This window comes from Roseateles sp. GW823-FHT07B05 (genome assembly GCF_058794515.1).
This window is the reverse complement of record NZ_JBXAGX010000004.1, coordinates 57,672-111,965: the sequence shown is the minus strand read 5'-3', so window position 1 is coordinate 111,965 and position 54,294 is coordinate 57,672. Positions and strand designations below refer to the sequence as shown.

Sequence of the window (54,294 nt, the reverse complement as noted above, 5' to 3'; positions counted from 1 at the left end):
CATCTCGCACAGCAGCGAGCCGATGCCGATGCCGATGGAGAACACCGCCAGCAGCAGCGACGCCACCTGCGGGCTGCCGTGCAGCACTTCCTTCGCGAAGGCCGGGAAGTTGCTGAGGAACACGGCGCCGAAGAACCACATCCACGAGATGCCCAGCAGCGAGCGGAACACCGCCAGGCCTTCGTGCGCCAGCTTGAGGTTGCGCCAGGTCTCGGTGAAGGGGTTCCAGTTGATGACGAGGTGGGGGTCGGTGGACGGGCTGGCGGGGATGGCCTGCGCCGTCGCGCGGCCCAGCACCGCCAGCGCCAGGCAGGCCCAGGCCACATGCTGCGGGCCGACGACGGGTGTGTCGACGAGGATGCCGCCGGCCAGCTGGCCCAGCAGGATGGCCACGAAGGTGCCCATCTCCACCATGCCGTTGCCGCCGGTCAGCTCGCGCTCGCTGAGCTGCTGCGGCATGTAGGCGTACTTGACCGGGCCGAACAGCGTGGAGTGCAGGCCCATCAGGAACACGCAGCCCAGCAGCGCGGGCACGTTGGCCGCGTAGAAGCCCCAAGCGGCGATGGCCATGATGGCGATCTCCAGGCTCTTCACGAGCTGCATCAGCCGCGCCTTGTCGTGCTTGTCGGCCAGCTGGCCGCTGGTGGCCGAGAACAGCACGTAGGGCAGGATGAACAGCGCACCGATGACGAGGCCCGCCATGCTGGGCGGCAGCCAGTCCAGCTGCAGCTGGTAGGTCACCATCAGCGTGAACGCGAACTTGAAGACGTTGTCGTTCGCGGCGCCGAGGAACTGCGTCCAGAAGAAGGGCGCGAAGCGGCGCTGGCCCAGCAGGGCGAACTGATTGGGATGCTCTTGGCTCATTGCTTGACCAGCTGCGGAGGTTCCGAAAGATTGGCACGCGGCAGCCAGGCGAACATCGAGTCGACGGTGACCGTGTCGATGTGGCTGCTGAAGCGGCGGGCACTCGGATGATCGTCGAAAGCGATGTTGGCCTTGGTGAGCCGGCCACCCAGCCGTGTCATCGTGGACAGGTGCAGGTCGGTGGGCTGGTAGCCCTGGGCCTTCAGCCAGGCCTGCGCGTCGCGGCGGTTGTTGATGCCCGGCGCGGCCGAGCCGGCCAGTGTCTCCAGCACCCACTGGTTGCTCTGCTGGTAGGTGGTGCCGAACGCGTAGGCCACCATGCTGTAGCGGCGCTCGTTGAAGCGCGCGATGAAGGCGTTCTGCGGCAGCACCTGCAGCAGCGCCTGCTGCAGCTCGGGCTTGAGCACGACGAAGGCGGCGTCGTAGCGGTGCGGGCGGTCAAGGAAGAACTCGCCCAGGCCTTGGCGGTACAGCGCCGCGTGGTCGGTGCCGCACTGGTTGAGCTTGTGTGCGACGCGCCAGACGCCGGCCTGCGGGTCCTTGTAGACGAAGCCCAGGTGCGACCACTGCAGGCCGTACTTGGACAGGTCCTGCCCGGCCCGCGCCAGGATGACGACCTGCGCGCCGCTGGCGTCCAGCTGCCGCGCCGTGGCCTGGGCCAGGTTCAGGCCCTGCTCGATCTGGCGGACCGTGGGCTGCTTCTCCTCGCAGGGCCGGCCGGCGTGCGCGGCCGTGGCGACGACCAGCGCCGCCAGCACCAGGGCGGGCTTCAACGGGTGACCTGCTCGTTGTACAGCAGCGCCTTGCCGATCTCGTTGGGGATGAAGGCGATGACCTCGCCGGCCACCGACAGCACGGTGCCCGCGCCGATGACCGACACCGTGACCGCCGCGCCGGTGGACACGACGACGCCCTCGGCCAGCTTGCCCGAGGCCTTGATGCTGATGCGGGCGCCGTCGGACGCGCGCTCCAGCACCCAGACCGTGGCGCCACCCACGACCTCGACGCTGACGACCACCAGCGTCACACCGGCCGACAGGATGCCCACCGGCAGCGCGCTGAGCGCCACGCCGGTGGCGCTGACCACGCCGACCGACAGCACCACGGGGGCCAGCGACAGCGCCGCGCTGGCTTCGGACGGGCTGGTGTGGGCCAGCGCCGGCTGGCTCAGGGTCAGGCACAGGCTGGTGAGGGCGAACAGGTGCTTCATGAGGGGCTCCCGGGGTTACTGGGCTTGGCCGTCGGTGGGCATGGCGGCCTCGCGGCGGCCCTGCATGCGGGCTTCGAGCAGGTCGGCCTCGTGCGCGTCGCGCAGCATCTTGGCCAGTGTGAAGACGTTGGAGATCAGGTACAGCCAGCACACGCCCAGGTAGGCCTTCCACACCGGCTGGATCTCCATGCGCCACAGGCCCCAGCCCGTCAGGCCCATGGCCAGCGCGAAGCCGGTCCAGACGACGAGGCGCCACATGGGCGTGTCGACGGCGCGGTCCTGGTTGTCGCGGATGAACTTGGCCAGCGCGAACGCCGTGGACAGGCAGAACACATAGCCCATCACCATGAACGCACGGTCCAGGTCCTGCCCCGGCAGCCAGGCCAGGCCCGAGCCGCACAGCATGACGCTGAGGCCGAAGGACACCCAGACCTGCAGGCGCCAGGCGCTGGTGTCACGGCGGATGAAGGGGGAAGAGGACATGCTGGGGGACTCCCTGTGTTCTGGAATGGCCGCGATCTTGCGCGAAGCCGGGGATGCTGCCCTCGGGAATAGTTCCGAGGCGCGCGGCGAGCGACGTCCGGTAGCGTTTTGTGACACCGCGAGGCCGAAAACCGCGGTCCGGCGGCGCGGATGTCGTGCGCAGGGCGCGCCATGCGCTACCGTTCGCGCCCATGTCGAGCACCCAATCCCTCGTGGCCCTCATCAAGGCCGAGTTGAAGAGCCAGGGCCTGAGCTACGCCGAGCTGGCGCGGGAGCTGGCGCTGTCGGAGTCCAGCGTGAAGCGCATGCTGGCGCCGGGCGGGGAGATGCCGCTGTCGCGCGTGGACGAGATCTGCCGCGTGCTGAAGCTGGAGTTCGCCGAGCTGGCCGCGCGCATGGCCGCGCAGGCGCCCACGCAGCGCGAGCTGAGCCTGGAGCAGGAGAAGGCCGTCGTGGCCGACCCCAAGCTGCTGCTGGTGGCCATCTGCTGTCTGAGCCTGTGGGCGCTGGAGGATGTGCTGGCCCGCTACCGGCTCAGCGAGGCGGACGCCGTGGCCGCGCTGGTGAAGCTGGACCGGCTGGGTGTCATCGAGCTGCGGGCCCACAACCGCTACCGGCTCAAGGTCGCCAAGACGCTGCGCTGGCGGCCGCAGGGGCCGGTGATGACGTTCTTCCGCGAGCGCGTGATGGCCGACTTCTTCGCCGGCGGCTTCGACGGTGACGGCGAGCTGCTGACGCTGGTGCACGGCGAGTTCGGCGCCGGCCATGCGCGCGAGCTGGCCGAGCGGCTGCAGCGCGCGGCGGACGACTTCGCCCGCCAGCACCTGCTGGACCAGAAGCTGCCATCGGCCGAGAAGCGGCCCTACAGCGTCGTCATCGGGCTGCGGTCGTGGGTGTTCGAGGCCTTCCGCGACCTGGAGCGGCCGGGCCTGGGGCTGGCCCGGTCGCCCGGTTCGCGCGCCCGCTGAGTCAGTTCGTCAGGCCGCGCGGCGTGCCGCCCCAGCCCGTGTGCAGGTCGCGCAGCACGGTGGGCGCGTCCAGCGTGCGCAGCGGGATGCTGCGGTCGGCCGGGATGCGCCCCTGCGCGAGCAAGGCCTCGTAGCGCAGCGCGCTGACGCGCAGGAAGGACGCGAAGTTGCCCACCTCGCCGCGGGCGATCACGAGTTCGTCGTAGAGCTTCTCGATCAGCTGCGCCACGCCCAGGCCGTCGCGGCCGGCGATCTCCTCCAGCACCTGCCAGAACAGGTTCTCCAGCCGGATGCTGGTGACGACGCCGTGCAGCCGCACCGAGCGCGTGCGGCTGTCGTAGCTCTGCGGGTCGGCGCTGATGAACACCTCGCACATGCGTCGTCTCCTGGGAAGGCAGCCCCCAACTCTAGACGCTCAGTGCGTGATGCGCGTGCCCAGCACCTGCAGGAACTGCGCGATCCAGGCCGGGTGCGCGGGCCAGGCCGGGGCGCTGACGAGGTTGCGGTCCGTCACGGCCTGGTCGACCGGGATGCCGACGTACTCGGCGCCGGCCAGCTCCACTTCCACCTGGCAGGCCGGGTAGGCGGACACCCGGCGGCCCTTCAGCAGGCCGGTGGCCGCCAGCAGCTGCGCGCCGTGGCAGACGGCGGCCACCGGCTTGTCTGCGGCCAGGAAGTGCTTGACGATGTCGACGACCGCGCTGTTCATGCGCAGGTACTCGGGCGCCCGGCCGCCGGGGATGACCAGCGCGTCGTAGGCCGCCGGGTTCACGTCGTCGAAGCTGGCATTCAGCGTGAAGCGGTGGCCGGGCTTCTCGCTGTAGGTCTGGGCGCCTTCGAAGTCGTGGATTGCGGTGTGCACCCAGTCGCCGGCGCGCTTGTCCGGCGCCACGGCGTGCACCGTGTGGCCCACAGCCTGCAGGGCCTGGAAGGGCACCATGGTTTCGTAGTCTTCCGCGTAGTCGCCGCAGAGCATCAGGATCTTGCGCGTCATCGTCGTCTCCAGTCTTGAGCCGGCCCGCTCCGCCTGGAGCCGGTGCCGTGAGGCGATTGTTCGAACGATGGCGGCGCGGCAGGTAGCAGCCCGCTGTGACCCCGACCGGCGCGTTACCAAAACTCCCAGCGTCCGGTGCGGATGACCCACACGCCCAGCATCGCGTTCGTCACCGCGTGCGCGATGACGGCCGTCCACAGCTTGCCGGTGCGGCGGTACAGCCAGGCGTAGGCCAGGCCGGCGACGATGGCGGCCAGCCACAGCGTGTGGGCGAGCGTGAAGACGAAGGTGGACAGCACGATGGCCTTGATGCCCACGGTCTGCGGGTCCACGCGCTCGAAGGCCGGGTTCTGCACCCAGCGCATCAGGAAGCTGCGCCAGAACAGCTCCTCCATGACCGGCACCACCAGCGCCGCGCCGATCAGCCGCAGCGCGATCAGCGGCCAGATGAGCTGGCCGTCGGCGTCCAGCGGCACGAAGCTGGCGGTGGCGCTGCCCAGCTGCATCCACGGCGCGTCCAGCTGCACCCACAGCGCGAACACGGCGATGCCGACGACGACGGCCCAGCCGGTCTCGCGCGCGTCTGGCAGGTTCTGCCGCACCAGCTCGCCGTAGCTGCGCCAGTAGTACGCCAGCAGGCCGGCAACGATGAGCGCCTGGCCGCCGTAGATCCAGCGGGTGTCGAGGCCCAGCGTGTCGGGCAGGTAGCCCCGCAGCGCCAGCAGCACCATGAAGACCACGAACGGGATGCAGCGGGCGAGGGCGGCGGGGCTGAGGGCGGGGGTGTCGGCAGGCATGTCGAGGCCCAGCTTAGCCCGGGGCAATGACAGCTTGAGGTGCCAGTGCCCCCAAGTCTCAGGGGGCGGAGGCTTTCAGTAGCCCGTCCTTGAATGCGACGAACACGCCGTTGGTCCAGCCGAAGCCGTCCTGCGTCTCGTACTCGCCGCCGCCGCCGGGGCGGTCCTCGGCGACGTCGTACTTCTCCAGCAGCCGGCCGGTGGCGAGATAGACACGGTGCACGCTGGCGCACCAGCGCGTGGCGATGTCACGGCCCAGGTCGCCGTGCCCGTGGCGTGCCAGGCCTTGCGCGGCCATCCACTGCAGCGGCGCCCAGCCGTTGGGGGCGTCCCACTGCTGGCCGGTGGCCAGCGCCGTCGTCAGCAGGCCGTTGGCGCCCAGCAGGTTGCGCCGCACCTGCGCAGCCATCGCGTCGGCCTGCGCCGGCGTGGCCAGGCCCATGTACAGCGGCACCAGCGCGGCGGCGGTCAGCGGGCGTGGGTCGGCGGCATCGCGCCAGTTCAGGTCGGCATAGTGACCTGGCCCCACGTCGGCACGCCAGAAGCGCGTCTGCAGCAGCTGGCGGCGCGTGGTGGCGCGGGCGTCGAAGGCCTGGGCCGTTGCCGTGTCACCGGCGCGCGCGGCGCCCAGTGCGATGGCGCTCTCCAGCCCGGCCAGCAGCGCGTTGAGGTCCACCGGCGCGAGCGCCGTGGTCTCGATGGTGGCGATGTCGGCCGGATCGGCGCACCAGCGGCCGGAGAAGTCCCAGCCGCTTTCGGCGCCGGCGCGCAGGTCGCGCCAGACCTGCTCGTGCGGCCGACCGCTGGCCTCGGCCGTCTCGACGTCCTCGCGCCAGCTTTCCTCGCGCGGCGTGCAGCGGTCGTCCCAGTAGCGGTTCAGCAGCGCGCCGTCGGCCAGCCGCACGACGCGGCGATGCGCCTGCCCCGGCGCCAGCGTGGCCTCGCCGGCCATCCAGAACGCGTGCTCGGCGCGCAGCGAGGCGAGGTGCGCCGCGAAGCCGGCGGCCGGGTCGTCGGCGTGCAGCAGTTCCACCATCTTGAAGAAGAACGGCGGCTGCGAGCGGCTCAGCATGTAGCTGCGGCTGGCGTTGGGCACGAATCCGTGCCGGGCGATCAGGTGCGCGAAGTTGGCGAGCATGTCCTCGGCCAGGTCGCGCCGGCCGTCGGCCACCAGGCCCAGCATCGTGAAGTAGCTGTCCCAGTAGTACAGCTCGCGGAAGCGCCCGCCGGGCACCACGTAGGGGTGGGGCAGCGGCAGCAGGCTGTCACCCTGCTGCGCCTGTGTGTGCTCGCGCACCAGCAGCGGCCATAGCGCGCGGATGTGCTCGCGGATGCCCAGCTGCGGGCCGCTGACGGCGTCGTGGCCGGGCAGCACGAAGTGGGCATGGACGAAGTCGGCCAGCGAGAAGCCGGGCAGGCGGTGTTCGGCGTCGAAGCGGGCGCGGATCAGCGCCGGCGACGTGCGCGGCCGGGCATCGACAAAGCTCTTGCCGTCGCCGAACACGCGGCCCATCTGCACGGCGACGAACAGCTCGCCGTACAACTCGTGGGGCGTGGCCGCGGCGCTTTGTGTGACGGTGGCATGGAGGGGCGCAGCGGCGAACAGGTCGCCGGGGCGCGGGGAGGAGGAGGTCATGGGGCGAGATGCCGGCGCAGGCGCGTCAGCGCGAGCGCGAGGGCGGCGGTGGGAACGAGGAGCAGGCCGAAGGCGGTGAGGCCGTCGAACGCGACGAACAGGCGGCCGGTGATGAAGCTGCCGAGCGTGCCGCCCAGCGCCGAGAACACGACGATGAGGCCGGTCATGGCCGCGTGCTGGCGCTGCGGCAGCGCGCTGAGCATGGCGGAGTTGATGGCCGGGTAGATGGGCGCCAGCAGCAGGCCCGTCAGCGGCAGCAGGTAGGCCGCGGGCGGCGCGTTGAACCAGCCGACGTCGGCGCCCAGCGGCGCAACGTGGCGCGCCAGCGGCAGCGTGACGAGGATGAGCGCGGCGATGCCCACGAGGCAGCCGATGACCACGGCGAACCAGCCCAGCCGGCCGATGACGGCGGCGCTGGTGAGGCGCCCCAGCGCCGTGGTGGCCGGCATGATGACGGCCAGGCCCACGCTCATGGCGGTGGGCAGGTGCAGCACCTCGTTGTTGAAGCTGGGCAGCCAGGTCGAGATGCCCTGCTCGATGAGTACGTACAGGAAGGCCGACAGCAGGAACACGACGACGAGCGCCATGTGCAGCAGCGGCGCCATCGCGGTGAGGTCGTCTCGCAGCGTGGTGCCGGGTGACTGGATGGGGCCTTCGTCCAGCGGGCTGACGAGCAGCAGCACGAACGCGCCGGCGGCGATGGCCGCGAGCAGCGGGTAGACCTGCAGCCAGCCGGTGCCGTCGGCGTGTGCCGCCTGGCTGAACAGCAGGAAGCCGCCCAGCACGCCGACCATGAACAGGCCTTCCAGCAGGTTCGTGAAGCGCGCGTGGCCGGCGCGGTCGTGCGTGACGAGGCCGATCATGGAGTAGGCCGACACCTTCACGAGCGCGAAGCCGGCGCCCAGCGTGCAGAACAGCAGCTTGATGGCCCAGAAGGCGGACAGCACCGGCATGGCCAGGCACGTCGCGCCGACGGCGGCGAGGGCCAGCAGCATGGAGGTCTTCAGGCCCAGCCGGGGCAGCAGCGACGCGACGAGGAAGGACGTGATGGCGATGGGGAGGTCCTTCCACGCGTCCAGCAGGGCGGCATCGGCGCGGGCGACGCCCAGGGTCTGCACGACGAGCAGGTTCACGGCACCGACGCTGTTCAGCAGGGCGCCGAACAGCATGTAGGTGAGGATGATGGCGAGGCGGATGCGCAAGGTGCCGGTGGGCTTCATCGTCGTCTCGGCGGTGAGGGAGTGGGTCATGAGTGTGAGGGGGCGGCTTGGCGCGGGAGGCCCATGCCGGGACGTCGCCCCGGCGGGCGACCTTCTTTTTGAGCGACCAAAAAGAAGGCAAAAAGTCGCCCCCGATCCGCCCGGCCCTTTGCTTCGCAGCGGGCTGTCCTGCGCTGCTCAGGCCTTGAGGGCCCGCGCAAAACTCGCTTCGCTACGCTGCGCTCAAACAGCTGCGCGGTGTCAGTTGTTGAAGCGTGCTGCGCACGCGCCCTCAAGGCCTTGCGCTGCTCGGCGGGCTCAAAGGGGGAGTGAATGAACAGCCGCTGCCAGGCGGCTTTCGGGCTTGGCAGCGGGTTCATGGGCGCTCAGAACTGGAAGCCCACCGACAGCTCGTAGGCCCGCCCGAACAACGGCCGCGCCAGGAACACGCCGTCCTGCCCCACGCCCTGGCCCGGCACGCGGAAGTTGCCCTCCGTCAGGCCGATCTTGTTGGTCAGGTTGGTGCCGGTCAGCCGCACCTCCAGCCCGTTGTCCATCGTGAATACCGCACCGGCGTCGACCGTCCGGTACTTCGGCAGCTTCAGCGTGTTGGTCTGGTCGGCGAAGCGCTCGCCCACGTGGCTGAACGTCGCGAACGCGCGGAACTGGCCCAGGTCCGTCTGCGTCTGCCAGCTGGGCGTGAGGCGGGCCTGGAACTTGGGCGCGCGCTCGACGCGGTTGCCGCTGTACTGCTGGAAGTCGCGGTACTTGGCGTCCTGGAAGTTGCCCGTTGCGGCGACCTCGAAGCCGTAGCCGGGGCGCAGCGCCAGCTCGAACTCCACGCCCGTGGCCTTGCTGCTGGGGCGCAGCACGACGTTGCCGGCGTTGGTGAACTGCTGCGTCTGCGAGTTGGTCAGGCGGTTCTGGTAGGCCGTCAGGAAGGCGCTGTAGAGCTTGGTGGCGGTCTTCAGGCCGATCTCGTACTGCGTGATGTCCTCCACCGAGTCGCGGCTCTCGTTGGCGCCGCGGCCGCGCAGCACGTCGAAGTCGGGCAGGCGGTGGCCCTTGTTGGCGCGCACGAACGCGCTGAACTCGCGGCTGAACGCGTAGTTGGCGCCGGCCGTGAACGAGCTGCGGCTGAGTTTGCTGTCGATCAGCGTGTTGGTGCCGTTGAAGTACGACAGGTTGTTGTTGTGCAGCGTGGTCGGGTCGTTGTCCAGGTCGCCGCTGCTGACGTTGGCGATGGTGCCGGTGATGCGCTGCGTCTCGCGGCGTGCGCCCAGGTCCACGCGCAGCTCCTTGTTCAGCTGCCACTCGTCGGCGATGAAGAAGGCGCGGGTGTTGCCGCTGTAGTTCGCGTCCAGGTTGAACGAGAACGGCGGCGGCACGAAGCCGTTGCGTGACACCTTGACGCCGTTGTCCAGCGCCACGTCGATGAGGCGGGCGTGCGACTGCACCGTCATCAGCTGCGCCTGGCCCAGCGTCCACTGGTCGTGCGAGCTGTAGCCGGCGAGGTACAGGCCGACAGTGAGGTTGTTGCCCGGCGCGATCTCGCGGGACAGGCGCGTCTCGTTGCTCGTCGAGCGCAGCGCCTTGTCCACCACCCACATGCCGTTGACGATGACCGGCGTGGTGCCCGCCACGGCGCCGCCGCCGTTGGTGAACGTGGCCGTGCCGGTGGTGGCCGCGCGGCCTGCCGCTGCGACGACGGCGGCATCGGCGTTCGCCGCCGTGACCTGCGACGTGATGTAGCTCGCCAGCGTCTGCGGGTTGGCGCCGGAGAACAGCGCGTAGGTGGGTGTGTCGCCGGTGGTGTGGCTGAGCTTGTTGGTCAGCGTCCAGTCGCCGAGCTTGGTGTCGAGGTTGGCGCCGTAGGTCTGCACGTCGGCACCGCGGCCGTCGGCCAGGTCCTTGGTGACGGTGCTGCGCTGGACGGTGTTGCCCACGAGGCGGCCCGTCTCCAGCACGATGTTGCGCAGCTCGTTGCCGTAGAAGTAGTCCTTGCTGGCGTTGAAGCCGGGGTAGCTGGACACGCTCTTGCCATCGGCGCCGCCCACCACCGGGATGGCCGTGAAGAAGGCGTTGCGGTCGCGCAGCGCGCGGGCGTAGAGCTGCAGGCTGCCGTTGTCCAGCTTGCGGCTCAGCACGACGCTGGCCTGGCCGCCGTCGTCGGCCGGGAACTGCGTGTCACGCACGCCGTCGCTCTGGCGCCAGAAGCCGCCCACCATGACGTTCCAGTCGCCGCTGAGCTTGCCGGCATAGACGCCGTCGATGCGCTTGAGGTTGCCTGAGCCGGTGGTGATGCGCAGGCCCGCCTCGGGGTTGCGGCCGTCCTTCTGGATGAAGTTGACCGTCACGCCCGGCTGGCCGCTGCCGAACACGGGGCTGGGGCCGCCGCGCAGCACTTCCATGCGCTCGATGGTGTCGTCCAGGCGGAACAGCTGCGAGTGCTCGAAGAAGCTCAGCGTGGGCAGGTGGTACAGCGGCGCGCCGTTGAGCTGGAACGTCGAGTAGGGGCCGTCACCGGGTGTCGGGAAGCCGCGCACGCGGATGTTGGCGCCGGCCTGGCCGCCGGACGTCTCGACAAAGATGCCGGGCACGGTCTTCAGGATATCGGCCGTGCTCGTGGGCGCGGCGGCCTTGATCTGTTCCTCCGTGGCGGTCGTGATGGAGAAGCCGGCCTCCAGCTTGCGCACGCCTTCGCGGCGCGCCGTGCCGGTGACGACGACGGCCTCGAGTTCCTTGACCTCGGGGGAGGGCTCGGCGGCCTTCGCGGCGGGGGCGACAGGGGCGGTCTGTTGGGCCAGTGCGGCGCCGCACAGCACGGCAGCGGCCAGCGCGATCAGCTGGGGACGAAAGCGGATGCCGGCGCGCGGCGCGGCGAGGGAGGTGGGCATGGATGTCTCCGTTGGTTGTTGTCGTGGCAGCGCTGAACCCGTCCGCTCGCAGGCGGCGGCGCGTCCAGCGCGTCCCATCCCAAAAGCCGGCGCGGCCGTCACCGACTTTCGATGGGGCGGACTTTGCGGGCAAATGTTATCGATGTCATTTGGGTAAACACCAGTGTGGCGAGCGACTGACATCGATGACATCGATTGCGGTCCGAATGACAGCGCTGGCCGGTGGTGGCGGCCCGCCGCGCCGCCAGCAAAAAGGGCGCCCGAAGGCGCCCTTTGAGGGGGAGGCCGGGCGTCAGCCGAGCTGGGCCAGGCTCGCCTCGATCCTGGCCTTGGTGGCCGGCAGCGCGGCCGGCAGATGGTGGGCCAGCTGTGCGAACAGCTCGTCGTGCAGCTTCATCTCGGCCTGCCACTCGGCGGCGTCGATGCGCGTGACGGCCTCGAATTGGGCCGGCGTGAAGTTCAGCCCTTGCCAGTTCAGGTCGTCATAGCCCGGCGTCACGCCGAACACGTGCTCCTGGCCGCCGCCGGTGCCTTCCAGGCGGTCCAGCATCCACTTCAGCACGCGCATGTTCTCGCCGTAGCCGGGCCAGACGAACTTGCCATCCGCGCCCTTGCGGAACCAGTTGACGCAGTAGATGGCCGGCAGCTTGGCGCCCGCGGCTTCGAGCTTGGCGCCCAGGTCCAGCCAGTGCTGGAAGTAGTCGCTCATGTTGTAGCCCATGAACGGCAGCATCGCGAACGGGTCGCGGCGCACCACGCCCTGCTGGCCGGCGGCGGCGGCGGTGGTCTCGCTGCCCATCGTGGCGGCCATGTAGACGCCTTCGGTCCAGTTGCGTGCCTCGGTTACCAGCGGCACGGTCGTCGAGCGGCGGCCGCCGAAGATGAAGGCGTCGATGGCCACACCGGCGGGGTTGTCCCAGTTCTCGTCGAGCGCCGGGTTGTTGGTGGCGGCCACCGTGAAGCGGGCGTTGGGGTGTGCGGCCTTGGCGCCGGTCTCCTTGGCGATCGCGGGCGTCCAGTCCTTGCCCTGCCAGTCGATGCAGTGGGCGGGCGGCGTGTCGGTCATGCCTTCCCACCAGACGTCGCCGTCATCGGTCAGCGCCACGTTCGTGAAGATCACGTCGCGCGCCAGGCTGGCCATGCAGTTGGGGTTGGTGTGCGAGTTGGTGCCCGGCGCCACGCCGAAGTAACCCGCCTCGGGGTTGATGGCGTACAGGCGGCCGTCGGCGCCCGGCTTGATCCAGGCGATGTCGTCGCCGATGGTCGTGACCTTCCAGCCGTTGAACGCGGCCGGCGGGATCAGCATCGCGAAGTTGGTCTTGCCGCAGGCGCTGGGGAAAGCGGCGGCGACGTGCGACTTCTTGCCCGACGGGCTTTCGACGCCCAGCACCAGCATGTGCTCGGCCAGCCAGCCCTGGTCGCGGCCCATCGTCGACGCGATGCGCAGCGCGAAGCACTTCTTGCCCAGCAGCGCGTTGCCGCCGTAGCCCGAGCCGTAGCTCCAGATCTCGCGCGTCTCGGGGTAGTGGACGATGTACTTGGTCTTGTTGCAGGGCCAGGACACGTCGGCCTGGCCGGCTTCCAGTGGCGCGCCCACGGTGTGCACGCAGGGCACGAAGTCGCCATCGGTGCCGAGCAACTCGATGACGGCGCGGCCCATGCGCGTCATCGTGCGCATGTTGACGGCCACGTAGGGGCTGTCGCTCAGCTCCACGCCGATGTGGGCGATGGGGCTGCCCAGCGGGCCCATGCTGAACGGCACGACGTACAGCGTGCGGCCCTTCATGCAGCCCTTGAACAGCGCGTTCTCACCGGTCTGCAGCAGCGCGCGCATGTCGGCCGGGGCCATCCAGTTGTTGGTGGGGCCGGCGTCATCCTTCTTCTCGGAGCAGATGAAGGTGCGGTCTTCCACGCGGGCGACGTCGCTGGGGTCCGACGTGGCCAGGAAGCTGCCCGGGCGCAGCGCGGGGTTCAGCTTCTTGAACGTGCCGGCGGCCACCAGTTGGTCGCACAGGCGCTGGTACTCGTCGGTGCTGCCGTCGCACCAGTAGACGTCGGCGGCCTCGGTCAGCGCCGCGATCTCGGCGACCCAGGCGATCAGCTTGGCGTTCTTGACGTAGGCGGGCAGGTTCAGGCGCAGGCCCTGCATCACGGGTTGGTTCATGGGGAAAGCTCCAATCATGGGGATGTGTTTGGGGCAGCCGGCGGAGCTGGCCCAAGCACACGGGCCTGGGGGCAGGATTGTGGAATCCAATGTAATCACGCCGTAACCACCGAGACGGGTGGGCCCATGCAAAACCGGAATAACTCCATGCTGGTGCGCGATTGCGCTCACGAAATTCGCGAAGTGCTGCTGGCGGCAGAGCGAAGTTTCGTGAAACTCGATGCAACTATCGGGCGCGAACGCCGCCGTTGACGTGGCGGCCGGGGGGGCGTGGGCCGCCGGGCTGCTGTCTGTCCGGTCGGTGTGAGCCTCCTGGGGCGCGCCCGCTTGCCTTGAGAGGGCAGTCGTCCTACAACTTCGGTGTGGCCCGCCGCTCATGACGGTACGGCAGCCACACCCGGAGGACGTGACCATGACCCACAGCTTTCATTGGTCCCGGCTGGCTGAGATTGACGAGGCCGCGCCCGTCGAGCCGGTGGCGTTCCCGACCCGCTCCGAGGTAGCGGTCCTCAGGCGCAACCTGAAGCGGCTGCGCAGCCAGTTGGCCAGCCCGCTCAGCGGCGCCGTGCCGACGCTGAAGCCCCGCCAGAGAAGCCGGACGCGCTAGCGTTGCGCAGCGCGGCCACGCGCCGCGCAACGCCGGCATGCCCGTTGACGAGGGCGATGCCGGCCAGCACGCCGGCGCCGCCCGCGATGAAGCCGGGCGTGGGCTCGTCGCCCAGCAGCGCCATGCCCAGCAGCACGCCGAACAGCGGCGTCAGGAACGCGAACACGCCCAGCTGCGAAGCCAGGTAGCGGCGCAGCAGCCAGCACCACGCCAGGAAGCTCGCGAACGACACGACCAGGGCCTGGAAGGCCAGATGCGCCCACACCTGCGCCGTGGGTTCGAAATGCAATTGCCCCGTCAGCGTCGCGGCCGGCAGCAGCAGCACGAAGGCGCCCAGCAGCTGGTACAGCAGCGTCTCGGTGGCCGGCGCCGCAGCAAGGCTGGAGCAGCGCAGCGTGACCGTCGTTGCGCCCCAGGCGGCGCCGCCGGCCAGAGCCAGCAGGTCGCCGCGCAGCGCGCCGTCGCCGGGACCGCCGAAGAAAGCCACCGCGATGCCGCTGAAGGCCAGCGCGATGCCCACCCACTGCAGCGGCGCCAGCCGCTCGGCCGGCAGCCTGAGGTGCAGGCCCAGCGCGGCGAACAGCGGCGCCGTGTACAGGAAGATGACGACGTGCGAGGCCTGCGTCAGCTGCAGCGCCTGGGCCACCAGCAGGTACTCCAGGCCGAACAGCGCGCCGGCCAGCAGCCCCGGCTTCCAGCGCCGGCGCTGCGGCGCCTCGCCACGGTGGCGCATCAGCAGGGCCAACAGTGCCAGCGCGATGCCTGAGCGCAGTGCCACCATCAGCATCGGGCTGGCCTCGGCAGCCACGGCCTTCAGCGAGATCTGCTGCAGGCTCCAGAGCAGGCACAGCAGCGTCATCGCGGCGGCGGCGCGGCTGTCGACAGGGGTGGGCGAGGTGGGCATGGCGCCACTGTGCGCGCCGGGCTGCGCGCCGAAAAGCTCATAATTCGCCGGGCAACCCTGAGGTTTTCGAAACCATGCGCGACCTGCAGATCGACTGGCTGAAGTGCTTCGTCGCCGCGGTCGATGGCGGCTCGCTGTCGGCCGCGGCGGCGGCGGTGCACCGCTCCCCGTCTGCCGTCAGCATGCAGATCAGCAAGCTGGAGAGCGCCGTGGGCCACGTGCTGCTGCGGCGCGGCCCGCGCCTGCTGGCGCTGACGCACGAAGGCCAGACGCTGCTGGGCTACGCCCGCCGCATGCTGGACCTGCAGGCCGAAGCCCAGGCCGCGCTGCAGGGCGAGGCCCTCTCCGGCGTCGTGCGCCTGGGCGTGCCGGACGACTATGCGAGCAAGTACCTCACCCCGGTGCTCAAGCGCTTCGCGCCCCGGCATGGTGGTGTCGAGATCCAGCTCGATTGCGAGCAGTCCACCGCGCTGATCCCGCGTGTGCAGCGCGGCGAGCTGGACCTCGCGCTGGTGTCGCGCGACCACGCACGGCGCGGCACGCTGCTGTTCCACGAGCCCATGGTGTGGGTGGGCTCACCGCAGTTCGACGTGTGGACGCGCAACCCGCTGCCGATTGCCGTCTACGAGGCCGAGAGCCTGGGCCGACGAAGTGCCATCAACGCGCTGGCACTGCAGGGGCGGCCGTACAAGGTGGTCTACAACAGCTCCAACCTCGCCGGCCAGATCGCGGCCGTCGAGAGCGGCCTGGCCGTGGCGGTGCTGACGCAGTGCAGCGCACCGCCGCATCTGCAAGTGCTGGGCGCCGAGCATGGCCTGGGGCCGCTGGAGCCCATGCAGGTGGCCGTCTACCGCAGCCAGGCGTCCAGGGGCAACAAGGCGGTGGACATCCTGCAGCAGATGCTGGTGCAGACGTTGCGGCAGGCGGGCGCCTAAGCCAGTCAACGCGACGGCTTCAGCCGTGCCAGCGTTTCGACGCGCGGCGCACCACCTCGGGCAGCAGGTGGTTCTCCGCCTCGACGCGGCGCAGCCAGGCCGCGTCGTTGCCCACGCCGTTGATCTCGCGCCGGATGTACTGCAGCGCGGCCTCGGCGCGCAGGTCGCCGGCGTGCGTGTCCAGCTTGCTGAGCACGCTGATGAGGTCGTCGCGCAGCACGCGGTGCTCGCCGGTCTCGGGGTCGACGAAGGTGCCGTCCAGCCCGAAGCGGCAGGCCTGGAAGCGGTTGAAGGTGTAGGGCAGGTAGTCGTCCTCGCTGAGCGTGAACGGCTTGGCGACGGTGATCCAGCGCGCCAGGCACTGGATGAAGCCGGCGATGGCGGCCGCCTTCTCGATGGTCAGCGGCGTGTCCAGCACGCGGACCTCGATGGTGCCGAACTCCGGCTTGGGGCGGATGTCCCAGTAGAAGTCCTTCATGCCCGAGACGACGCCGGTGCGCGTCATCTTGGTGAAGTAGCGCTCGAAATCGGTCCAGTTCTGCACGAACGGCGCGCGGCCCGACAGCGGGAAGGCGAACACCGAGTTCAGCCGCGCGGAGTCGAAGCCCGTGTCCTCGCCTTGCACGAATGGTGACGACGCGGCCAGCGCGATCAGGTGCGGGATGAAGCGGCTCATGCCGTGCAGCAGCACCAGCGCCTCGTCGGCGCTCGGGCAGCCGATGTGCACGTGCTGGCCGAAGATGGTGAACTGCTTGGACAGGTAGCCGTACAGCGACGACAGCTCGTGAAAGCGCGGCGTCTCGAAGATGCGCTGGCGCTTCCAGTGCTGGAAGGGGTGGGTGCCGCCGCCGCACAGGCTCACGTCCAGCCGCTCGGCGCAGTCCACCAGCGCATCGCGGATCTGGCCCAGCTCCGACAGCACCTGGCCAAAGCCGGTGCACACGCCGGTCGACAGCTCGATCATGCTGCTGGTGATCTCGGGCGTCACGTTGCCGGGGATGCTGTGCTTCTTCATCAGCCGCAGCAGGTCGCCCGACACGGGGGCGAGGTCGTAGTCGTCGTTGTTGACGATCTGCAGTTCCAGCTCCACGCCGAGCGTGAGCGGTTGTGATGTGGAGAAAACGCCGAGGCTCATTCGCTCGCCTCCTTCTTTTGCCGGGTACGCCGCGGCGCCGGGGGTAGTTCGCCCGCCAGGCGCAGCGCGAACTGCACGGCGATGGGCCCGATCAGCTCGAGCACGGCGATGCTGGCCAGGATGATGGGCACGGCACCGGCCGCCAGCTGGGCTTCGGCGCGCATCAGCTCGCTGAGCATCACCAGCGCCGTCGCGGACAGCGGCGTCATCGTGATGGCCAGTGACAGGCCTTGCCGCCAGGTGGATTTGGCGGCAGGGGCCAGCGCGACGATGGCGACCGCCTTGGCCAGGAAGCGCGCCGCCAGCAGCGCCAGCGCCGCAAAGCCACCCGCCACCAGCACCGAGGGCGACCAGGCCGAGCCGACGATGACGAACAGCATCAACACCAGCGCGCCGCCCGACGTGCCGAAGTGGCGCGGCCACACCCACGGCCGCTCGCTGGTGTTGCGCAGCAGCAGGCCGGCCAGCAGCGGCATCAGCAGCGTGGACACGCCGATGGACCGCGCCGCGACGATGGCGAACGCGACCAGGCCGAACAGCAGCAGCGCGGCGCTCTCGTTGCGCAGGTCCAGCCGGCGTGCGGCCAGGTAGACGGCGCCGGCCAGCAGCGCGGCCACGCCCAGCGTCGTCAGCAGCGAGATGGCCAGGCCGGCCAGCGCCTGCGGCAGGCTGCCGCCGTCGTCGGCCGCCCACCAGGTGCGCATCAACGTCAGCGCGACGATGGCGTAGCCGGTGTTCAGCGCCGTCAGCAGTTGCGCGCGCTGCGTCACCTGGCCCGCGGCGCCCAGCTCCAGCGACACGCGGCCCGACACGGCGGCCGGCGCCGGCATGGCCAGGATGGCGCAGGCCATGGCCGTAGGCCAGCCCACGTCGAACCATCGCAGCACGACCGCCACGGCCGCGGCGCTCAGCAGCGATTCGGCCAGGCTGGTGGCCAGCAGGCCCGGGTTGCGGCGCAGCCAGCGCAGGTTCACGCGGCTGCCGATCTCGAACAGCAGCAGGCCTAGCGCCAGGTCGGTCACGGTCTGCGCCGCGCCGCTCAGCGGCAGCGCCACGCCGTGGCCGAACGCGGCCGCAAGGCAGCCCGCCAGCGTGTAGCCCACCACGCGCGGCAGCCGCGTCGTGGCGGCAATGAACTCACCGGCCAGTGCGCCCGCAAGCAGTACGCCGACGATGAACATCAGCTCGCTGGACGGCGTGACGGCAAGGCCCGCCCACACCCTGGCGCCGCTGTCGAGTGCAGTCATGCGCTCTCCCTTCAGGAAACAGGGCCGCAGCCTAGTGGCGTGCAGGGATGCGCCGTGTAGGCCAAGACGCCGAAATGACCCGCCGTGCGTTCGGGACAATGGGCCCCATGCAGGTCCTCAGCATCAACACCGCCCGCGTCGAGCATTTCGTCGCCACCAACGGCGAGCGTCTCGCGTCCGCCATCCGCAAGCGCCCGCGTGACGGCCGCATCGCCGTGGGGCCGCTTGGCCTCGCCGGCGACGAGCAGGCCGACCCCAGTGTGCACGGCGGCCTGAGCAAGGCCGTCTACGCCTACCCGCAGGAGCATTACGCCGTCTGGGCCTCGATGCGCCAGCAGGCCCAGGTGGACGGCGAGCTGCCGCCGGGCAGTCTGGGCGAGAACCTGACGATCAGCGGCCTGCTGGAGACGCGCGCGTGGATTGGCGACGTGCTGCGCTTTCCTGACTGCGAGCTGGTCGTGTCGGAGCCGCGCCAGCCCTGCTTCAAGCTGGCCGCGCACCTGGGCTTCGCGCACGCCGTGAAGATGATGGCGCAGAGCGGCTACTGCGGCTTCTACCTGGCCGTGAAGCGCGAGGGGACGATCGCCGCCGGCGAGGCCTTCGAGCTGCTGCCGGGGCCGCGCGAGGTCGGCATCGCCGAGCTCTTCAAAGCCAAGATGCGCAGGAAGGCATGACGCGCCGCCGCGCGCTGCTGGCCGCCGCCGGGCTGCTGCCGTTCGCGGCACATGCCGGCCCGACACTGAAGGTCGGACCGCGCCAGGCCGTCAAGTCGCTGGCTGCCGCCGCGCGGCAGGCGAAGGACGGCACGCTCGTCGAGGTGGAGGCGGGCGACTACATCGCCGACGTGGCCGCCTGGCCGCAGCACGACCTGACCCTGCGCGCCGTGGGCGGCCGTGTGCGTGTCATTGCGGCGGGTGCGCACGTGCAGGGCAAGGGCCTGTTCGTGACGACCGGCGAGCGTCAGCGCATCGAGGGCTTCGACTTCATCGGCTGTTCGGTGCCCGATCGCAACGGCGCTGGCATCCGGCTGGAGGCGGGCTCGCTGACGCTGGTGGACTGCGGCTTCCGCGACAACGAGAACGGCCTGCTGACGGCCAACGACGAGCGCATCACGCTGGACCTCGTGGACTGCGAGTTCGGCCCCATCCCGCGGCGCGACGGCAAGACGCACAACCTCTACGTCGGCGCCATCGGCCGGCTGGCCATGACCGGCAGCTACGTGCATGGCGGCATGCTGGGACACCTGCTGAAGAGTCGCGCGGCCGTCAACCACATCCTCTACAACCGCCTCACCGACGAGATCGGCGGCCGCGCCAGCTACGAGCTGGAGTTTCCCAACGGCGGCGTTGCCGTCGTCATGGGCAACCTGCTGATGCAGAGCTCGACCACCGAGAACCCGCACGTCATCTCGTTCGGCGCCGAGGGCGGCTCATGGATCAGGCAGGCGCTCTATCTCGTGCACAACACGCTGGTGGACCAGCGGCCCGGCGGCGGCATCTGGCTGCGCGTGTCGCCGCGCGAGACCGACGTGGTGCTGGCCAACAACCTGCTGGTGGGCGCGCCGCAGCTCGCCGCCGAGGGCCACTGGACGCGCCGCGCCAACCAGCGAGCGGACTGGGACGAGTTCGTGCAGGCCCAGCGCGAGGACTTCCGCCTCAAGCCCGGGTCGTCGCTGCGCGGCAAGGCGCAAGACGCGGGCGAGGGTGGCGGCCTGAGGCTGAGCCCGACGCGCGAGTACCGCCACCCGCACACCACCGTGGCGCTGGCCGGGCCGGCCAGGCACCCCGGCGCGTTCCAGTAGGCCCCTCGCCCAGCCTCACCCGGCTGAACGCCGGTGCGCCTGGTCGGTCCCCCACGGGGACGGCGATGCTCGCGGAGCGTGCCCCGCTCGCACATCGCCCAGGCGGGCCGGCTCGGGAGCGGCCCGGCGCTCGGCCCGCGGCGTCAAGCGCGCTGCAGTTCCGCAGCCACCGGGTAGTCCGTGTAGCCCTCGGCACCGCCGCCGTAGAAGGTTTCCTTCTGCGGCGCAGCCCACGGCAGGTCGTCGCGGATGCGCTCGACGAGGTCGGGGTTGCTGATGAACGGCCGGCCGATGGCCACCGCGTCGGCCCGGTTGCTGGCCACGGCGTCCAGCGCCATCGCGCGGTCGTAGCCGTTGTTGGCGATGTAAGGGCCGTTGAAGCGGCGGCGCAGCTCGGCGTAGTCGAACGGCGCGTGGTCACGCGGGCCGCCGGTGGCGCCTTCCACCACTTCCAGGAAGGCCAGCTTCAGCGGCGCCAGCTGCTCGGCCACGTAGTTGAAGAGGGCCTGCGGGTTGCTGTCCTGCCCGATGTCGTTGGCCGGCGTGACCGGCGACAGCCGCAGCGACGTGCGGCCTGGGCCGATGGCGTGCGCCACGGCGGTCATCACCTCGATCAGCAGCCGCGCGCGGTTCTCGATGGAGCCGCCGTACTCGTCGTTGCGGTCGTTGGCGCTGTCGCGCAGGAACTGCTCCAGCAGGTAGCCGTTGGCGCCGTGCACCTCCACGCCGTCAAAGCCCGCGGCGATGGCATTCTTGGCCGCCTGCACGTAGTCGGCGATCAGCTGGGGGATCTCGTCGGTGCGCAGCGCGCGCGGCTCGGCCGTGGGCACCAGCTCGCCGTGGGCGGCGTAGGTGCGCGTCTTGGCGGCGCGGTTCGTCGACGACACCGGCGCCTGGCCGCCCGGCTGCAGGCTGTTCACCGAGATGCGGCCCACGTGCCACAGCTGCACGACGATCTTGCCGCCCTCGGCATGCACGGCGTCGGTGACCTGCTTCCAGGCCGCGACCTGCTCGGGCGTGTGGATGCCGGGCGTGTCGAAGTAGCCCTGGCCGTCGGGGCGGATCTGCGTGGCCTCGGTGATCAGCAGGCCGGCACTGGCGCGCTGGCGGTAGTACTCGACGGTCAGCGCGTGGGGCGTCTGCCAAGGGGAGCGGTTGCGCGTCAGCGGCGCCATGACGATGCGGTTGGCGAGCTCGATGTCGCCGAAGCGGACGGGGTCGAAAAGGGTAGTCATGACCGTGAAATAGGGGCAGGAGGAATGGTTGCAAGTCTGGCTTTTGCCTGCTTTCCCCGTCGCCGCGGGGTTGATGCGGGATGTGTTAGCGACAATCAGGCCATGCTCGCCTACCGCCACGCCTTCCATGCCGGCAACCATGCCGACGTCCTCAAGCACCTCGTGCTGACCCGCGTGCTGCGCTACATGGGGGAGAAGGACAAGCCCTACACCCTCATCGACACCCATGCCGGCGCCGGGGGCTACTCCGTCGAGGGCCGCTACGCGCAGAAGAACGCCGAGTACGGCACCGGCGTCTCGCGCCTGTACGACGCCACCGACCTGCCCGCGCCGCTGGCCGACTACATGGACCTGGTGCGCGCCTTCAACCCCGACGGCCAGCTGCGCCAGTACCCGGGTTCACCGGCCATCGCCAACATGCTGCTGCGCGAGACCGACCGGCTGCGCGTCTACGAGCTGCACTCCACCGACCACCGCATCCTCGCCAGCTACCTGGAGGGCCGCGCCAACACGCAGGTCAGCGACCGGGACGGCTTCGGCGCCATCAAGGCCGAGCTGCCGTCGCCCACGCGCCGCGCGGCGCTGCTGATGGATCCGTCCTACGAGATCAAGACTGACTACGGCAAGGTGCTGTCGGCGCTGCGCGAAGCGCTGGAGCGCGCGGCCGACACGGTCGTCATGGTCTGGTACCCGCAGCTGCAGCTGCTGGAGTCCACCCAGCTCGCGCAACGCCTGAAGGCCAGCGCCGACGCCGCCGCCAAGAAGGGCTGGCTGCACGTGCGCCTGACCGTCACGCAGGCCGACGCCAAGGGCTTCGGCATGATGGGCAGCGGCATGTTCGTCGCCAACCCGCCGTTCACGCTGCACGACGATCTGGCCGAATGCCTGCCGCTGCTGGTGGAGCGCCTGGGCCAGTACGACGGCGCCAACTACGTGCTGGAGCAGAAGGCGGCATGACGGTGGAGGGCAAGCCGGTCACGATGGAGCAGATTGCCGCGCTGGCCGGCGTCTCCACCATCACCGTCTCGCGTGCGCTGCGCGACAGCCCGTCGGTGACGCCCGCCACGCGCGAGCGCATCAAGACGCTGGCCGAGGCCGCCGGCTACCGCTTCAACCACTCCGCCCGCAACCTGCGTCTGCGGCGCAGCCACATGGTGGCCGTCATGCTGGAGATGCAGCCCGACACCGACCGCCCCATGACCGATGCCTACCCGCTGCAGCTGCTGGGCGGCATCACGCAGGAGCTGACGTCGCGCGGCTACAGCGTGCTGCTGTCGGCCATGCAGAGCCCCGGCCAGGGCATGGCCGCGTCGGCGGACGGCCTCATCCTGCTGGGCCAGGGCGCCAACGGCTCGGCGGTCAAGTCGGCCGCCGCCATGGGGCTGCCGCTGGTGGTGTGGGGCGCCGAGCATGGCCGGGGCGACGCCGTCGTCGTCGGCGGCGACAACGCGCATGGCGGCGCCTGCGCGGCCGAGCGGCTCATCGCGCTGGGCCGGCGCGAGCTGCTGTTCCTCGGCGATGTGCGCCACGCCGAGATCCGCGACCGCCAGCAGGGCTTCGCCCGCGCGCTGAAGAAGGCCGGCCTGAAGGCGCAGACGCTGACGCCCGCGGCGTTCACCTTCGGCGCCGGCTTCACGGCCGTGCAGGCCCACCTCGCGAACCTGGGCCGGGGCGGCAAGCTGCCCGACGGCCTGTTCGCCGCCAGCGACCTGCTGGCCATGGGCGCCGTGCGCGCCTTCACCGACGCCGGCCTGGCCGTGCCGGCGCAGGTTTCCGTCATCGGCTACGACGACTCGCCCGCCGCGCAGAGTTTCGCGCCGCCGCTGACCAGCGTGCGCCAGGACTGGCATCACGGTGGCGTGCTGCTGGCGCGCAAGGTGCTGGACCTGATCGGTGGCCAGGACGCGGCCAGCGAAATCATGCCAACCGAGTTGGTCATCCGGGCCACCTGAAGCCCCTCGTCCAAGGATTACCTTGGCCGGTCCCCCGAGGGGACGGTGATGCGTGCGGCATCTAGCCGCCCGCACATCACCATGACGGGCCGGCTCGGGAGCGGCCCAGCGCTCGGCCCGAAATGCGCCATCCGGTCGAGATGAACGCGACAATGCCGGCCATGAGCACCCAAGACCTGACCGACGCCGAGTTCGCCGAACTCGACGAACTCCTCGCCGCCACGCCCGAGCCGCTGCAGCCGCTGGATGCCTCCATGCTGGACGGCTACCTGTGCGGCGTCATCGTGCAGCCGCGCCTCATCGAGACGGACGAGTGGCTGCCCAACATCTTCGACTACGACGGCGGCCTGCTGCCCGACAGCGTCGACGCCGCCTGGCTGGACCGCCTGACTCAGCTCGTCGAGCGCCGCCACGCCGCGCTGAACAAGAGCCTGGTGGAAGACGGCTGGTTCGACCCCGTCATCCTCGAGGTGGACGAGGACCAGCAGCCCGACCCGCTGCCCGAGGACGCCACCGACGAGGAGAAGTCCGCCCGTGCCAGCTACGACGAGCTGGGCCCCCTCTCGCGGGCGCTGATGCCCTGGGTGGCCGGTTTCCAGCACGCGGCGCTGTGCTTCCCCGAGCTGGCGGACCTGCCCAACGACGACGTCGCCGCCGCGATGGCCCGGCTGTACCGCCACCTGCCGGCCGAGACGCCGGAGGAGAAGGAAGTCGTCGCCACGCTGAACCGCGAGCACCCGCTCAAGGACCTGGACGACGCCATCGAGGAGCTGGTCGTCACCGTGGCCGACCTGGCCGACCTGACGGAAGCCGAGCGCTACCGCGTCGACACCATCCGCCGCGACACGCCCAAGGTCGGCCGCAACGACCCCTGCCCCTGTGGCTCGGGCCGCAAGTACAAGCAGTGTCACGGCAGCAACTGATGATCATGGGGACGGGCCGCCGGCGCACAGCGCCAAGCGCTGTCCCCGGCTGACATGAGATTGCAACTGCTGTCGGACCTGCATCTCGAGACCGAGGACTACCAGCCGGTGCCCGCCCCGGGCGCCGAGCTGCTGGTGCTGGCCGGCGATATCGACACGACGTGGCGCGGCTACGCGCTGTTCCGCGGCTGGCCGGTGCCGGTGCTGGTGGTGCCCGGCAACCATGAGGTCGACGGCCGCGACGTGGACGACGCCCGCGAGGCGCTGCGGGCCCACGTCGGCGCGCTGGGCCTGCGCATGCTGGACGATGACGCCGTCGTCATCGCCGATGCCCAGGGTCGGCGCGTGCGCTTCGTCGGCTGCACGCGCTGGTGCGACTTCGACGCCTTCGGCCCTGCGGGCCGCGAGCGCGCGATGCGGGCCGGCGGCTACTTCCAGAAGGTCATGCAGGCCACGCGCCACGGCGAGCCTTTCGGCGTGGACGCCGTGCGCGCACTGGCGCTGGAAAGCCGCGCCTGGCTGGCTGGCGAGCTGGCGCGCACGGGCGACTGGGACGCGACGGTCGTCATCACGCACTTCGCGCCCAGCCTGAAGAGCGCCGACCCGCGCTACGGCCGCCAGCCCGGCACGGCCAGCTTCTGCAACGACGACGAAGACCTGCTGCCCGGCGCACAGCTGTGGCTGCACGGCCACCTGCACTGCCGGCACGACTACCGGCTGGGCGACACGCGCATCGCCAGCAACGCACGGGGCCACTTCAGGCGCGGCGAAGCCGACGGCTTCGACGGCCAGCGCGTCATTGAGGTCTTTGCGGCTTGATGCGCAGCGCCCACGCCACGCCGGCCACCAGCAGCACCACGCCCGCCACCGTGGCCGGCGGCGGCGTGCGCTGGTTCCACGCGAACGCGTAGGCCAGCGCGGCCAGCGTCTCGAAGACGATCAGCTGGCCCGACAGCGACGTGGGCAGCCGCTGGCTGGCCTCGTTCCAGCACAGCGTGCCCAGCCACGACGAGCACAGCCCGATGGCGGCCATCAGGCCCACGTAGGCCCAGGGCCGCTCGCCGAACGGGAAGGCGTAGTCCGCCGGCACCAGCGTGCCGGGGGCGGCCAGCATCACCAGCCCCAGCAGCACGGCGCCGATGAGCGCCATCGGCAGCGTCACCAGCCCCTGTGCCGTGGCCCAGGCGCGCGGGCTGCGGTCGGCATGCGCACGCAGCCAGTCGGCGTTGCGGATGGGGTACCAGGTCCAGCAGGCCACCGCCGCGACGGCCAGCAGCGCGCCCTCGGCATAGCGGCGTGGGTCGCCGGCGCTCTGCTGCAGCGCGTGCAGCTCATCGCGGTTGACCAGCGCCAGGCCTGCGGCGATCAGCGCCAGCGACGGCGCCAGCCTGGCCCACGGCAGGTGGCCGTCGCGCACGCGGTTGCGGTGGTTGGCGCAGACGGCGATGACGACGGGCAGCGTGCCGATGATCATGGTCGGCAGCGGCGCGCCGGCGCGCTGGATGGCGGCCGACAGGCACAGGTAGTACAGGAAGTTGCCGATGAGGCTGAGCTTGGCGGCCTCCCACCAGTCAGCCGGCTGCAGCTCGCGCAGCGCGCGGCGGTCCAGCAGCAGCGCCAGCGGCAGCGCGATGAGGCCGAAGGCCAGGTAGCGGCCCACCGTCAGCAAGGCGGGGGCATAGCCGGGCAGCATGACGGGGGCGACGAACACCAGGCCCCACATCAGGCCGGCGGCCAGGGCGAACAACAGACCGAGGAGCATGGCCGGCATCATCGGCCATGCCGGGTGACGTGCGCCGGCGCGGTCGCCTACGTGAACCAGGCCGCCACGGCGTCGCGCTGTTCAGGCGTGTAGTGCAGGCCCAGCTTGCTGCGCCGCCACAGCACGTCGTCGGCGCTGCGTGCCCATTCGGCATCCACCAGATGGCGCAGTTCGGACTCGAACAGCCCCGGCGCCACCTCGGCACCCGGCGCCGTCAGCAGCGCCGCGGCGTCGCTGCCGTAGGCCCGGGCCAGGCGCGCGACCGTGGCCAGCGGCCGGCCGGTGTGCCGGGCCTGCAGCTCGGCCGTGAAGGCCGCAATGTCCACGCCGTGCCGGCCGAGGTCACCGCCGGGCAGGTGGGTGCCAGCCGTCCAGGGCCGGCGCGGGTCGCCCAGCATCGCACCCAGCTGTGTGGCGCCGTCTTCGGCCAGCTTGCGGTAGGTCGTCAGCTTGCCACCCCAGACGTTCAGCAGCGGCGCGCCATCGTCGGTGTCGGCCTCCAGCAGGTAGTCGCGCGTCACCGACGATGCCGAGCCGCCCTCGTCCAGCAGCGGGCGCACGCCGGCATAGGTCCAGCGCACGTCGGCCGGCGTCACGGGCCGCGCGAGGTAGCGGTTGGCCTGCTCGCACAGGTAGGCGACCTCGTCCTGCGCGATCTGCGCCCGCGACGGCGGTTCCTCGTGCTCGGGCAGCTCCACATCCGTCGTGCCGATCAGCGTGAAGCGCTCCTGGTAGGGGATGGCGAAGAGGATGCGGCCGTCGGCGTTCTGGAAGATGTAGGCGTGGTCGTGCGTGAAGCGCTGGTCCACGACGATGTGGCTGCCCTTCACGAGGCGCAGGCCGCGCGCCGGCAGCGGCCGGCCGTCGGCAGCCTGCGTGTGGTCGCGCAGGAAGCGCTCGGCCCACGGCCCGGCCGCGTTGACGAGCGCGCGGCTTCGCAGCTGGCGGCCGTTCTGCAGCGTGACCTGCCAGCCGTCCGCGCCGCGGCGGGCCTCGGTCACGGCGCAGCGCGTCAGCACCTCGGCGCCGCGCGCCTGCGCATCGCGCGCGTTCAGCACGACGAGGCGGGCGTCGTCCACCCAGCCGTCGGAGTAGACGAAGCCGCGCGTGAACTCGGGCTTGAGCGGCGCGCCGTAGGCGCTGCCCGCGAGCTTCAGGCCGTGCGAGCCCGGCAGCAGCTCGCGCTTCGCGAGGTGGTCGTACAGGAACAGCCCGATGCGGATCATCCAGGCCGGCCGCAGGTGCGGCGCATGCGGCAGCACGAAGCGCAGCGGCTGGATCAGGTGCGGCGCGCTGCGCAGCAGCACCTCGCGCTCCTGCAGCGCCTTGGCGACCAGCGAGAACTCGTAGGTCTCCAGGTAGCGCAGCCCGCCGTGCACGAGCTTGGTGGACGCCGACGACGTGTGCTGCGCCAGGTCCTCGCGTTCGGCCAGCAGCACGCGCCAGCCGCGCCCGGCCAGGTCGCGTGCCAGGCCCGCGCCGTTGATGCCGCCTCCCACCACCACGACGTCAAAATCATCCATGAAGGTACTCTAGCCCCCCGCCCAGACTCGCATCGCTGAACGCCTGCGAGTCTGGTCGGCCCCCCGAGGGGGCGGCGATGCTCACGGCATTGAGCCGCGAGCACATCGCCCAACGCGGGCCGGCTTGGGAGCGGCCCGGCGCTCGGCCCGCCAACGACGAATGGACACGGACATGGATGCACTGCTGGCGCTGGATCAGGGAACGTCGAGTTCGCGCGCGCTGGTCTTCGACCGCTCGGGCCGGCTGCTGGCCGCTGCGCAGCGCGAGCTGACGCAGCACTTCCCGCAGCCGGGCTGGGTGGAGCACGATGCCGCTGAGATCTGGGAGGGCCAGCTGGCCTGTGCCCGCGAGGCCATTGCCAAGGCTGGCGTGAAGCCCACCGCCATCGGCATCACCAACCAGCGCGAGACCGTCGTGCTGTGGGACCGCCGCACCGGCCAGCCGCTGCACAGGGCGCTGGTGTGGCAGGACCGGCGCACGGCGGACTTCTGTGAAGAGCTGAAGCGCCAGGGCCTGGAGCCGCGCATCCGCGCGCTGACCGGCCTGGTGCTGGACCCGTACTTCTCTGCCACCAAGCTGCGCTGGCTGCTGGACAACGTGCCCGGCGCCCGCGCGCGCGCCGAGCGCGGCGAGCTGGCTTTCGGCACGGTGGACAGCTGGCTGCTGTGGAAGCTCACCGACGGCCAGGTTCACGCCACCGACGCCAGCAACGCGTCGCGCACGCTGCTGTTCGACATCCACCGCGGCGACTGGAGCGACGAGCTGCTGGGCCTGTTCGGCATCCCGCGCGCGCTGCTGCCCGAGGTACGGCCGTCGGCAGGCGCGTTCGGCACGGCGGCCGAGTTCGGCGCGCCCATCGCCGGCATCGCGGGCGACCAGCAGGCCGCGCTGTTCGGCCAGGCGGCGCTCTCGCCCGGCCAGGCCAAGAACACCTACGGCACCGGCTGCTTCCTGCTGATGCACACCGGCGCGCAGGCGCGCAGCTCGGCCCACGGCCTCATCACCACGCGCGCCGCGCAGGTGGGCGCGGTGCCGCAGTTCGCGCTGGAAGGCAGCGTGTTCGTCGGCGGCGCCGTCGTGCAGTGGCTGCGCGACGGGCTGGGGCTGATCCGCACCAGCGCCGAGGTGCAGGCGCTGGCCGAGAGCGTGCCCGACAGCGGCGGCGTCACGCTGGTGCCCGCGTTCGCCGGCCTGGGCGCGCCGCACTGGCGGGCCGACGCCCGTGGCGCGCTGGTGGGCCTGACGCGCGGCAGCGGCCGCGGCCACATCGCCCGCGCCGCGCTGGAGAGCATCGCCTTCCAGAGCGCCGGGCTGCTGCAGGCGATGCAGAACGACGGCGCCGCGCTGACCGAGCTGCGCGTGGACGGCGGCGCGTCGGCGAACGACCTGCTGATGCAGTTCCAGGCCGACCTGCTGGGCCTCCCGGTGCTGCGGCCGCGGGTCATCGAGACGACGGCGCTGGGCGCGGCGCTGCTGGCCGGCATCGGCACTGGCGTCTACGCGTCGGTCGACGAGATCGGCGCCATCTGGCAGCTGGACCGCGCGTTCGAGCCCCGCATGTCGCGCGACGAGGCCGGCACGCGGCTGGCGCAATGGGACCATGCGGTCCGGCAGGTGCTGGCCGACTGACCTCGGCGCGCCACGGACAACCCGAGCAGGGAAACGATCGATGAAGGGCAACTGGATGGGATGGGTCCTGGCGCTGGGCGTGCAAGCCGCCGGCGCGCAGCAGCTGGCGCCGGTGGAGGCCGAGCCGGCCGGGCTGGCGCCGCTGCCGGCGCGCGTGCAGGGCCGTGTCGCCCCGCAGCCCGACGGCACGCTGCGGCGCCAGTGGCCCGGCACCTATTTCGAGACTGCCTTCCATGGCAGCGAGCTGTTCTTCCGCGTTGGCGCCGGCGACGTCAGCCTGCGCGTGAGCGTGGATGGCGGGCCCGCGGTGCCGCTGGTCAAGCCCGCGGCGGGGCTGTACCGGGTGTCCGGCATCGCCGCCGGCGAGCACCGGCTGCGCGTGACGGTGGTCAGCGAAAGCCAGGCCGGCCCCACCGGCTTCGGCGGCTTCCTTGCCGGCCCGGGCACCCGGCCCGCGGTGCTGCGGGTGCCCGAGCGCCGCATCGAGTTCATCGGCGACTCCCACACCGTCGGCTACGGCAACACCGCCGCCACGCGGCAGTGCACGCCTGCCGACGTCTGGGCGACCACCGACACCGCGCAGGGTGTGGCCGGCCAGCTGTCCACGCGCTACCAGGCCGACTACCGTGTCCACGCCATCTCGGGCCGCGGCGTCGTGCGCAACTACGACGGCTTCGCGGCCGACACGCTGCCGCAGGCTTACCCGTTTGCACTGCTGGACCACAGCCACCCGGCCGACGACACCGGCTGGCAGCCGCAGGTCATCGCGATCAGCCTCGGCACGAATGACTTCTCGACGCCGCTGCGCGCCGGCGAGCGCTGGGCCACGCGCGAGCAGTTGCGCGAGGCGTACGAGACGGCCTTCGTGCGCTTCATCGGCCAGTTGCACCGTCGCGTGCCTGGCGCCTACGTCGTGGTGTGGGCGGCGGCGAACGAGGGCTCGGAGCTGCAGGCCGCAGCGTCGCGCGTCGTGGCGCAGGTGCGCGGTGCCGGCACCTCCCGCATCGGCTTCGTGGGCGTGCCTGGCCTGAGCATGGCGGGCTGCGACTGGCACCCCAGCGTGGCCGACGGCATGCGTGTGGCCGACGCGCTGGCCCGCCACCTGAACGACCAGCCCAACCTCTGGCAAGCCGCAGGCCGCTGACACACGCTGACAGCAGGGCTGGCGCAGCATGCGGGCCTCACACCTCCCGGGACCTCCATGAACTTCGCCTACACCCTCGTCTACGTGGCCGACGTCGCCGCCTCGCTGGCCTTCTTCGACCGTGCCTTCGGGCTGCCGACGCGCTTCCTGCACGAGAGCGGCGCCTACGGCGAGGTTGACACCGGTGCCGGTGGCACCACGCTGGCCTTCGTGGACCACGCCACCGCGCGCGACAGCGTGCAGCACGACTACGTGGCCGCCGACGCGAGCGCGAAGCCGCTGGGCATGGAGATCGGCTTCACCGTCGCCGACGTGCCGGCCGCCTTCGAGCGCGCCGTGGCCGCCGGCGCGACGGCGCTGGCCGCGCCCGTCACCAAGCCCTGGGGCCAGACGGTGGCCTATGTGCGCTGCCCGGACGGCACGCTGGTGGAGCTCTGCACGGTCATGGGCTGAGCGCTCCCCGCCTTGGGGCGCAGCGCCTGGGCCACGAACAGCTGGCCCGGCGCGAACGAGGCGTGTGAGGCGCTGATGGCGCCCAGTGAAACCACATCGACCCGCTGGGTGCCGCGGGCGTGAGAGGAGGCGTAGATGGCCATGATGCTGCTAGGGAGGGTCTGCAAAACCCCTGTGGGCCGCGTTTGTGACAGCACCGGCCCGCGAGTAGGCGCGTCGCGAAGCTGGGGCTGGCCGCCCCAGCGAGCGGCGCAACACCCGCGCGGGCCGGTGCTGTCGCAAACCCGCAGGGGCGTGGCTTTGCCGGCGCGGGGCGGCGTTGCGAACCTTGCCCAGGCACGAGCCTGGGCGGCGGTCCGCGCCTTGCCCCGCATCCGGCAAAGACCTCGCCGCGGCCCGCAGGGGTTTTGCAGACCCTCCCTAGACGTCGTTGTCGTTGACCCATGCCTTCTGCAAGGGGCATGCCTGCTGACCTACATTGACTGCCCATGCGCCGCGCCGACCGCCTCTTCCAGATCGTCCAGCTCATCCGCGGCCGCCGCCTCACGACGGCGGACTACCTCGCCCAGCGGTTGGAGGTGTCCATGCGCACCGTCTACCGCGACATCGCCGCGCTGGGCCAGCAGGGCGTGCCCATCGAGGGCGAGGCCGGCGTGGGCTACCGCATGCGGGCCGGCTTCGACCTGCCGCCGCTGATGTTCAGCAAGCAGGAGGCGCAGGCCTTGGTGGCCACCGTGCGCATGGCCGAGTCGCGGCTGGACGCCGCGCTGGCGCGGCAGGCCGAGAACGCGCTCTCCAAGATCCTGGCCGTGCTGCCGCTGGATGCCCGCGCCGCCGCCGAGAGCCTGGCGCTGTACGCGCCGCTGCCGGCGCTGGACCCGGCCACCAGCGCCCACCTGACCGCGCTGCGCGAGGCCACCGAGGCCAGGCGCAAGCTCAAGGTCGGCTACCTGGACCTCGGCGGCGTGAGGAGTGATCGCGTCGTGCGTCCGCTGGCCTGCCTGTTCTGGGGGCCGGTGTGGACGCTGGCGGCCTGGTGCGAGTTGCGCAACGATTTCCGCAGCTTCCGCGTGGATCGCATCGAGACGCTGGAACCGCTGGCCGAGAGCTTCCGCGACGAGCCCGGCAAGACGCTGGCCGACATGAACCGGCTGCGCGAGAACTGTTGACCCCTCGCCTGGTCCCGCGCCGCTGAACGCGGGCGGGCCCAGTCGGTCTTGCAGACCGCGCTGCGGCGGCGCCGCAGCTCTTCGGCAGGCACATCGCGCCCACTGGGCGCAATGTGTCCGGCCTCAGCCCCCGAGGGGATGGCGATGTGTGCGGCATTGAGCCGCACGCACATCGCCCTGGCGGGCCGGCTTGGGAGCGGCCCGGCGCTCGGCCCGCGATACGGTAGGCCGTCAGGCTTTCAAGGCCTTGATCAACTCGTCGCTGTCGAAGCCGTCCTTCATGTGGTGGGCGCCGCGTGGGCCGCGCACGATGAGGTAGGGCGTGCCGGTGGCGCGCAGTGCGCGGAACTCGTCCTCGCAGCGCGCCTCGCGGCTCATGTTGCACTCGGTGAACGCGAAGCCGTGCTGGGTCAGCCAGGAGCGCGTCTGCGTGCAATAACCGCATTCGTTGGTGGAGTACATGACGATCTGCTCCGCGCGCACGGTGGCCGCGAGCTGCTGCATGGCGGCCTCGTCCGTGCCGCCGCCGCCCAGCAGCGCACCGAAGTCGCGCTTGTGCAACTGCGCCTGGTGCCCCCACCACAGGCCGGCGATGACGGCCACCACCGTCAGCAGCGCGCGCCACGGCAGGCCGCTGCTGGCGGGGGCGGCGCGGGCCGCGGTGCGCGGCTCGGTGGCCAGGCCGGCCTTGGCATAGGCCACGCCGCAGGCCGGGCATTGCCAGGCAGGGGCCTGCGTGTCGGCGGGGCGCATGGCGCGGCACTTGGGGCAGACGGTGGTCATCGGCGGGAATCCTTTCAGGCGGCGGTGTCCACCAGCACGAACTGCTTGCGGACTGGCGTCACCACCTCGAACTCGCCCTCGAAGCCGGGCGGGATGACGCCGCCCTGGCCGGGGCCGATGTCGGTGGCGCCCTGCGGGCCGTGCAGCCGCACCTGGCCGCTGAGCACGTGGAAGTACTCCTGACGCGTGGCGGGGAACACGATGCGCCAGCGGCCCGGTTCGCATGCCCACACGCCGGCCGAGACCGGGCCGGCCTCGTGCAGCACCCAGGTCTGGCGCAGCGGGTTGCCGGCGACGAGGCGGTCGGGGCGCGGGCGGTCCAGCGTGGGGGCGAGGGCGTCGGTGCGGTCGAGGAGGACGATGGGCAGCATGCGGGGCGCATTCTGCGGGGGCCTGTCGCGCCGCCCACCACCTGTTCGAGGGTGAATATGTGCGGCGGCCGCGCGGCGGCTCAGCCCCGCAGCGTGGCGCCCTTCTCAATCAGCAGCGCGCGCAGCACCGACCGGTGGCAGCGCGCCTCGTCTTCGCAGTAGCAACCCACCGAGAAGTCGGCCTGCGCCGACAACGTGGCCAGCAGCGCCAGCGCGTGCTGCGCGTCGGGCTGGGCCATCTCGGTGCGGTACTTCTTCGTGAAGGCCGTCCAGTCGGCATCGCTCGCGGCGGCCTGGCCCAGCTTCATCGTGTCGGCACTGGGCGCGAGGGTGGGGAACCAGACGTCGTAGAAGTCGCGCGACGCGAACTCCGCCTTGGGCACGCCGCGCGGCGGGCGGCGCACCGTGCCGATGCGGGTGCCTTCATCGGGTGCGCGCGGGCTGCCGAGCTGGACGATGCGCAGGGGCATGGCGGGTCCTCGCGCCGCTGTGCGCCGGGGGCGTCGGTGGAGGGCAGCGGCGTGCCCACCATTGTGCGGTGCTCAGAACTTGCTCTGTTCCGCCGCCTTCTTCTGCTGCGCCTCGGCCTTGCTCTGGGCCAGGAAGCTTTTCATCAGGTCGTCGCGGACGTAGCGCACGTCCATGACGAAGCTCAGGTGCGGGGCGTCCAGCTCGACCACCGCGCCCTTGGCCGTGAAGCGCGCCGACTTGTTGCCGACGAAGGGGCGCTGCTGCGCGGTCAGCTTGTACTTGCCCGACAACGTGTTGAACAGGTCGTCGAAGCGCTCCTTGCCCAGCTGCATCAGCACGGCGGCCAGCTTGTCCTGCGCGTCGAAGATGTAGGTGACTTCGTTGAGGCTGTCGATGCCGTAGCCGGCACCGTCGGTCGTGAACTGGCGCCCGCCGCTGAACTTGTTGACGCCGCCGTCGGTCAGGCGCGCCTGGCCGGGCAGTTTGGACTTGAGTTGCTGCGACGTCGTGGCGGCGATCTCGACGCCCAGGACCTGCACCTGGGCCATGGCCAGCGCGGGCAGCAGGGCGACGGTGAGCAGGGCTTGCTGGATGAATTTCATGTGGTGGTTCCGGTGATGGGGGTGGCGAGGCGTCACGAGCGGCCCAGGCCCTGGCCGACGCGCCATTCGCGCGCCAGCCGCTGCGCCTGCTGCAGCTGTGGCGACGACAGCTTCTTGGCCAGCGCGTCGCGCTCCTCGGCGGCGTCGGGGTGGGGGGCGTCGTTGGCTGCGGCGAGGTTGAGCCAGGCGTGGGCGGCCACCGTGTCCTGCTTCACGCCGCGCCCTTCGCGCAGCGCCAACGCCAGGTTGCGCTGGCCGTAGGCGTTGCCTGTCTTGGCGGCCTGCTCGAAGTAGCGGGCGGCCTCGGCATGGTCCTGCAGCACGCCGCGGCCGCGCTCGTACGACACGCCCAGGTCGTTCAGCGCGTCGGCGTTGCCCTGCTCGGCGGCCTTGCGGTACCAGGTGATGCCCTGGCGCTCGTCCTTCTCGGTGCCGCGGCCTTCGGTCATGGCCCAGCCCAGCGCACGCTGCCCGCCGGCGCTTCCCTGCTCGGCGCTCTTGCGGAACCAGGTGACGGCCTGGCGCTCGTCCTGCTTGACGCCGCGGCCGTTCACCAGCGCCCAGCCCAGCCGCACCTGGGAGCGGTCGTCGCCCTGCTCGGCGGCCTTGCGGTCCCAGGCGACGCCCTGCGCCTCGTCCCGCTCCGCGCCGCGCCCGAAGGTCAGCACATAGCCCATCCAGCTTTGCGCTTCCAGGTCGCCCTGTTCGGCGGCCTTGCGGAACCACGGCACGGACTGGGCCTCGTCCTTGGCCGCGCCGCGGCCCTGGAACAAGGCCACGGCCAGCAGGCGCTGCGCGCGCGCATCGCCCTGCTGGGCGGCCTTGGTGTACCAGGCGACGGCCTGGGCCTCGTCCTTGTCGACGCCGCTGCCGATGGCCAGCAAATAGCCCAGCAGCCGCTGCCCCGGCGCGTCGCCCTGGTCGGCGGCCTTGCGGGCCCAGCTCGCCGCCTGTGCTGGGTCCTTCTCGACGCCTTCGCCGTTCAGCAGCGCGAAGGCCAGCATGCGCTGCGAGTCGGCATAGCCGCCCCCGGCCGCGCGGCGGTGCCAGCCGGTCGCCTGCTGCAGGTCGACGGGCACGCCCCAGCCGTTCTCGTAGGCCAGCCCGAGGTTGTACTGGGAGATCAGCTCGCCCTGGGCGGCGGCCTTCTCCCACCACGCGAGGGCCTGGCGCGCGTCCTTCTTGACGCCGGTGCCGTTCAGCAACGCGACGCCCAGCTCCAGCTGCGCATCGGCCACGCCCTGGTCGGCGGACTTGCGGTACCAGCCGGCCGCCGTCGTGGCGTTGCGCGGCAGGCAGACGCCATTGGCCAGCGCGCGGCCGAGGGTGTATTGGAAGCTGCCGTCGCCCGCGTTGGCGCGGGCCTGCATGGTCGCCAGCGCCGTCTTGCAGTTGCCGGCCCGCATGGCCTCGTAGAGCTGGCCGGCCTCGTCGGCGCGGGCGTTGGCCGCGAACAGCGCCGCCGCAACGGCGACGAGCAGGGGGGTTCTGAACATTGGATCTCCCTTGAAAACCTCGGCACGGATCAACCGTTGCGGGCGGGAGTCGCGGGTCTGACCGCCGCTGGGCGGTGGGGCGGTGCCGGCACGTTGCAGCCGCGGGCGTGGACGCCCCTGGACTGCACGTGATGCGGCCCCGCTGTCGTTGCCTGGAGGCGTTAGACCGGAAGCTTTGCGACCCCGGCTTTCGCTCGGGTGTGCCGGCGGCGATTCTTGCGGATGCAATTGGTCACGTTTGCCGAGTTGGCGCCTCGGGCAGCGCCGGAACGTGAAAAGTTCAACGGGCGCTCAGCCCCGGCCCAGCACGCGGATGACCTCCGCCTCGGCCACCGGCTTGGCGATGAAGCCGTTCATGCCCGCGGCCAGCGCGGCCTGGCGTTCCTGGTCCAGCACGGCGGCCGTGAAGGCGTGGATGGGCAGGGCGGCCGTGGCGGGGTCGGCGCGCAGCAGCGCCGTGGCCTCCAGGCCGTCGACCTTGGGCATGTGCAGGTCCATCAGCACGCCGTCCAGCCGGCCGGCTTGGGCGCGGGCCAGCGTGATGGCCTGCTCGCCGTCCTCGGCCTCGATGACCTCGGCACCCAGCCGCTGCAGCAGCGCCGCGATGATGAGGCGGTTGACCGGGTTGTCCTCGGCCACCAGCAGGCGCTGGCCGGCCAGCGGGTAGCGCTGCGGGATGGGGATGCGCCGGCGCGTGGCGGTGTCGTCGATGGTGAGGCTGGTGGGCAGGCTGAGGTTGGCCCAGAACGTGGAGCCGTGGCGGCCGTCACTGTCCACGCCGACGTGGCCGCCCATGCGCGCGGCCAGCTCGCGGCAGATGGACAGGCCCAGGCCCGTGCCGCCGAAGCGGCGCGTCGTCGAGTCGTCCGCCTGCGCGAACGGGCGGAACAGCCGCGCCTGCTGGTCGGGTGGCACGCCGATGCCGGTGTCCTGCACCGACAGCCGCACGCGGTCCGGCCCGGCCGGTGCGAGGTTGAGCCGGATGTGGCCGCGCTCGGTGAACTTGAGCGCGTTGACGAGGAAGTTGGCGAGGATCTGGCGCACGCGCATCGGGTCGCCGATGACCAGCCGCGGTAGCTCGGGGGAGAGGTCCAGCTGCATGTCCAGCCCGCGTTCGCGACCCAGCGCGGCGCAGCCCTCGAAGCTGGCCTTGGCCAGCGCGTGCAGGTCGAACTCGATCTTCTCCAGCTCCAGGTGGCCGGCCTCGATCTTGGACAGGTCCAGCACGTTGGAGACGATCTCGTTGAGCGACTCGGCGGCGGCAACGAGGTGCGAGAGGTACTTGTCGCGGTGGATGTCGTCGGGCGCGCCCTGCTGCAGCAGCCGCGCCAGGCCCAGCACGCCGTTGAGCGGGGTGCGGATCTCGTGGCTCATCGTCGCCAGGAAGGCGCTCTTGGCGTGGCTGGCGGTCTCGGCCTGCTGCTTGGCGGCCTGCAGTTCGCGCTGCTGGCGGCGGTGCTCGGTGATGTCCTCGGCCACCCACAGCGTGGGGTGCTCGGCTTCGGTCTCCTGGCGGCCGGACAGCGCCGGCAGGCGGCGCGCGTTCAGCCGCACGGTGATGCGCTGGCCGTCGGGGCGCAGGTAGTCGCCCTCGAAGGCGTGCTCGGCGTCGGTCGTCTCGGCCGCGTCGCAGGCATCCGGCAGGCCGGGCGCGCCTTCGGCGGGCAGCGGCTCGGCGCCGCCGAAGATCTGCTGCCAGTGCCGGTTCACGCGCTCGAAGTGGCCGCGGCGCGTCATCGCGATGCCGACGCTGGCGTGGTCCAGGATGGCGTCGGCCTCGATGCGGGCGCGCTCGCGCTCGGTGATGTCGCGCGCGATCAGCATCGTCGCGGGTTCGCCGTCCCAGTCCAGCGACGCGGCGGACACCAGCAGGTCGCGCCATTCGCCGTGCACCAAGATGGCGGAGCGGAAGTCGCGCGCGATGCCGGTTGAGGCCAGTTCGGCGGCCAGGCGGCGCGGCTCCTTGCTGTCGGGCCACAGGCCCAGCTCGCGGCCGGAGCGGCCGATGAGCTCGTCGCGGTGGCGGCCCACCAGCGAGCAGAAGCCGGAGTTGGCGAAGCGGATGCGGCCGTCCTCGATGCGCGCCACGCAGATGGCGTCGGGGCTGGCGCGCAGCAGCCGGTCCAGCATGTCAGCGGTGCGCTGGTGCTGCTGCAGCGTGAGCCGCTCGCCCGTGATGTTGTGGCTGACGCCGCGCCAGCCCACGTGCCTGCCCTGGGCGTCGAACAGGGGCTCGCCGGAGCTCAGTGTCCACAGCAGCCGGCCGTCGGGCGTGCGGAAGCCGTTGATGCGGTCGCGGTAGGGGCGCTTGGCGCGGATGTCCTCCAGCAGCGCGTGGTAGTCGGCGTCGCGCACCAGCATCGCGCCGCCGGCCTGGCCCATCCTCAGGAAGTCCTCGCGCTTGTGGCCCGATAGTGGCTCGAACTCGTCGGACAGCGACAGGACGCGGAAGTTCGCATCCGCCTCCCAGGCCCAGTTGTGCGCGGCCTGCACCAGCCGGGCCAGGCGGGCTTCCTCGGCGATGGCGCGCGCCAGCGCCGCGCCGAGGATGCGGTTGAGCAGCAGCGCCGACGCCAGCCCGCCCACGGCGATCAGCATGTGGGCGATGAGGCGGTCCTTCAGGTTGGGCAGCACCGGCGCCTTCAGCCCCGGCAGCAGGCCCTGGAACTCCATCGTGGCCAGGCCCGCAATCGCGGCCATGTAGAGCAGCGCCAACGTGGCCGCTGCGCGGTTGCCCGCCACGCCGCCGGCCAGCGCGATGAGCAGCGCGCCGGCGGCAAGGATCAGCGTGTGCACGCCCAGGCCGATGTGGGCCGCGTGCAGCACCAGGCTGACGAGCGTGCCGCCCAGCACCAGCGTCGTCGCCAGCCGCGGCAGCGCGGCGCGGTACAGCAGCGCCGCCAGGCCGCCCGTGGCCAGCAGCGCCAGCCCCACCAGCACCCGCTGGCTGCCCCAGGGCGCGCGCAGCTGCAGCAGCGCCTCGGCGGTGCCGATGCCGGCGGCCACGGCGCCGACGATGACGACGATCCAGATCAGCGTGCGCGCCGCCATGCGCTGCAGCGCGTCGCGGGTTTCGCTGGGTTCAGGGGGCAACAAAGCCATTGTTCGCGTGGGTTCCGTCGCAGAAGGGTTTGGTGGCGCTGCCGCCGCAGCGGCACAGCCGCGCCTGCGCGATGCGGCAGACCATGCGGCCGGTGCCGCTGACCACCTCGACGGGGCCGCGCAGCTGCAGCGGGCCGTTGGGCTCGGGCTCGATGTCGATGCGGCCGTCGCGGACGGCCGGCATGTCGGTGGGCAGGCCCAGCAGGCCGGTGGCGGGCTCGCCGGTGGCGGTGAAGGGAATGTCGTGGTGGCTGCCGTCGCAGAACGGCTTGTTCTTGCTGGCGCCGCAGCGGCACAGCGTGGCGCGCGTGCCCAGCAGCTCGCCGCGCAGATGCAGGTCGCCGCGGATGCCGTAGGGGCCGGCCTCGCGCACCTGCAGCAGGTTCACCGGCGGCGGGGCCTCGTCGGGCTGACCGTCCTTGCGGCGCACCTGGATGGCGCCGGACGGGCAGGCGTGCGCGATGTCGACGAGGCGCTCGACGGGCATCGCGTCCGGGTACAGCCAGGCGCCCGGCGTGTTGGCCAGGAAGACCTTGGGCGCGCCCGTCACGCACAGCCGCGCGTGAATGCAGCGTTTGGCCTCGAAGCGCAGCTCCAGCTGCTCGCCCTGCACGATCTCGACGCCGTCCACGGTCTCGGCGGGTGGCGCCGGCGGCGGTGGGGCGGCAACGGCCGGCGCCGGCGCGGGGGTGACTGGGGCGGCCAGGTCCAGCCCGCGCTCGGCGCGCTCGCGCAGCGTCTGCAGCTGGGCCGCGGCACGGCCGGTGCGCTCGGCGCCCAGCGCGGCGTGCAGCCCGGCGGCCGTGCCGGCCAGCTGGGCCAGGCGCTCCAGCACGAAGCGGCGCGCGGCGGGGCCGGGCGGCATGGCGGCCGTGTCGCGCAGCGCCGTGAAGCTGGCGCCGGCGTGGCAGCCGGGGTGGCTGGGGCCGGCGGGCAGCCGCGCCGCGTGCTCGGCCAGCGGCGTGAAGGCGCGCATCAGCCCGATGGCCAGGTCCACGTGCAGGCTCTTCTCGGCCGACGGGCCGGGCAGCAGGTAGGCCTGCGCCAGCAGCCGCAGCATCAGCTGGTAGCTGGCGTTGGCGAGGTCCACGGTGTTGGCGGCCGCGGGGTCTTCCAGCCAGACCCGGCCTTCCGGCCGCGGCGGGCGGCGCAGCACGGGGTTGGTGGCGGCGGGCCACGCGGGCTCGAAGCCGGCGCGGGCGGCGCGCAGCGCGGCCAGCTCGGTGCGGATGGCGGCGAAGCGGTGGTAGTGCGAGGTCTCGCTGTCGCTGGGCGCGCCCTCGCCCTGGCGCACGATGGCGTCGAACGCGGCGAGGGCCGTTCTGGAGCACAGCACGGGCCGGGCGCCGCACAGCGTCAGCTCCGTCGGGCCCAGCTGCAGCGTGCGGTCTCCACAGAAGCTGTCGGCCTCGCCATGTGCGGCGACGAAGGCCTGCAGGTCGGCGGACAGCGTGGCGTAGAAATGACCCACGGTGTCGTAGTCGCGCGCCATCGGCGTCACGCGCGGCGTGTCGGTGCCGCGCGAGAACAGCCGCTCGGCGGCGAAGCCGTCGCCATCGGCCTCGGTGCTGCCCTCGGGGCGCTCCAGGAAGATGAAGTGCTGCAGCGTCGCGTCGCTGAACGGCGCCAGCTTGACGACCACGCGTGCCGGCAGGTAGCCGGGGTCCAGCGGGAAGTTGCCGCGCCCGATGCGCGGCGCGCCGCCCAGCGCGGCGGTGATGTTCCACACCGCGACGAGGTGGCCCATCTCCTCGACGGCCACGGCGATGATCTCGCGCCGCCAGCGCGCCACGGCCTCGGCTTCCTGCGGCTGCAGGCCCTCGGCCTCGCCCTGCTTCAGGCTGAAGGCCGCGTAGAGGTAGGTGCACATCAGGTTGTGCTCCAGCTCGGCGGCCTCGTAGAGGCTGTGCAGCAGTTGCTCGCGGCTGGGCGCGGCGGTGGATGGGCTGGTCATGGAATGCCTCCTCCGGCAGGCAGCGCGAAACATTAGCACGCAGGCCGTGCGCGGGGACCCGGGCGGAGGGTGGGGGTGGGTCAGTCCCTATCGGTGCGGGTCAGGCCCAGCGCAGGCGGGGCAGCCAGGCCAGCGGGTCCAGCCGCGCCGCCGGCGCCTCCACCCAGCGGTGGAAAGGCAGCGCCAGCCAGTTGGCCAGCGCCCAGGTCACCACCAGCAGCATCAGCCCGGTCTCGGGTGACGCGTCGGTGAGGTTGGCCAGCAGCGCGTTGGTCAGCAGCAGCACCGGGAAGTGCAGCAGGAACAGCGCATACGACGGCGTGGACCAGGCGGCCAGCGCCGGGCCCCAGCGGGCGGGCAGCAGCGGCCGCCCCTGCGCGTGCCGCGCCTCGGCCCAGGCCAGCCACAGCGCGGTGGCCAGCGCCAGCGCCAGGCGGTCGCGCCAGTCCAGCGCCAGTGCGGCACCAAAGGCCACGGCCAGCAGCACGAAGCCCAGGCGACGGTGGCGCCACAGTCCCAGCCAGTGCACCAGCGCGCCCAGGCCGTAGGCGGCGAAGAAGTAGGGCGCGTAGGCGTCGAGCGTGGTGTCGCGGTTGAACACGAAGGCCGACGCCAGCGCCAGCCCCGCCACCAGCAGCGGCGCCACCAGCAGCCGGCTCGGGTGCCGCCAGCCGCTGCGGGCCAGCCACAGCAGGCCCACGAGGCAGGCGAACAGCTGCAGGTCGATGGCCACGTACCAGGCGCCCACGGTCAGCGCCTCGAAGCCCAGCACGTCGTGCAGCAGCAGTGCATGGGCCAGCAGCTGGCCGGCGCCGATGTCGGCCGGCACCAGCTCGGGCCACGACGACGCGACCAGGCCGCAGGCCGCCAGCGTCAGCGCCAGCGCGGCCAGGAACGGCAGCGTGAGGCGCAGGTAGCGGCGCCACAGCAACTCCGGCACGCCGGCCCGCAGCGCGCCGCCGCGCGGCGACAGGCCACGCGCACTCAGGTAGCCGCCCACGACGAGGAACACCTGCACGGCCATGCGGCCGTACTGGTGCACGGCGCCGGCCAGCAGCGGCAGCGCGTCGTGCGCGGCGCGGGCGATGGGACCGTAGCTGACGAGGTGATGCAGCACGATGACCTGGGCGGCGAGCGCTTTCAGGACGTCGATGTGCGGCAGTCGGCGGGAAGACATGGTGTTGCGGGGCAAAAAAGAACGGGCCTGCTCGCGCAGGCCCGTCGTTCCGGACTCGTGAAATTGTACCGGCGCAGCCCCAGGGAAAGCCCGGCGGGCCTGCATCGGTTTGCAACCGGTGCGCCGGCTGACCTGGCCGTGACGGTCCGCTGGTTGTGGGCCGACCGGATGCGCACGGCTGCTTACATCTGCGGCGGGAAGGAAGGCGGCGTGGCGCGCGTTGTCGGAAGGCGCGGGGCGGATTGACCGGCCCCGCACCCACAGCCAGGAGACCCGCCATGCGCCGCCAGCCCCCGTCCTTCCTTGTCGCCCTCGCCGCAGCGCTGCTGGCCGTGGCAGCCCGCGCCGACGAGGCCGCCCCCAATGCCGACAAGCGCGCCATGACCCTGGCCGTGCAGCGCGACGCCGCGGGCCACCAGAGCGCGGCGGCGGCCGTCAGCCTGCCGGTGGGCCGCAGCGCCTGGCTGCAGGCCGGCGTGGGCCGGTCGCGCAGCCGCGACGACGCGGCCGGCACGACGGCCCGGCCGCGGCAGCTGTCGGTGGGTGGCGGCGTGGCCGGCCGCCAGTGGCAGGCCGGCGTGACGGCCAACCAGCGCCGCGACGGCAGCACGCTGCGCCAGACCGACCTGGCCGCGTCGGTGGACTGGCAGCCGATGGACGGCGTGAACGTGGGCGTGGACGCTGCCAGGCGCAGCGCCCGCGCGCGCGGCACGGTGGCCGCCGGCAACGGCGGCGCGCCGACGGCGGTGGCGCAGCGCCTGACGGGCCGCGGCGTGGGCGTGCACGGGGCGGTGGCCGTCACGCCGCGCGTGACCGTCTACGGCGCGACGATGCACAACCGGTACCGCAGCACGACGACCGCCACGCAAGCCGGCGGCGGCGCAGGCGGCCTGCTGGGCCAGGTGCCGCTGCTGGGAGCCAGCCGCGTGTCCGTCGTCAACCGCGACGAGGCCGCGCTGGACCGCAGCCACCAGCTGGGCGCCACCTGGCGCGTCGGCGAGCGCGTGGCGCTGAACGGCGAGGTCAGCCAGGACCGGCTGCATGGCGGCGGCTCGCTGCGCAGCGTGCAACTCAAGGCGGCGGTGGCGGCGGGCGACAGCGGCTGGACGATCACGCCGGGCGTCGGCCGCAGCCGCGGGCCGAACGGGGAGGGCGTGAACTACGGGTCGGTGGCGGCGAGCTTGGCATGGTGAACGCCCGGGGCGGCGATGATCCTTGCGCCGCACAACCCATGGCCTGAATCCATGTCCCAAACCGTCCTCGACTTCTGGTTCCACGAGACCAAGCCCGCCCAGTGGTGGACGGTCGACCCCGCCTTCGACGCGCTGATCCGCACCCGCTTCGGCGCGCTGCACGCGCAGGCCCGGCGCTGCGAGTTGTTCGCGTGGCGCGCAACGCCCGAAGGCCGGCTGGCCGAGGTCATCGTGCTGGACCAGTTCGCCCGCAACCTCCACCGCGGCACGCCCGACGCCTTCTCGGCCGACCCGCTGGCGCTGGCCCTGGCGCAGGAGGCCGTCGCGGCGGGCGCCGACCTGGCGCTGCCCACCGAGCGGCGCGCCTTTCTCTACATGCCCTACATGCACAGCGAGTCAGCCGCCATCCACGCGGTGGCCGAGCCGCTGATGAAAGCCCGCGCGCCGGCGCACACGCACGACTTCGAGCTGAAGCACAAATCAATCGTCGACCGCTTCGGCCGCTACCCGCACCGCAACGCCATCCTGGGCCGCGCGTCCACGGCGGAGGAAGCCGAGTTCCTGAAGCAGCCCGGCTCCAGCTTCTGAGGCCGGGATTCCGCTGAGGCCGACGCCGGCCGGGCATGGTCCAATCCGGGCATTGGAACCGATTCCATTCGCCATGTCCCGCTCGACTGTTTCCTCCCGCGTCCTCTCCGCCGTGCTGGCCTTGCCGATGGCGGCCCTGGCCGCGCCGCCGGACTTCGGCCCCAACGTCCACCTGCTGGACCCGGCCACGCCCGGCCTGCAGGCGCGCATCGACGCCATCTACGCCGCCCAGCAGCCCAACCACTTCGGCCCGCGCCGCGACGCCATCCTGCTGATGCCGGGTACCTACGAGAACCTGCGCATCCCGGTGGGCTTCTACACGCAGGTGCTGGGCCTGGGGCGCCACCCCGACGACGTGCACGTGGTGGGCGACCTGCGCTCCACGGCGCTGCTGGACAACGACAACGCCACCACCAACTTCTGGCGTGGCGCCGAGAACTTCTCGGTCACGCCGACGCTGGGCATCGGCGACAACACGATGCAGTGGGCCGTGTCCCAGGCCATCCCGTTCCGGCGCATGCACGTGCGCGGCAACATGCGGCTGAACCAGAACAACGGCTGGGCCAGCGGCGGCTGGTTCTCGGACGTGCGGGTGGACGGCCAGGTCAACTCGGCGACGCAGCAGCAATGGATCTCGCGCAACAGCGAGTGGGGCCGCTGGACGGGCTCCAACTGGAACATGGTGTTCGTCGGCGTGCCGCAGGCGCCGGCGGGCGAGTTCCCCACGCCGGGCCAGCGCTTCACCCGGGTCGACAAGACGCCGCTGGTGCGCGAAAAGCCCTTCCTGTTCGTCGAGAAGGACGGCGGCTTCGCGGTGCGCGTGCCGTCGCTGCGGCGCGACAGCGCGGGCATCTCCTGGGCCGGCGGCGCGTTCACGGCGGGCAAGACCCTGCCCATCGCCCGCTTCTTCATCGCCAAACCGGGCGACACGGCCGCCACGCTGAACGCGCAGCTGGCCGCCGGCCGGCACCTGCTGTTCACGCCTGGCGAGTACCTGCTGACCGAGACGCTGCAGGTCAAGCGCGCCGGCACCGTCGTGCTGGGCATCGGCTTCCCGACGCTGCGCTCGGACAACGGCGTGCCGCTCGTGAAGACGGCGGACGTGGACGGGCTGACCGTGTCGGGCCTGTTCCTGGACGCGGGCGCCCAGGACGCCGGCGTGCTGATGGAGGTGGGCACGGCCGGCAGCAAGCGCCGCCACCTGGCCGACCCGACGGTGCTGCACGACCTGTTCTTCCGCGTCGGCGGCGCGGCCGCCGGCCAGGTGCACACGGCACTGCGCATCCACGCGCACGACACGCTGGTGGACCACACCTGGATCTGGCGCGCCGACCACGGCGAGGGTGTCAGCTGGACGCTGAACCCTTCAGCCCACGGTCTGGTGGTGGACGGCGAGGACGTGACCATCTACGGCCTGTTCGTCGAGCACTTCCAGCAGGAGCAGGTCGTCTGGCGTGGCAACGGCGGGCGGGTCTACTTCTACCAGTCCGAGATCCCGTACGACCCGCCCACGCAACGCCAGTGGACCAACGCCGCCGGCGGCCGCGGCTTCGCGTCCTACCAGGTGGCCGACACGGTGACGCGCCACCAGGCCTGGGGCCTGGGCATCTACAGCGTGTTCCTGCAGCCCGACGTCGTGCTGGACCGCGCCATCGAGGCGCCCCGGGCGGCGGGCGTGCGCTTCCAGCACATGATCACCGTCTGCCTCGTCGACAAGGGCAGCATCGAGCATGTCATCAACGACGCCGGCGACGCCGCGCGCTGCCAGGGCGGCAGCAACACCGCCACGCTGAAGCACTATCCCTGACCGCGCCGCGGGGGGCATTGCGCCGCGCCCGGCGGGCGGATGGCGTTGCCGAGTACGCTCGCGGCCTTTCAGCACAAGGGCAGGGCAGCGGCCATGGACAACCTCGACCTCAGCGTGTTGCGCGCGGCCGCCGGCTGGCGGGCCGAGGCGCGCCGCGTCGTGCTGGGCACGATCACGCGCACCTGGGGCTCGGCACCGCGGCCGGTGGGCTCGCTGGTGGCGGTGCGCGACGACGGGCTCATCGCCGGTTCGGTGTCCGGCGGCTGCATCGAGGACGACCTCGTCGCGCAGCTGCGTGCCGGCAGCCTGGCGCTGGCGCGCCCCACCCCGCTGCGCTACGGCGTCGGCGCCGAGGAGGCCCGCCGCTTCGGCCTGCCCTGTGGCGGCACGCTGGAGCTGATGCTGGAGCCGCTGGGCCCGCAGTCGGCGCTGGACGAACTGCTGGCCCGGCTGGCCCGCGGCGAGCGCGTGCGCCGCACGCTGGAGCTGGCCACCGGCGCCGTCACGCTGCAGCCCGCCGAGCGCGGTGCCGACACGCTGGCGCTGACCGACACGCAGCTCGTCAGCCACCACGGCCCGCAGTGGCGGCTGCTGGTCATCGGCGCCGGGCAGATGACCGACTACCTCGCGCAGATGGCGCAGGCGCTGGGCTACGGCGTGACCGTGTGCGACCCGCGCGAGGAGTACGCCGACGGCTTTGCGCTGCCCGGCGCCACGCTGACGCGCGACATGCCCGACGACGTCGTGACGGCCTTCCAGGTGGACGACGCCACCGCCGTCGTTGCGCTGACGCACGACCCCAAGCTCGACGATCTCGCGCTGATGGAGGCGCTGAAGAGCCCGGCCTTCTACGTCGGGGCCATCGGCTCGCGCGTCAACCAGGCCAAGCGCCGCGCCCGGCTGGCCGAGCACTTCGACCTGACCGCCGAGCAGCTGGACCGCCTGCACGGCCCCGTGGGCCTGGACATCGGCGCCCGCACGCCGCCGGAGATTGCGCTCTCCATCCTGGCGGAGATGACGGCTGTTCGTTACCGCGCGGGCGGCGCCAAGGCCGAGGCCGAGGCTGGCTGCGCGCTTTGAGGCCGTCGTGCCCCTCGCGGGCCGAGCGCCGGGCCGCCCCAAGCCGGCCCGTCTGGCGATGTGCGAGCGGGGCACGCCCCGTGAGCATCGCCGCCCCCTCGGGGGGCCGACCAGGCACGCCTGCGTTCCAGGGCGCGACTGGGCGAGGGGTTCACTACTTCATCGTGTAGCCGCGCCCGTCCATGCAGGCCTCGACGGCGCGATTGAACACGCTGGCGTCCGCCTGCGCATTCGGCTGCGTCGTGGCCCAGCGGTTGCAGTCGCGCCGGTCGTTCTCCAGCTGCTCGTTGGACTGGCCGTTGCGCGGGTAGATGATGGGATCGGCCTTAGGCGGCGGTGGTGCCGGTGCCGGCTGCACCTGGGCAACGACCGGCTCTGGCGGCGGCGCGACGACGGCATAGCCTTCGGGCACCGCGCGGTAGTACACGCCGTTGGCGTAGTAGTAGGGCAGGCCGCCCAGCGTCACCGTCACGTAGGCCGGCGGCAGCAGCGGGATGACGACGCCCACCGGCGGCGCCACGACGCGGTAGCGCGGCCCGTAGGGCTGGTACCAGACGCCACCGTGGAACCAGTAGCGCCCCGGGCCCGCGCCCACGACGACGGCGCCGCGCGGCACGTACGGCGCCACGTAGCCCGGGGCGGGGTAGTAGTGGTCGTGGTGGTAGCGGTTGTCGAACACCATGCCGATGTTGGCGCGCACGCGCACGTCGGCGTGGGCGGGGAGGGCGGCGCACAGCGCGAGCAGCGCGGCGGCGGAGGCGTGGAGCAGGGTCTTCATCGTCTTCAACCTGGAACCGGGGTCAAAAGGGCAACGCCGACAGGCTGCGCCGCGTGGACGTCGCCGGCATTGCGGCCACGTAAAGTTCGCCGCTTCACCTGTCGCCCCGCTGTCTCGCCATGATCGAACTGCATTACTTTCCCAGCAACGCCAGCTTCGCCCCGCACATCCTGCTGGAGGAAACGGGCGTCCCGTTCACGCTGCGCGTCGTGGACCGCGCCAACAACGAGCACAAGTCACCGGCCTACCTGAAGCTCAACCCCAATGGCCTGATCCCGACGCTGGTGGACGGCGACCTGGTGCTGTACGAGACCGCCGCCATCCTGATGCACCTGGCGGACTGCCACCCAGGTTTCGCGCCGGCGCCCGGCACCCCCGAGCGGGCCGAGTACTACAAGTGGATGGTGTGGCTGACCAACACGCTGCAGGCCATGCTGATCCACTACTTCTACCCCGACCGCATGGCCACCGACGCCGCCGAGGTGAAGGCCCGCGCCGAGGCGCAGGTGGCGCCCATGCTGGACCAGATGGATGCCCACCTGGCCCGCCACGGCGGCGACTGGTTCCTGGGCAGTGAGTACACGGCCGTGGACCCGCTGGCCTTCATGCTGTGCCGCTGGACGCGCATGCAGGCCAACCCGGCCAAGACGCGGCCGGCGCTGGGCGCCTACCTGAAGCGCGTGTTCGACCGGCCGGCCACGCAGCGCGTCGTGGCCAAGGAACAGCTGCCGGACCCGGTGTACTGACCCGGCCTGCGGCGCAGGCGCCTCAGGGCGCCGCGCACAGGCAGTGCACCACCGCCGCGCGCTCCCACTTGCCCTGCGCCGACAGCTTGGCCAGCTCGCGCAGCGTGGCCAGCTCCTCGACGACCGGCGCCGGCAGCGCATCCAGGCCCAGCGCCTGCCCCACCGCCCGCGCCAGCGGGGGCGCCATCACGTCGCCCAGGGATGCCAGCAGCCGCTCGCTGCGGCTGAGGTCGCGCTCCACGTAGGCCAGGCGCGGCTTGTCGCCGTCCTTGACCTCCAGCTTGGCCAGCTTCACGGCCGTCTGCACCGCGTCGTCCAGGCTGCCCAACCGGTCGACGAGGCCGCGCTCCTTGGCCTGCGCGCCGGTCCAGATGCGGCCCTGCGCCACCGCGTCGATCTTCTGCGGCGTCGTCTTGCGCGCCTCGGCGGCCAGGCCGGTGAAGCGGGCGTAGATGTGGTCGATGCCCGCCTGCACGGCGGCCTGCATGCGCGGGTCCAGCGGGCGGCGCACGTCGTAGCCGCCAGCCAGCCAGGTCGTCGTCACGCCGCCGGTGTGCAGCGACAGCTTGTCCAGCAGCTTCTCGGCCGTGGGCAACATGCCGAACACGCCGATGCTGCCGGTGATGGTGCCGGCGTCTGCGATGACGGCGTCGCTGCTGGTGGCGATCCAGTAGCCGCCCGAGGCCGCCACGTCGCCCATGGACACGACGACCGGCTTGCCCGCCGCGCGCGTCAGCTCCAGCTCGCGGCGCACGATCTCGGACGCGAACGCGCTGCCGCCCGGCGAGTTCACGCGCAGCACGACAGCCTTGATCGCGTCGTCCTCGCGCGCCTTGCGGATCAGGCGCGCCGTGGAATCGCCGCCGATGCGGCCCGGGCCGGCGTCGCCGTCCACGATCTCGCCCTCGGCCACGACGATGCCCACGCCCGGCTGCAGCGTCGTCGGCGCGCCGGCGTCCTTCACATGCGCCAGGTACTCGCCCAGCTGCACCTGGCGGAAGCTCTTGCTCGGTTCGTCCTTCGCACCCTTGGCGATCAGCAGCTCGCGCATCTGGTCGCGCGTCTTCAGGCCGTCCACCAGCCTGGCTTTGAGCGCCAGCTGGGCCGTGTCGCCCTGCACGTCGGCCAGGCGCTGCGGCAGCTCGGCGATGTCCTTGGCGATGCTGCCGGCCTCCAGCTTGCGCGCCGCCTCGATGGCGCCGGTGAAGCCGCTCCACAGCTCGCCGTAGACCAGGCCTTCCGCCTCCTGCGTCGCCGGGCTGGGGCCGGTGGCGGTGTAGGTCTCGGCGAAGTTCTTGTACGTGCCGGCCTTGATGACGTGCGGCGTCACGCCCACGCGGTCCAGCGCGTCCTTGTAGTAGGTGCGGTAGCGGCCGAAGCCTTCCAGCATCACCATGCCCATTGGGTGCAGGTAGACCTCGTTGGCCTGCGCCGCCAGGAAGTAGCCACGCTGGCTGTAGTTGTCGGCATAGGCCAGCACCGGCTTGCCGCTCTGCTTGAAGCGCTGCAGCGCGGCCGCCACCTCGTGCAGGCCGGCCAGGCCGGCGCCCTGCAGGCCTTCCACGTCCAGCAGCACGGCGCCCACCTGCGGGTCGCGGGCGGCCTGGTCCAGCACGGCCAGCACGTCACGCAGCCGCGTCTGGTGCGGCACGCTCTGGCCTTGCGCCTGCGCCATCAGCTGCTGGCGCGGGCTGCCGGAGAACTGCTCGACGAGGTTGCCGTCCAGCTTCACGACCAGCGTCGTCTTCTCGGCCAGCGGCTTCGGCCCGCGCGTCAGCAGTGCCGTCACGACGATGACGATCAGCAGCAGCACGACCAGGTTCATCAGCGCGCGGCGCGTGCCGTCGAGCAGCCACCAGGCCTTGGAGAACAGCCAGCCGAGCTTGGAGAAAAGAGACTTCATCGACGCAGACCTCAGGGGTTGACTCGTGCCGATTGTGAGCGGCGCCGGGCTAGCATCCGTCGGTCACGGTGGAGAGGACCCCTCATGCTTGCTTGGCCCGGTTGGACGCGCCGCCTCAACCAGCATTTCCCGTTGCGCTACGCCACCTGGATGCTGTGCGGGCTGCTGGCGCTGCTCTTCGCCATCCGCTGGATGGGCGGCCTGACGGACGGCCTGCTGGTGCTGCTGTTCCTGGCGCTGTCGCTGCTGGGCCTGCGCGACGTGCGCCAGACGCGCCACTCCATCCTGCGCAACTACCCCGTCATCGGCCACCTGCGCTTCCTGCTGGAGTTCATCCGGCCCGAGATCCGCCAGTACTTCCTGGAAGGCGACACCGATGCCGCGCCGTTCTCGCGCGCGCAGCGCTCCATCGTCTACCAGCGCGCCAAGGGCGACCCCGACCAGCGCCCCTTCGGCACGCAGCTGGATGTCGGCGCGCGCGGCTACGAGTGGATCAACCACTCGCTGGCGCCCACGCATCTCACCAGCCACGACTTCCGCATCACCATCGGCGCCAGCCGCGCGCAGCCTTACTCGGCCAGCGTGTTCAACATCTCGGCGATGAGCTTCGGCGCGCTGTCGGCCAACGCCATCCTGGCGCTGAACCGGGGCGCGAAGCTCGGTGGCTTCGCACATGACACCGGTGAGGGCTCCATCAGCGTGCACCACCGCCAGCACGGCGGTGACCTGATCTGGGAGATCGGCTCGGGCTACTTCGGCTGCCGCAATGACGACGGCTCGTTCAGCCCCGAGAAGTTCCAGGCCGCGGCCGTGGACCCGCAGGTGAAGATGATCGAGCTCAAGCTCAGCCAGGGCGCCAAGCCGGGCCATGGCGGCGTGCTGCCGGGCCCCAAGGTCTCGGCGGAGATCGCCGCCGCGCGCGGCGTGCCCATCGGCGTGGACTGCATCTCGCCGGCGCGCCACAGCGCGTTCTCCACGCCGGTGGAGATGATGCAGTTCATCGAGCAGCTGCGCACGCTGTCGGGCGGCAAGCCTACCGGCTTCAAGCTGTGCATCGGCCACCCCTGGGAGTGGTTTGCGCTGGCCAAGGCCATGCTGGAGACAGGCATCACGCCGGACTTCATCGTCGTCGACGGCGCCGAGGGCGGCACCGGCGCCGCGCCGCTGGAGTTCACCAACTACGTCGGCGCGCCGCTGCAGGAGGGGCTGCTGCTCATCCACAACACGCTGGTGGGCCTGAACCTGCGCGACAAGATCAAGATCGGCTGCGCCGGCAAGGTCACCAGTGCCTTCGATCTCGTGCGGCTGATGGCGCTGGGCGCCGACTGGTGCAACTCCGGCCGTGGCTTCATGTTCGCGCTGGGCTGCATCCAGGCCCAGGCCTGCCACACGGGCCACTGCCCCACCGGTGTGACGACGCAGGACCCGCAGCGCCAGCGCGCCATCGTCGTGCCCGACAAGGCCCAGCGCGTCGCCAACTTCCACCAGGGCACGCTGAAGGCGCTGAAGGAGCTGGTGGAGGCCGCCGGCCTGTGCCACCCGCAGGAGATCACGGCCCAGCACATCGTGCACCGGCTGGACAAGCACGAGGTCAAGCTGCTGGCCAACCTGCTGCCCTTCGTCGAGCCCGGCGCCATCCTGCGCGGCGACATGCCGCACAACACCTTCCGCCTCTACTGGCCGCTGGCCAGTGCGCACAGCTTTGCGCCGCAGGGCAACATCCAGCGCTCACCCTGATTCGGGTGCCGCCCGGACGAGGGGGAATGTGGCTGCAAATTAGGGGGGTGACGGTCAAAACGCGCACAATGCGCGGCGATTTCCTGGCAGTTACATGGTCACCGTCTATCTCCTCCGCCTCAGCGAGCCCACCCTGCAGCGCACCCGCTCGCTGCTGCTGAGGGCTGAGGGTGTGGAGCTGGCCGGCAGCAACTCCGTGCTGGGCGACGCGCTGGGCGAGCTGGCGACGCTGGCGCCGGACATCGTTGCCTGCGACCTGCGCCTGACCGACAGCCACGCGATGCGCGTCGCCGCCGAGCTGGGCCGTCTGCCGGTGCGCCCGCAGCTGCTGCTGCTGACGCCGACGGCCGACGACCTGCAGCTGTTCGCCGCGTTGAGCGCCGGCGCCAACGCGTACCACGTGGACGACGGCAGCGGCACCGGGCTGGTGGAGGCACTGACGCGGCTGCACGAGCGCCGCGCCATGCTCAGCCCGCAGCTGGCCCGCCAGGCGCTGGCGGCCTTCGGCATCGAGCGCAGCCCGCTGGCCCTGGCCCGCCAGGCCGCCGCCGCGCTGGACGCCACGCCCGCCGGCCGGCAGATCGACCAGTCCACCCGCCACCTGCTGACGCTGCTGGCGCAAGGCCTGCTGCTGGCCGAGATCGCGACGCTGTGGAAGCAGCATGTCGCCGACATCGAGGGCCGTGTCTGGCGCCTGGTGCGGCTGCTGCACGTCCGCTCGCGCGAGCTACAGATTGCCTGACCCTAGCGTGCGCGCGCAGCGCCGCACTTGATCCAGCGGCTGCCGTGGAACCGGCTTTGCCGGGCCACTGGCAGCGCCCCCTGGGGGGCGGCCGTCAGGCCGTAGGGGGGGTATCAATAAAACTCTGGCGCTGGGACAGCTTGTCCATGTGGCGCGCCAGGTTGGGGTAGTCGTCGCGCCAGGCGATGTCCGGGAAGCGGAACTCCAGCCAGCCCAGCGCGCAGCCCACCGAGATGTCGGCCAGCGAGAAGTGGTTGCCCGAGCACCAGGCCTTGTCGCCCAGGCCCTGGCTCATCGCCGCCAACGCGGCGTTGACCTTGCCCAGCTGGCGGTCTATCCAGGCCGGGCTGCGCTGCTCGGCGGTGCGGTGGGCCCAGGTGCGCTCCATGCGGGCCAGGATGCCGGCGTCCATGATGCCGTCGGCCAGCGCTTCCCAGGTGCGCACCTCGCAGCGCTCGCGGCCGCGCTCGGGGATGAGCTTGCCCACCGGCGACAGCGTGTCCACGTACTCGACGATGACGCGCGAGTCGAACACGGCGCCGGTGATGGAGTCCTGGCCTTCCATGACCAGGCAGGGCACCTTGCCCAGCGGGTTCATCTTCAGGATGGCGTCGCTGCCCCAGACGTCTTCGAGCACCAGCTGGTAGTCGAGCTTCTTCTCGGCCATCACGATGCGCACCTTGCGCACGTAAGGGCTGGTGAGCGAACCGATCAACTTCATCGCGGTCATAGGGCAAACACGGGGGTCACAAGTCGAAACGATTCTAGCCAGCGGCCCTGGGCGGTCTGCCCGTGAAAAAGGCCTGTCGGCCCGGCCCGACAGGCCCCAGGAAAGCAGGGGTTGCCGGTATCCGGGGGTGCCGCCAAAGTGTTGCCCGGCCCACTGCGGTAGACGGTGGCGTTCATAGTCAGGGAGTTCCCATGTCAGACCTTCAGGCCGCCGCCGACGCGGCCGCTTCGCCATCGCCCATCCAGGGGCCCCGTGTCCTCGAAATCCGCTTCACGGGTTCGGGCAGCGAGTACTTCCGCATCTGGTCGGTCAACCTGCTGCTCATCCTCGTGACGCTGGGGCTGTACCTGCCGTTCGCGAAGGCGCGGCGCATCCGCTACTTCTATGCCAACACGCTGGTGGACGGCCAGGCGCTGAGCTTCCACGGCAACCCGTGGAAGATGTTCCGCGGCTTCGTGCTGCTGGTGGTGCTGATGGGCGCCTACACGGGCGCCGGCAAGGTGTCGGCCGGCGCGGCCTTCGTAGCCTTCCTGATCCTGTGCGCCGTGTGGCCGGCGCTGTGGCGCGCGTCGCTGCAGTTCCGCCTGGGCAACACCAGCTGGCGCGGCCTGCGCATGCGCTTCGAGGGCTCGCTGAAGGAGGCCTACCTGGCCTGCGCGCCGCTGTACCTGCCGCTGATCGCGTTCACCGCCTGGTCGCGCCTGATGGCGCCGGAGGCCAGCGGCGACGACGCCGTGGACCAGGCGGCCATGCAGGCCTTCGGGGCCACCAGCCTGTTCGTCATGGGCATCGTCATGCTGCTGACGCCGCTGTCGTTCGCGCTGTTCAAGCGCTACCAGCATGCCGGCTACCGCATCGCCGGCCAGCAGGCGCGCATTGACCTGAGCAACGGCCGTGTCTACCTGCTGGCACTGAAGCTGGTGGGCGTGGCCCTGCTCAGCTTGCTGGGGGTGGCGTTGCTGATGGTGCTGATCGGCGTGGTGTTCGGTCTGACGGGTGTGCTGGGCGGCTGGCGCCCGGCGCTGAACTCGCCGCTGGCGCAGGTGGGCATCGTCGCCATCGGCCTGCTGGCCTACCTGCTGGTGTTCTCCGTCGTGCTGCCTTACGGCGCGGCGCGCATGCAGAACCTGGCCTGGAACGGCACCAGCAGCCAGGCGCTGGCCTTCCGCAGCGCGCTGAAGTTCCGCAGCCTGTTCGGCCTGACGCTGAAGAATTGGCTGCTGACCGCGCTGACGCTGGGCCTGTACCGGCCGTTCGCCGCGGTCTCCACGGCCAAGCTGCGGCTGGAGGCCGTGCAGATCGACAGCGCCGAAGACCCGGCCGACTGGGTGGCCGCCGCCGGCGCCGGCCATGCCGACGCGACGGGCGACATCGCCGGCGACTTCTTCGGCATCGACATGGG

Annotated in this window: 48 protein-coding genes and 1 riboswitch (2 of these 49 running past the window's edge); of the genes, 20 read left to right on the top strand and 28 right to left on the bottom strand. The window is 71.6% G+C overall.

Features of this window, described 5'->3' with window-relative positions; all coding sequences use genetic code 11:
- The 4 genes in view from AC1Q7O_RS10875 to AC1Q7O_RS10860 are tightly spaced (at most 15 nt apart) and all read right to left on the bottom strand, a layout consistent with a single transcriptional unit that may run on beyond the window.
- Positions 1-864, bottom strand: partial view of an MFS transporter gene (locus AC1Q7O_RS10875; protein ID WP_492659426.1) — the beginning only. Its footprint begins 1,023 nt before the window's first position; the window shows 864 of its 1,887 coding nt (coding positions 1-864); its start codon is at positions 862-864; its stop codon lies off the left edge, out of view.
- Complete coding sequence (locus AC1Q7O_RS10870; RefSeq protein WP_492659425.1) at positions 861-1,637, bottom strand: DUF2145 domain-containing protein; 777 nt, start codon at positions 1,635-1,637, stop codon at positions 861-863. The genes AC1Q7O_RS10875 and AC1Q7O_RS10870 overlap by 4 nt, the downstream gene beginning before the upstream one ends.
- A complete protein-coding gene (locus AC1Q7O_RS10865; protein WP_492659424.1) occupies positions 1,634-2,074 on the bottom strand; it encodes a hypothetical protein in 441 nt (146 codons plus the stop codon). The genes AC1Q7O_RS10870 and AC1Q7O_RS10865 overlap by 4 nt, the downstream gene beginning before the upstream one ends.
- Before the next feature lie 15 nt (positions 2,075-2,089).
- The gene (locus AC1Q7O_RS10860) at positions 2,090-2,557 is read right to left on the bottom strand and encodes a YiaA/YiaB family inner membrane protein (RefSeq protein ID WP_492659423.1); all 468 of its coding nucleotides are present in this window, start codon (positions 2,555-2,557) and stop codon (positions 2,090-2,092) included.
- 191 nt (positions 2,558-2,748) lie between these two features.
- Between AC1Q7O_RS10860 and AC1Q7O_RS10855 the strand changes: the two genes are divergently transcribed.
- Positions 2,749-3,525 carry a helix-turn-helix domain-containing protein gene (locus AC1Q7O_RS10855; protein WP_492659422.1) on the top strand — a complete coding sequence of 259 codons (777 nt, stop codon included), beginning with the start codon at positions 2,749-2,751 and terminating at the stop codon, positions 3,523-3,525.
- Between the two features lies 1 nt (position 3,526).
- On the opposite strand, the gene AC1Q7O_RS10850 is transcribed toward AC1Q7O_RS10855, so the two are convergent.
- From AC1Q7O_RS10850 to AC1Q7O_RS10815, 8 genes are all read right to left on the bottom strand, one after another.
- Positions 3,527-3,901, bottom strand: coding sequence for a ribbon-helix-helix domain-containing protein (locus AC1Q7O_RS10850; protein WP_394513763.1), 375 nt, complete (start codon positions 3,899-3,901; stop codon positions 3,527-3,529).
- A gap of 39 nt (positions 3,902-3,940) precedes the next feature.
- Positions 3,941-4,519 carry a DJ-1/PfpI family protein gene (locus AC1Q7O_RS10845; protein ID WP_492659421.1) on the bottom strand — a complete coding sequence of 193 codons (579 nt, stop codon included), beginning with the start codon at positions 4,517-4,519 and terminating at the stop codon, positions 3,941-3,943.
- A gap of 113 nt (positions 4,520-4,632) precedes the next feature.
- Positions 4,633-5,316, bottom strand: coding sequence for a CAAX prenyl protease-related protein (locus AC1Q7O_RS10840; protein ID WP_492659420.1), 684 nt, complete (start codon positions 5,314-5,316; stop codon positions 4,633-4,635).
- A gap of 58 nt (positions 5,317-5,374) precedes the next feature.
- On the bottom strand, positions 5,375-6,952 hold the full coding sequence (gene treF / locus AC1Q7O_RS10835; protein WP_492659419.1) for an alpha,alpha-trehalase TreF: 1,578 nt from the start codon (positions 6,950-6,952) through the stop codon (positions 5,375-5,377).
- Complete coding sequence (locus AC1Q7O_RS10830; RefSeq protein ID WP_492659418.1) at positions 6,949-8,202, bottom strand: MFS transporter; 1,254 nt, start codon at positions 8,200-8,202, stop codon at positions 6,949-6,951. Before AC1Q7O_RS10830 ends, treF begins: the two co-directional genes overlap by 4 nt.
- Before the next feature lie 335 nt (positions 8,203-8,537).
- Positions 8,538-11,048 carry a TonB-dependent receptor gene (locus tag AC1Q7O_RS10825; RefSeq protein ID WP_492659417.1) on the bottom strand — a complete coding sequence of 837 codons (2,511 nt, stop codon included), beginning with the start codon at positions 11,046-11,048 and terminating at the stop codon, positions 8,538-8,540.
- Positions 11,049-11,340: 292 nt separating this feature from the next.
- Entirely contained in the window at positions 11,341-13,212 is a 1,872-nt protein-coding gene (locus AC1Q7O_RS10820) for a phosphoenolpyruvate carboxykinase (GTP) (protein ID WP_492659416.1), read from the bottom strand.
- Positions 13,213-13,766: 554 nt separating this feature from the next.
- Positions 13,767-14,723, bottom strand: a complete 957-nt coding sequence (locus AC1Q7O_RS10815; protein ID WP_492659415.1) for a DMT family transporter — start codon at positions 14,721-14,723, stop codon at positions 13,767-13,769.
- Between the two features lie 74 nt (positions 14,724-14,797).
- Between AC1Q7O_RS10815 and AC1Q7O_RS10810 the strand changes: the two genes are divergently transcribed.
- Entirely contained in the window at positions 14,798-15,658 is an 861-nt protein-coding gene (locus AC1Q7O_RS10810; RefSeq protein ID WP_492659414.1) for a LysR family transcriptional regulator, read from the top strand.
- 19 nt (positions 15,659-15,677) lie between these two features.
- Here the strand turns inward: AC1Q7O_RS10810 and AC1Q7O_RS10805 are convergent, their stop codons facing one another.
- Both AC1Q7O_RS10805 and AC1Q7O_RS10800 read right to left on the bottom strand, forming a co-directional pair.
- Positions 15,678-16,793 (bottom strand): YbdK family carboxylate-amine ligase, encoded by a 1,116-nt coding sequence (locus tag AC1Q7O_RS10805; RefSeq protein WP_492659413.1) that lies wholly within the window; start codon positions 16,791-16,793, stop codon positions 15,678-15,680.
- Positions 16,790-18,040, bottom strand: a complete 1,251-nt coding sequence (locus AC1Q7O_RS10800) for a cation:proton antiporter (RefSeq protein ID WP_492659412.1) — start codon at positions 18,038-18,040, stop codon at positions 16,790-16,792. The genes AC1Q7O_RS10805 and AC1Q7O_RS10800 overlap by 4 nt, the downstream gene beginning before the upstream one ends.
- 107 nt (positions 18,041-18,147) lie before the next feature.
- Here AC1Q7O_RS10800 and AC1Q7O_RS10795 point away from each other — a divergent pair, with 107 nt between their 5' ends.
- Positions 18,148-18,714 (top strand): MOSC domain-containing protein, encoded by a 567-nt coding sequence (locus tag AC1Q7O_RS10795; RefSeq protein ID WP_492659411.1) that lies wholly within the window; start codon positions 18,148-18,150, stop codon positions 18,712-18,714.
- Entirely contained in the window at positions 18,711-19,841 is a 1,131-nt protein-coding gene (locus AC1Q7O_RS10790; protein WP_492659410.1) for a right-handed parallel beta-helix repeat-containing protein, read from the top strand. The genes AC1Q7O_RS10795 and AC1Q7O_RS10790 overlap by 4 nt, the downstream gene beginning before the upstream one ends.
- Before the next feature lie 143 nt (positions 19,842-19,984).
- Here the strand turns inward: AC1Q7O_RS10790 and AC1Q7O_RS10785 are convergent, their stop codons facing one another.
- Positions 19,985-21,076: an alkene reductase gene (locus AC1Q7O_RS10785; RefSeq protein ID WP_492659409.1), complete on the bottom strand. Its 1,092-nt coding sequence runs from the start codon at positions 21,074-21,076 to the stop codon at positions 19,985-19,987.
- Between the two features lie 102 nt (positions 21,077-21,178).
- Between AC1Q7O_RS10785 and AC1Q7O_RS10780 the strand changes: the two genes are divergently transcribed.
- The 4 genes from AC1Q7O_RS10780 (at position 21,179) to AC1Q7O_RS10765 (ending at position 24,770) form a co-directional block, all read left to right on the top strand.
- Positions 21,179-22,033: a 23S rRNA (adenine(2030)-N(6))-methyltransferase RlmJ gene (locus tag AC1Q7O_RS10780; protein WP_492659408.1), complete on the top strand. Its 855-nt coding sequence runs from the start codon at positions 21,179-21,181 to the stop codon at positions 22,031-22,033.
- Positions 22,030-23,028 (top strand): substrate-binding domain-containing protein, encoded by a 999-nt coding sequence (locus AC1Q7O_RS10775; RefSeq protein WP_492659407.1) that lies wholly within the window; start codon positions 22,030-22,032, stop codon positions 23,026-23,028. Before AC1Q7O_RS10780 ends, AC1Q7O_RS10775 begins: the two co-directional genes overlap by 4 nt.
- A gap of 161 nt (positions 23,029-23,189) precedes the next feature.
- On the top strand, positions 23,190-23,951 hold the full coding sequence (locus AC1Q7O_RS10770; RefSeq protein ID WP_492659406.1) for a UPF0149 family protein: 762 nt from the start codon (positions 23,190-23,192) through the stop codon (positions 23,949-23,951).
- A 54-nt stretch (positions 23,952-24,005) separates the two neighbouring features.
- On the top strand, positions 24,006-24,770 hold the full coding sequence (locus tag AC1Q7O_RS10765; RefSeq protein WP_492659405.1) for a metallophosphoesterase: 765 nt from the start codon (positions 24,006-24,008) through the stop codon (positions 24,768-24,770).
- Here the strand turns inward: AC1Q7O_RS10765 and AC1Q7O_RS10760 are convergent.
- Both AC1Q7O_RS10760 and glpD read right to left on the bottom strand, forming a co-directional pair.
- Positions 24,748-25,713 carry a DMT family transporter gene (locus AC1Q7O_RS10760; protein WP_492659404.1) on the bottom strand — a complete coding sequence of 322 codons (966 nt, stop codon included), beginning with the start codon at positions 25,711-25,713 and terminating at the stop codon, positions 24,748-24,750. The genes AC1Q7O_RS10765 and AC1Q7O_RS10760 overlap by 23 nt on opposite strands.
- Positions 25,714-25,760: 47 nt before the next feature.
- On the bottom strand, positions 25,761-27,236 hold the full coding sequence (gene glpD / locus AC1Q7O_RS10755) for a glycerol-3-phosphate dehydrogenase (RefSeq protein WP_492659403.1): 1,476 nt from the start codon (positions 27,234-27,236) through the stop codon (positions 25,761-25,763).
- A 172-nt stretch (positions 27,237-27,408) separates the two neighbouring features.
- Here glpD and glpK point away from each other — a divergent pair, with 172 nt between their 5' ends.
- The 4 genes from glpK (at position 27,409) to AC1Q7O_RS10735 (ending at position 31,632) form a co-directional block, all read left to right on the top strand.
- Positions 27,409-28,866 (top strand): glycerol kinase GlpK, encoded by a 1,458-nt coding sequence (glpK, locus tag AC1Q7O_RS10750; RefSeq protein WP_492659402.1) that lies wholly within the window; start codon positions 27,409-27,411, stop codon positions 28,864-28,866.
- Between the two features lie 55 nt (positions 28,867-28,921).
- Positions 28,922-30,010: an SGNH/GDSL hydrolase family protein gene (locus AC1Q7O_RS10745; RefSeq protein WP_492659401.1), complete on the top strand. Its 1,089-nt coding sequence runs from the start codon at positions 28,922-28,924 to the stop codon at positions 30,008-30,010.
- 57 nt (positions 30,011-30,067) lie between these two features.
- The gene (locus AC1Q7O_RS10740) at positions 30,068-30,463 is read left to right on the top strand and encodes a VOC family protein (RefSeq protein ID WP_492659400.1); all 396 of its coding nucleotides are present in this window, start codon (positions 30,068-30,070) and stop codon (positions 30,461-30,463) included.
- Positions 30,464-30,951: 488 nt separating this feature from the next.
- Complete coding sequence (locus AC1Q7O_RS10735; RefSeq protein ID WP_492661568.1) at positions 30,952-31,632, top strand: helix-turn-helix transcriptional regulator; 681 nt, start codon at positions 30,952-30,954, stop codon at positions 31,630-31,632.
- A 231-nt stretch (positions 31,633-31,863) separates the two neighbouring features.
- Here the strand turns inward: AC1Q7O_RS10735 and AC1Q7O_RS10730 are convergent, their stop codons facing one another.
- The 8 genes from AC1Q7O_RS10730 to AC1Q7O_RS10695 all read right to left on the bottom strand — a co-directional run bounded on the left by AC1Q7O_RS10730 (position 31,864) and on the right by AC1Q7O_RS10695 (position 41,588).
- The gene (locus AC1Q7O_RS10730; protein WP_492661569.1) at positions 31,864-32,415 is read right to left on the bottom strand and encodes a glutaredoxin family protein; all 552 of its coding nucleotides are present in this window, start codon (positions 32,413-32,415) and stop codon (positions 31,864-31,866) included.
- Positions 32,416-32,429: 14 nt separating this feature from the next.
- Positions 32,430-32,786, bottom strand: a complete 357-nt coding sequence (locus tag AC1Q7O_RS10725) for a cupin domain-containing protein (RefSeq protein ID WP_492661570.1) — start codon at positions 32,784-32,786, stop codon at positions 32,430-32,432.
- A gap of 80 nt (positions 32,787-32,866) precedes the next feature.
- Positions 32,867-33,256, bottom strand: coding sequence for a DUF488 domain-containing protein (locus AC1Q7O_RS10720; protein WP_492661571.1), 390 nt, complete (start codon positions 33,254-33,256; stop codon positions 32,867-32,869).
- A gap of 72 nt (positions 33,257-33,328) precedes the next feature.
- Complete coding sequence (locus AC1Q7O_RS10715) at positions 33,329-33,859, bottom strand: hypothetical protein (protein WP_492661572.1); 531 nt, start codon at positions 33,857-33,859, stop codon at positions 33,329-33,331.
- 32 nt (positions 33,860-33,891) lie between these two features.
- Entirely contained in the window at positions 33,892-35,355 is a 1,464-nt protein-coding gene (locus AC1Q7O_RS10710) for a tetratricopeptide repeat protein (RefSeq protein WP_492661573.1), read from the bottom strand.
- Between the two features lie 129 nt (positions 35,356-35,484).
- Positions 35,485-35,570: riboswitch (cyclic di-GMP riboswitch) on the bottom strand.
- Between the two features lie 76 nt (positions 35,571-35,646).
- A complete protein-coding gene (locus AC1Q7O_RS10705; RefSeq protein WP_492661574.1) occupies positions 35,647-38,448 on the bottom strand; it encodes a PAS domain-containing hybrid sensor histidine kinase/response regulator in 2,802 nt (933 codons plus the stop codon).
- Positions 38,438-40,411: a ferritin-like domain-containing protein gene (locus AC1Q7O_RS10700; RefSeq protein WP_492661575.1), complete on the bottom strand. Its 1,974-nt coding sequence runs from the start codon at positions 40,409-40,411 to the stop codon at positions 38,438-38,440. Before AC1Q7O_RS10700 ends, AC1Q7O_RS10705 begins: the two co-directional genes overlap by 11 nt.
- A gap of 100 nt (positions 40,412-40,511) precedes the next feature.
- Positions 40,512-41,588, bottom strand: a complete 1,077-nt coding sequence (locus AC1Q7O_RS10695; RefSeq protein WP_492661576.1) for an acyltransferase family protein — start codon at positions 41,586-41,588, stop codon at positions 40,512-40,514.
- Between the two features lie 278 nt (positions 41,589-41,866).
- On the opposite strand from AC1Q7O_RS10695, the gene AC1Q7O_RS10690 reads away from it, so the two are divergent.
- From AC1Q7O_RS10690 to AC1Q7O_RS10675, 4 genes are all read left to right on the top strand, one after another.
- Positions 41,867-42,781 carry a hypothetical protein gene (locus tag AC1Q7O_RS10690; RefSeq protein ID WP_492661577.1) on the top strand — a complete coding sequence of 305 codons (915 nt, stop codon included), beginning with the start codon at positions 41,867-41,869 and terminating at the stop codon, positions 42,779-42,781.
- A 51-nt stretch (positions 42,782-42,832) separates the two neighbouring features.
- Positions 42,833-43,369: a DUF924 family protein gene (locus AC1Q7O_RS10685; RefSeq protein ID WP_492661578.1), complete on the top strand. Its 537-nt coding sequence runs from the start codon at positions 42,833-42,835 to the stop codon at positions 43,367-43,369.
- Positions 43,370-43,442: 73 nt separating this feature from the next.
- Positions 43,443-45,176 carry a pectate lyase-like domain-containing protein gene (locus tag AC1Q7O_RS10680; protein WP_492661579.1) on the top strand — a complete coding sequence of 578 codons (1,734 nt, stop codon included), beginning with the start codon at positions 43,443-43,445 and terminating at the stop codon, positions 45,174-45,176.
- A 93-nt stretch (positions 45,177-45,269) separates the two neighbouring features.
- The gene (locus AC1Q7O_RS10675; protein ID WP_492661580.1) at positions 45,270-46,256 is read left to right on the top strand and encodes an XdhC family protein; all 987 of its coding nucleotides are present in this window, start codon (positions 45,270-45,272) and stop codon (positions 46,254-46,256) included.
- Between the two features lie 154 nt (positions 46,257-46,410).
- Here AC1Q7O_RS10675 and AC1Q7O_RS10670 read toward each other — a convergent pair whose 3' ends face one another.
- Positions 46,411-47,034: a DUF6515 family protein gene (locus AC1Q7O_RS10670; RefSeq protein ID WP_492661581.1), complete on the bottom strand. Its 624-nt coding sequence runs from the start codon at positions 47,032-47,034 to the stop codon at positions 46,411-46,413.
- 119 nt (positions 47,035-47,153) lie between these two features.
- On the opposite strand from AC1Q7O_RS10670, the gene AC1Q7O_RS10665 reads away from it, so the two are divergent.
- The gene (locus tag AC1Q7O_RS10665) at positions 47,154-47,780 is read left to right on the top strand and encodes a glutathione S-transferase family protein (protein WP_492661582.1); all 627 of its coding nucleotides are present in this window, start codon (positions 47,154-47,156) and stop codon (positions 47,778-47,780) included.
- A 22-nt stretch (positions 47,781-47,802) separates the two neighbouring features.
- Here AC1Q7O_RS10665 and sppA read toward each other — a convergent pair whose 3' ends face one another.
- Positions 47,803-49,683, bottom strand: coding sequence for a signal peptide peptidase SppA (gene sppA, locus AC1Q7O_RS10660; protein WP_492661583.1), 1,881 nt, complete (start codon positions 49,681-49,683; stop codon positions 47,803-47,805).
- 84 nt (positions 49,684-49,767) lie between these two features.
- Here sppA and AC1Q7O_RS10655 point away from each other — a divergent pair, with 84 nt between their 5' ends.
- Positions 49,768-51,420 (top strand): FMN-binding glutamate synthase family protein, encoded by a 1,653-nt coding sequence (locus AC1Q7O_RS10655; RefSeq protein WP_492661584.1) that lies wholly within the window; start codon positions 49,768-49,770, stop codon positions 51,418-51,420.
- A 94-nt stretch (positions 51,421-51,514) separates the two neighbouring features.
- Complete coding sequence (locus AC1Q7O_RS10650) at positions 51,515-52,162, top strand: response regulator (protein ID WP_492661585.1); 648 nt, start codon at positions 51,515-51,517, stop codon at positions 52,160-52,162.
- Positions 52,163-52,256: 94 nt separating this feature from the next.
- On the opposite strand, the gene AC1Q7O_RS10645 is transcribed toward AC1Q7O_RS10650, so the two are convergent.
- Positions 52,257-52,883: a glutathione S-transferase family protein gene (locus tag AC1Q7O_RS10645; RefSeq protein WP_492661586.1), complete on the bottom strand. Its 627-nt coding sequence runs from the start codon at positions 52,881-52,883 to the stop codon at positions 52,257-52,259.
- Positions 52,884-53,083: 200 nt separating this feature from the next.
- Between AC1Q7O_RS10645 and AC1Q7O_RS10640 the strand changes: the two genes are divergently transcribed.
- Positions 53,084-54,294, top strand: the 5' portion of a protein-coding gene (locus tag AC1Q7O_RS10640; protein WP_492661587.1) for a YjgN family protein. It continues 7 nt past the right edge of the window; only the first 1,211 of its 1,218 coding nucleotides appear in the window; the start codon lies at positions 53,084-53,086; the stop codon falls past the right edge of the window.

What these genes read in the sequence shown, in the direction of transcription:
- AC1Q7O_RS10665 (WP_492661582.1), top strand. Translation starts at nt 47,154, where the DNA reads ATGATCGAACTGCATTACTTTCCCAGCAACGCCAGCTTCGCCCCGCAC.
- AC1Q7O_RS10760 (WP_492659404.1), bottom strand. Translation starts at nt 25,713, where the DNA reads ATGCTCCTCGGTCTGTTGTTCGCCCTGGCCGCCGGCCTGATGTGGGGC.
- AC1Q7O_RS10715 (WP_492661572.1), bottom strand. Translation starts at nt 33,859, where the DNA reads ATGAAATTCATCCAGCAAGCCCTGCTCACCGTCGCCCTGCTGCCCGCG.
- AC1Q7O_RS10690 (WP_492661577.1), top strand. Translation starts at nt 41,867, where the DNA reads ATGCGCCGCCAGCCCCCGTCCTTCCTTGTCGCCCTCGCCGCAGCGCTG.
- AC1Q7O_RS10685 (WP_492661578.1), top strand. Translation starts at nt 42,833, where the DNA reads ATGTCCCAAACCGTCCTCGACTTCTGGTTCCACGAGACCAAGCCCGCC.
- AC1Q7O_RS10670 (WP_492661581.1), bottom strand. Translation starts at nt 47,034, where the DNA reads ATGAAGACCCTGCTCCACGCCTCCGCCGCCGCGCTGCTCGCGCTGTGC.
- AC1Q7O_RS10810 (WP_492659414.1), top strand. Translation starts at nt 14,798, where the DNA reads ATGCGCGACCTGCAGATCGACTGGCTGAAGTGCTTCGTCGCCGCGGTC.
- AC1Q7O_RS10735 (WP_492661568.1), top strand. Translation starts at nt 30,952, where the DNA reads ATGCGCCGCGCCGACCGCCTCTTCCAGATCGTCCAGCTCATCCGCGGC.
- AC1Q7O_RS10785 (WP_492659409.1), bottom strand. Translation starts at nt 21,076, where the DNA reads ATGACTACCCTTTTCGACCCCGTCCGCTTCGGCGACATCGAGCTCGCC.
- AC1Q7O_RS10725 (WP_492661570.1), bottom strand. Translation starts at nt 32,786, where the DNA reads ATGCTGCCCATCGTCCTCCTCGACCGCACCGACGCCCTCGCCCCCACG.
- glpK (WP_492659402.1), top strand. Translation starts at nt 27,409, where the DNA reads ATGGATGCACTGCTGGCGCTGGATCAGGGAACGTCGAGTTCGCGCGCG.
- AC1Q7O_RS10765 (WP_492659405.1), top strand. Translation starts at nt 24,006, where the DNA reads ATGAGATTGCAACTGCTGTCGGACCTGCATCTCGAGACCGAGGACTAC.
- AC1Q7O_RS10650 (WP_492661585.1), top strand. Translation starts at nt 51,515, where the DNA reads ATGGTCACCGTCTATCTCCTCCGCCTCAGCGAGCCCACCCTGCAGCGC.
- AC1Q7O_RS10745 (WP_492659401.1), top strand. Translation starts at nt 28,922, where the DNA reads ATGGGATGGGTCCTGGCGCTGGGCGTGCAAGCCGCCGGCGCGCAGCAG.
- AC1Q7O_RS10865 (WP_492659424.1), bottom strand. Translation starts at nt 2,074, where the DNA reads ATGAAGCACCTGTTCGCCCTCACCAGCCTGTGCCTGACCCTGAGCCAG.
- AC1Q7O_RS10845 (WP_492659421.1), bottom strand. Translation starts at nt 4,519, where the DNA reads ATGACGCGCAAGATCCTGATGCTCTGCGGCGACTACGCGGAAGACTAC.
- AC1Q7O_RS10730 (WP_492661569.1), bottom strand. Translation starts at nt 32,415, where the DNA reads ATGACCACCGTCTGCCCCAAGTGCCGCGCCATGCGCCCCGCCGACACG.
- AC1Q7O_RS10825 (WP_492659417.1), bottom strand. Translation starts at nt 11,048, where the DNA reads ATGCCCACCTCCCTCGCCGCGCCGCGCGCCGGCATCCGCTTTCGTCCC.
- AC1Q7O_RS10805 (WP_492659413.1), bottom strand. Translation starts at nt 16,793, where the DNA reads ATGAGCCTCGGCGTTTTCTCCACATCACAACCGCTCACGCTCGGCGTG.
- AC1Q7O_RS10855 (WP_492659422.1), top strand. Translation starts at nt 2,749, where the DNA reads ATGTCGAGCACCCAATCCCTCGTGGCCCTCATCAAGGCCGAGTTGAAG.
- AC1Q7O_RS10815 (WP_492659415.1), bottom strand. Translation starts at nt 14,723, where the DNA reads ATGCCCACCTCGCCCACCCCTGTCGACAGCCGCGCCGCCGCCGCGATG.
- AC1Q7O_RS10695 (WP_492661576.1), bottom strand. Translation starts at nt 41,588, where the DNA reads ATGTCTTCCCGCCGACTGCCGCACATCGACGTCCTGAAAGCGCTCGCC.
- AC1Q7O_RS10720 (WP_492661571.1), bottom strand. Translation starts at nt 33,256, where the DNA reads ATGCCCCTGCGCATCGTCCAGCTCGGCAGCCCGCGCGCACCCGATGAA.
- AC1Q7O_RS10790 (WP_492659410.1), top strand. Translation starts at nt 18,711, where the DNA reads ATGACGCGCCGCCGCGCGCTGCTGGCCGCCGCCGGGCTGCTGCCGTTC.
- AC1Q7O_RS10770 (WP_492659406.1), top strand. Translation starts at nt 23,190, where the DNA reads ATGAGCACCCAAGACCTGACCGACGCCGAGTTCGCCGAACTCGACGAA.
- AC1Q7O_RS10800 (WP_492659412.1), bottom strand. Translation starts at nt 18,040, where the DNA reads ATGACTGCACTCGACAGCGGCGCCAGGGTGTGGGCGGGCCTTGCCGTC.
- AC1Q7O_RS10740 (WP_492659400.1), top strand. Translation starts at nt 30,068, where the DNA reads ATGAACTTCGCCTACACCCTCGTCTACGTGGCCGACGTCGCCGCCTCG.
- AC1Q7O_RS10795 (WP_492659411.1), top strand. Translation starts at nt 18,148, where the DNA reads ATGCAGGTCCTCAGCATCAACACCGCCCGCGTCGAGCATTTCGTCGCC.
- AC1Q7O_RS10675 (WP_492661580.1), top strand. Translation starts at nt 45,270, where the DNA reads ATGGACAACCTCGACCTCAGCGTGTTGCGCGCGGCCGCCGGCTGGCGG.
- AC1Q7O_RS10830 (WP_492659418.1), bottom strand. Translation starts at nt 8,202, where the DNA reads ATGACCCACTCCCTCACCGCCGAGACGACGATGAAGCCCACCGGCACC.
- AC1Q7O_RS10680 (WP_492661579.1), top strand. Translation starts at nt 43,443, where the DNA reads ATGTCCCGCTCGACTGTTTCCTCCCGCGTCCTCTCCGCCGTGCTGGCC.
- sppA (WP_492661583.1), bottom strand. Translation starts at nt 49,683, where the DNA reads ATGAAGTCTCTTTTCTCCAAGCTCGGCTGGCTGTTCTCCAAGGCCTGG.
- AC1Q7O_RS10700 (WP_492661575.1), bottom strand. Translation starts at nt 40,411, where the DNA reads ATGACCAGCCCATCCACCGCCGCGCCCAGCCGCGAGCAACTGCTGCAC.
- AC1Q7O_RS10775 (WP_492659407.1), top strand. Translation starts at nt 22,030, where the DNA reads ATGACGGTGGAGGGCAAGCCGGTCACGATGGAGCAGATTGCCGCGCTG.
- AC1Q7O_RS10850 (WP_394513763.1), bottom strand. Translation starts at nt 3,901, where the DNA reads ATGTGCGAGGTGTTCATCAGCGCCGACCCGCAGAGCTACGACAGCCGC.
- treF (WP_492659419.1), bottom strand. Translation starts at nt 6,952, where the DNA reads ATGACCTCCTCCTCCCCGCGCCCCGGCGACCTGTTCGCCGCTGCGCCC.
- AC1Q7O_RS10710 (WP_492661573.1), bottom strand. Translation starts at nt 35,355, where the DNA reads ATGTTCAGAACCCCCCTGCTCGTCGCCGTTGCGGCGGCGCTGTTCGCG.
- AC1Q7O_RS10860 (WP_492659423.1), bottom strand. Translation starts at nt 2,557, where the DNA reads ATGTCCTCTTCCCCCTTCATCCGCCGTGACACCAGCGCCTGGCGCCTG.
- AC1Q7O_RS10645 (WP_492661586.1), bottom strand. Translation starts at nt 52,883, where the DNA reads ATGAAGTTGATCGGTTCGCTCACCAGCCCTTACGTGCGCAAGGTGCGC.
- AC1Q7O_RS10655 (WP_492661584.1), top strand. Translation starts at nt 49,768, where the DNA reads ATGCTTGCTTGGCCCGGTTGGACGCGCCGCCTCAACCAGCATTTCCCG.
- AC1Q7O_RS10820 (WP_492659416.1), bottom strand. Translation starts at nt 13,212, where the DNA reads ATGAACCAACCCGTGATGCAGGGCCTGCGCCTGAACCTGCCCGCCTAC.
- AC1Q7O_RS10840 (WP_492659420.1), bottom strand. Translation starts at nt 5,316, where the DNA reads ATGCCTGCCGACACCCCCGCCCTCAGCCCCGCCGCCCTCGCCCGCTGC.
- glpD (WP_492659403.1), bottom strand. Translation starts at nt 27,236, where the DNA reads ATGGATGATTTTGACGTCGTGGTGGTGGGAGGCGGCATCAACGGCGCG.
- AC1Q7O_RS10780 (WP_492659408.1), top strand. Translation starts at nt 21,179, where the DNA reads ATGCTCGCCTACCGCCACGCCTTCCATGCCGGCAACCATGCCGACGTC.